Annotated in this window: 49 protein-coding genes and 1 pseudogene (1 of these 50 running past the window's edge); 28 read left to right on the top strand and 22 right to left on the bottom strand. The window is 74.9% G+C overall.

The window, feature by feature from the left end; all coding sequences use genetic code 11:
* From catA to MY526_RS16450, 3 genes are all read right to left on the bottom strand, one after another.
* Nucleotides 1-420, bottom strand: partial view of a catechol 1,2-dioxygenase gene (catA, locus tag MY526_RS16460; RefSeq protein ID WP_436694187.1) — the 5' portion only. Its footprint begins 432 nt before the window's first position; 420 of the gene's 852 nt are visible here — the first part of the coding sequence; it begins with the start codon at nucleotides 418-420; its stop codon lies beyond the left edge, outside the window.
* Between the two features lie 91 nt (nucleotides 421-511).
* Nucleotides 512-1,615, bottom strand: coding sequence for a mandelate racemase/muconate lactonizing enzyme family protein (locus MY526_RS16455; RefSeq protein ID WP_436694188.1), 1,104 nt, complete (start codon nucleotides 1,613-1,615; stop codon nucleotides 512-514).
* Nucleotides 1,612-2,556, bottom strand: a complete 945-nt coding sequence (locus MY526_RS16450; protein WP_436694189.1) for a LysR family transcriptional regulator — start codon at nucleotides 2,554-2,556, stop codon at nucleotides 1,612-1,614. Before MY526_RS16450 ends, MY526_RS16455 begins: the two co-directional genes overlap by 4 nt.
* A 220-nt stretch (nucleotides 2,557-2,776) precedes the next feature.
* Between MY526_RS16450 and benA the strand changes: the two genes are divergently transcribed.
* Genes benA through MY526_RS16425 form a run of 5 tightly spaced genes read left to right on the top strand, consistent with a single transcriptional unit; the run spans nucleotide 2,777 to nucleotide 11,424 of the window.
* Nucleotides 2,777-4,153: a benzoate 1,2-dioxygenase large subunit gene (gene benA, locus MY526_RS16445; RefSeq protein WP_436704522.1), complete on the top strand. Its 1,377-nt coding sequence runs from the start codon at nucleotides 2,777-2,779 to the stop codon at nucleotides 4,151-4,153.
* Nucleotides 4,154-4,158: 5 nt separating this feature from the next.
* Nucleotides 4,159-4,680 (top strand): benzoate 1,2-dioxygenase small subunit, encoded by a 522-nt coding sequence (gene benB / locus MY526_RS16440; protein ID WP_436694191.1) that lies wholly within the window; start codon nucleotides 4,159-4,161, stop codon nucleotides 4,678-4,680.
* 28 nt (nucleotides 4,681-4,708) lie between these two features.
* Nucleotides 4,709-7,396: a benzoate 1,2-dioxygenase electron transfer component BenC gene (benC, locus tag MY526_RS16435; protein ID WP_436704520.1), complete on the top strand. Its 2,688-nt coding sequence runs from the start codon at nucleotides 4,709-4,711 to the stop codon at nucleotides 7,394-7,396.
* Nucleotides 7,397-7,402: 6 nt separating this feature from the next.
* Nucleotides 7,403-10,186 (top strand): LuxR C-terminal-related transcriptional regulator, encoded by a 2,784-nt coding sequence (locus MY526_RS16430; RefSeq protein ID WP_436704518.1) that lies wholly within the window; start codon nucleotides 7,403-7,405, stop codon nucleotides 10,184-10,186.
* Nucleotides 10,183-11,424 (top strand): benzoate/H(+) symporter BenE family transporter, encoded by a 1,242-nt coding sequence (locus MY526_RS16425; RefSeq protein ID WP_436694194.1) that lies wholly within the window; start codon nucleotides 10,183-10,185, stop codon nucleotides 11,422-11,424. Before MY526_RS16430 ends, MY526_RS16425 begins: the two co-directional genes overlap by 4 nt.
* Here MY526_RS16425 and MY526_RS16420 read toward each other — a convergent pair.
* From MY526_RS16420 to MY526_RS16405, 4 genes are read right to left on the bottom strand one after another with little or no spacing between them, the layout of a single operon-like run.
* A complete protein-coding gene (locus MY526_RS16420) occupies nucleotides 11,414-12,037 on the bottom strand; it encodes a LutC/YkgG family protein (RefSeq protein ID WP_436704516.1) in 624 nt (207 codons plus the stop codon). The two genes, MY526_RS16425 and MY526_RS16420, sit on opposite strands and share 11 nt — an antisense overlap.
* The gene (locus MY526_RS16415; protein WP_436704514.1) at nucleotides 12,034-13,503 is read right to left on the bottom strand and encodes a LutB/LldF family L-lactate oxidation iron-sulfur protein; all 1,470 of its coding nucleotides are present in this window, start codon (nucleotides 13,501-13,503) and stop codon (nucleotides 12,034-12,036) included. The genes MY526_RS16420 and MY526_RS16415 overlap by 4 nt, the downstream gene beginning before the upstream one ends.
* Nucleotides 13,500-14,324, bottom strand: a complete 825-nt coding sequence (locus MY526_RS16410) for a (Fe-S)-binding protein (protein ID WP_436694197.1) — start codon at nucleotides 14,322-14,324, stop codon at nucleotides 13,500-13,502. The genes MY526_RS16415 and MY526_RS16410 overlap by 4 nt, the downstream gene beginning before the upstream one ends.
* Nucleotides 14,325-14,333: 9 nt before the next feature.
* The gene (locus tag MY526_RS16405; protein WP_436704512.1) at nucleotides 14,334-15,362 is read right to left on the bottom strand and encodes a LacI family DNA-binding transcriptional regulator; all 1,029 of its coding nucleotides are present in this window, start codon (nucleotides 15,360-15,362) and stop codon (nucleotides 14,334-14,336) included.
* Nucleotides 15,363-15,545: 183 nt separating this feature from the next.
* Between MY526_RS16405 and MY526_RS16400 the strand changes: the two genes are divergently transcribed.
* The 8 genes from MY526_RS16400 (at nucleotide 15,546) to MY526_RS16365 (ending at nucleotide 25,562) form a co-directional block, all read left to right on the top strand.
* Entirely contained in the window at nucleotides 15,546-17,084 is a 1,539-nt protein-coding gene (locus MY526_RS16400; RefSeq protein ID WP_436704510.1) for a sugar ABC transporter ATP-binding protein, read from the top strand.
* Nucleotides 17,081-18,145 (top strand): ABC transporter permease, encoded by a 1,065-nt coding sequence (locus tag MY526_RS16395; protein ID WP_436704509.1) that lies wholly within the window; start codon nucleotides 17,081-17,083, stop codon nucleotides 18,143-18,145. The genes MY526_RS16400 and MY526_RS16395 overlap by 4 nt, the downstream gene beginning before the upstream one ends.
* Nucleotides 18,135-19,169 carry an ABC transporter permease gene (locus MY526_RS16390; RefSeq protein ID WP_436704507.1) on the top strand — a complete coding sequence of 345 codons (1,035 nt, stop codon included), beginning with the start codon at nucleotides 18,135-18,137 and terminating at the stop codon, nucleotides 19,167-19,169. The genes MY526_RS16395 and MY526_RS16390 overlap by 11 nt, the downstream gene beginning before the upstream one ends.
* A gap of 86 nt (nucleotides 19,170-19,255) precedes the next feature.
* Complete coding sequence (rhaS, locus tag MY526_RS16385) at nucleotides 19,256-20,341, top strand: rhamnose ABC transporter substrate-binding protein (protein WP_436694202.1); 1,086 nt, start codon at nucleotides 19,256-19,258, stop codon at nucleotides 20,339-20,341.
* Between the two features lie 74 nt (nucleotides 20,342-20,415).
* The gene (locus MY526_RS16380; protein ID WP_436694203.1) at nucleotides 20,416-20,784 is read left to right on the top strand and encodes an L-rhamnose mutarotase; all 369 of its coding nucleotides are present in this window, start codon (nucleotides 20,416-20,418) and stop codon (nucleotides 20,782-20,784) included.
* Nucleotides 20,781-21,947, top strand: a complete 1,167-nt coding sequence (gene rhaI, locus MY526_RS16375) for an L-rhamnose isomerase (RefSeq protein WP_436704506.1) — start codon at nucleotides 20,781-20,783, stop codon at nucleotides 21,945-21,947. Before MY526_RS16380 ends, rhaI begins: the two co-directional genes overlap by 4 nt.
* 100 nt (nucleotides 21,948-22,047) lie before the next feature.
* Nucleotides 22,048-24,084, top strand: coding sequence for a bifunctional aldolase/short-chain dehydrogenase (locus tag MY526_RS16370; RefSeq protein WP_436704505.1), 2,037 nt, complete (start codon nucleotides 22,048-22,050; stop codon nucleotides 24,082-24,084).
* An 11-nt stretch (nucleotides 24,085-24,095) separates the two neighbouring features.
* Nucleotides 24,096-25,562, top strand: coding sequence for a rhamnulokinase (locus MY526_RS16365; RefSeq protein WP_436704504.1), 1,467 nt, complete (start codon nucleotides 24,096-24,098; stop codon nucleotides 25,560-25,562).
* A gap of 34 nt (nucleotides 25,563-25,596) precedes the next feature.
* Here MY526_RS16365 and MY526_RS16360 read toward each other — a convergent pair whose 3' ends face one another.
* Complete coding sequence (locus MY526_RS16360) at nucleotides 25,597-25,872, bottom strand: hypothetical protein (protein ID WP_436694207.1); 276 nt, start codon at nucleotides 25,870-25,872, stop codon at nucleotides 25,597-25,599.
* A gap of 54 nt (nucleotides 25,873-25,926) precedes the next feature.
* Here MY526_RS16360 and MY526_RS16355 point away from each other — a divergent pair, with 54 nt between their 5' ends.
* Nucleotides 25,927-26,715 (top strand): MerR family transcriptional regulator, encoded by a 789-nt coding sequence (locus tag MY526_RS16355; RefSeq protein ID WP_436694208.1) that lies wholly within the window; start codon nucleotides 25,927-25,929, stop codon nucleotides 26,713-26,715.
* Here MY526_RS16355 and MY526_RS16350 read toward each other — a convergent pair.
* From MY526_RS16350 to MY526_RS16310, 9 genes and pseudogenes are all read right to left on the bottom strand, one after another.
* Complete coding sequence (locus MY526_RS16350; RefSeq protein WP_436694209.1) at nucleotides 26,657-27,094, bottom strand: VanZ family protein; 438 nt, start codon at nucleotides 27,092-27,094, stop codon at nucleotides 26,657-26,659. The genes MY526_RS16355 and MY526_RS16350 overlap by 59 nt on opposite strands.
* A 75-nt stretch (nucleotides 27,095-27,169) precedes the next feature.
* A complete protein-coding gene (locus tag MY526_RS16345) occupies nucleotides 27,170-27,457 on the bottom strand; it encodes a family 1 glycosylhydrolase (protein ID WP_436704503.1) in 288 nt (95 codons plus the stop codon).
* Between the two features lie 307 nt (nucleotides 27,458-27,764).
* A pseudogene (locus tag MY526_RS16340) lies at nucleotides 27,765-28,225 on the bottom strand (family 1 glycosylhydrolase); the annotation flags it as partial.
* Entirely contained in the window at nucleotides 28,222-29,853 is a 1,632-nt protein-coding gene (locus MY526_RS16335; RefSeq protein ID WP_436704502.1) for an FAD-dependent monooxygenase, read from the bottom strand. The gene MY526_RS16335 and the pseudogene MY526_RS16340, both read right to left, overlap by 4 nt.
* Before the next feature lie 184 nt (nucleotides 29,854-30,037).
* Nucleotides 30,038-31,291: a DUF3500 domain-containing protein gene (locus MY526_RS16330; RefSeq protein ID WP_436704500.1), complete on the bottom strand. Its 1,254-nt coding sequence runs from the start codon at nucleotides 31,289-31,291 to the stop codon at nucleotides 30,038-30,040.
* Between the two features lie 2 nt (nucleotides 31,292-31,293).
* A complete protein-coding gene (locus MY526_RS16325; RefSeq protein WP_436704498.1) occupies nucleotides 31,294-32,139 on the bottom strand; it encodes a fumarylacetoacetate hydrolase family protein in 846 nt (281 codons plus the stop codon).
* Entirely contained in the window at nucleotides 32,136-33,053 is a 918-nt protein-coding gene (locus MY526_RS16320; protein ID WP_436694213.1) for an alpha/beta hydrolase fold domain-containing protein, read from the bottom strand. Before MY526_RS16320 ends, MY526_RS16325 begins: the two co-directional genes overlap by 4 nt.
* A 101-nt stretch (nucleotides 33,054-33,154) precedes the next feature.
* Nucleotides 33,155-33,712, bottom strand: coding sequence for a quercetin 2,3-dioxygenase (locus tag MY526_RS16315; RefSeq protein ID WP_436694214.1), 558 nt, complete (start codon nucleotides 33,710-33,712; stop codon nucleotides 33,155-33,157).
* A 289-nt stretch (nucleotides 33,713-34,001) separates the two neighbouring features.
* Nucleotides 34,002-34,805 (bottom strand): IclR family transcriptional regulator, encoded by an 804-nt coding sequence (locus MY526_RS16310; RefSeq protein ID WP_436694215.1) that lies wholly within the window; start codon nucleotides 34,803-34,805, stop codon nucleotides 34,002-34,004.
* 161 nt (nucleotides 34,806-34,966) lie between these two features.
* On the opposite strand from MY526_RS16310, the gene MY526_RS16305 reads away from it, so the two are divergent.
* The 4 genes from MY526_RS16305 to MY526_RS16290 are packed head-to-tail and all read left to right on the top strand — an operon-like array spanning nucleotide 34,967 to nucleotide 38,832.
* Nucleotides 34,967-35,698, top strand: a complete 732-nt coding sequence (locus tag MY526_RS16305) for a family 43 glycosylhydrolase (protein ID WP_436704538.1) — start codon at nucleotides 34,967-34,969, stop codon at nucleotides 35,696-35,698.
* The gene (locus MY526_RS16300; protein ID WP_436704497.1) at nucleotides 35,671-35,808 is read left to right on the top strand and encodes a hypothetical protein; all 138 of its coding nucleotides are present in this window, start codon (nucleotides 35,671-35,673) and stop codon (nucleotides 35,806-35,808) included. Before MY526_RS16305 ends, MY526_RS16300 begins: the two co-directional genes overlap by 28 nt.
* Nucleotides 35,805-38,045 (top strand): glycoside hydrolase family 3 C-terminal domain-containing protein, encoded by a 2,241-nt coding sequence (locus MY526_RS16295; RefSeq protein WP_436704495.1) that lies wholly within the window; start codon nucleotides 35,805-35,807, stop codon nucleotides 38,043-38,045. Before MY526_RS16300 ends, MY526_RS16295 begins: the two co-directional genes overlap by 4 nt.
* A gap of 1 nt (nucleotide 38,046) precedes the next feature.
* On the top strand, nucleotides 38,047-38,832 hold the full coding sequence (locus tag MY526_RS16290; protein ID WP_436704493.1) for an SGNH/GDSL hydrolase family protein: 786 nt from the start codon (nucleotides 38,047-38,049) through the stop codon (nucleotides 38,830-38,832).
* 49 nt (nucleotides 38,833-38,881) lie between these two features.
* Here MY526_RS16290 and MY526_RS16285 read toward each other — a convergent pair whose 3' ends face one another.
* Complete coding sequence (locus tag MY526_RS16285; protein WP_436704491.1) at nucleotides 38,882-39,295, bottom strand: VOC family protein; 414 nt, start codon at nucleotides 39,293-39,295, stop codon at nucleotides 38,882-38,884.
* 502 nt (nucleotides 39,296-39,797) lie between these two features.
* Between MY526_RS16285 and MY526_RS16280 the strand changes: the two genes are divergently transcribed.
* The gene (locus tag MY526_RS16280; RefSeq protein WP_436704490.1) at nucleotides 39,798-40,262 is read left to right on the top strand and encodes a DUF3237 domain-containing protein; all 465 of its coding nucleotides are present in this window, start codon (nucleotides 39,798-39,800) and stop codon (nucleotides 40,260-40,262) included.
* A gap of 1 nt (nucleotide 40,263) precedes the next feature.
* Here MY526_RS16280 and MY526_RS16275 read toward each other — a convergent pair whose 3' ends face one another.
* Nucleotides 40,264-40,647, bottom strand: a complete 384-nt coding sequence (locus MY526_RS16275) for a nuclear transport factor 2 family protein (RefSeq protein ID WP_436694221.1) — start codon at nucleotides 40,645-40,647, stop codon at nucleotides 40,264-40,266.
* A 74-nt stretch (nucleotides 40,648-40,721) separates the two neighbouring features.
* Between MY526_RS16275 and MY526_RS16270 the strand changes: the two genes are divergently transcribed.
* Together MY526_RS16270 and MY526_RS16265 are read left to right on the top strand one after the other, a co-directional pair.
* Nucleotides 40,722-41,915 (top strand): AI-2E family transporter, encoded by a 1,194-nt coding sequence (locus MY526_RS16270; protein WP_436694222.1) that lies wholly within the window; start codon nucleotides 40,722-40,724, stop codon nucleotides 41,913-41,915.
* Nucleotides 41,912-42,316, top strand: coding sequence for a YybH family protein (locus MY526_RS16265; protein WP_436694223.1), 405 nt, complete (start codon nucleotides 41,912-41,914; stop codon nucleotides 42,314-42,316). The genes MY526_RS16270 and MY526_RS16265 overlap by 4 nt, the downstream gene beginning before the upstream one ends.
* Before the next feature lie 38 nt (nucleotides 42,317-42,354).
* Here the strand turns inward: MY526_RS16265 and MY526_RS16260 are convergent, their stop codons facing one another.
* Nucleotides 42,355-43,533 carry an LLM class flavin-dependent oxidoreductase gene (locus MY526_RS16260; protein ID WP_436694224.1) on the bottom strand — a complete coding sequence of 393 codons (1,179 nt, stop codon included), beginning with the start codon at nucleotides 43,531-43,533 and terminating at the stop codon, nucleotides 42,355-42,357.
* Nucleotides 43,534-43,660: 127 nt separating this feature from the next.
* Between MY526_RS16260 and MY526_RS16255 the strand changes: the two genes are divergently transcribed.
* The gene (locus MY526_RS16255; RefSeq protein WP_436704488.1) at nucleotides 43,661-48,232 is read left to right on the top strand and encodes an HAD-IC family P-type ATPase; all 4,572 of its coding nucleotides are present in this window, start codon (nucleotides 43,661-43,663) and stop codon (nucleotides 48,230-48,232) included.
* 9 nt (nucleotides 48,233-48,241) lie between these two features.
* On the opposite strand, the gene MY526_RS16250 is transcribed toward MY526_RS16255, so the two are convergent.
* A complete protein-coding gene (locus MY526_RS16250; protein WP_436704486.1) occupies nucleotides 48,242-49,093 on the bottom strand; it encodes an SDR family NAD(P)-dependent oxidoreductase in 852 nt (283 codons plus the stop codon).
* 230 nt (nucleotides 49,094-49,323) lie between these two features.
* Between MY526_RS16250 and MY526_RS16245 the strand changes: the two genes are divergently transcribed.
* The 6 genes from MY526_RS16245 to MY526_RS16220 all read left to right on the top strand — a co-directional run bounded on the left by MY526_RS16245 (nucleotide 49,324) and on the right by MY526_RS16220 (nucleotide 56,304).
* A complete protein-coding gene (locus MY526_RS16245) occupies nucleotides 49,324-50,352 on the top strand; it encodes an ABC transporter substrate-binding protein (protein WP_436695823.1) in 1,029 nt (342 codons plus the stop codon).
* An 85-nt stretch (nucleotides 50,353-50,437) separates the two neighbouring features.
* Nucleotides 50,438-52,066, top strand: coding sequence for a flavin-containing monooxygenase (locus MY526_RS16240; RefSeq protein ID WP_436695824.1), 1,629 nt, complete (start codon nucleotides 50,438-50,440; stop codon nucleotides 52,064-52,066).
* Nucleotides 52,063-53,277, top strand: a complete 1,215-nt coding sequence (locus MY526_RS16235; protein WP_436695825.1) for a cytochrome P450 — start codon at nucleotides 52,063-52,065, stop codon at nucleotides 53,275-53,277. Before MY526_RS16240 ends, MY526_RS16235 begins: the two co-directional genes overlap by 4 nt.
* Nucleotides 53,278-53,354: 77 nt before the next feature.
* Complete coding sequence (locus tag MY526_RS16230) at nucleotides 53,355-53,948, top strand: MarR family winged helix-turn-helix transcriptional regulator (protein WP_436695826.1); 594 nt, start codon at nucleotides 53,355-53,357, stop codon at nucleotides 53,946-53,948.
* Nucleotides 53,945-55,063, top strand: a complete 1,119-nt coding sequence (locus MY526_RS16225) for an NDMA-dependent alcohol dehydrogenase (RefSeq protein WP_436695827.1) — start codon at nucleotides 53,945-53,947, stop codon at nucleotides 55,061-55,063. The genes MY526_RS16230 and MY526_RS16225 overlap by 4 nt, the downstream gene beginning before the upstream one ends.
* Before the next feature lie 128 nt (nucleotides 55,064-55,191).
* Nucleotides 55,192-56,304, top strand: a complete 1,113-nt coding sequence (locus tag MY526_RS16220; RefSeq protein ID WP_436695828.1) for an NDMA-dependent alcohol dehydrogenase — start codon at nucleotides 55,192-55,194, stop codon at nucleotides 56,302-56,304.
* 22 nt (nucleotides 56,305-56,326) lie between these two features.
* Here MY526_RS16220 and MY526_RS16215 read toward each other — a convergent pair.
* On the bottom strand, nucleotides 56,327-57,671 hold a 1,345-nt coding region (locus MY526_RS16215), incomplete at its 5' end, for a hypothetical protein (RefSeq protein ID WP_436704484.1).

The following is a 57,671-nucleotide window of genomic DNA, read 5'->3' as shown; positions in this document are numbered from 1 at the left end:
CACGGTGCCCTGGAACACGAACGGCGTGCCCTTCTCCCCGTCGCGCATCGGGAGGGTGGCCTGGCTGCGGAACTCCGGCGAGCCCGGGATGTAGTACGGGCCCTCGATGGTGCCGGTGGCGCCCTTGCGGTCGGCGTTGGCCACCTCCTCGACCACGTGCTCGACCCAGACGTCGAGGAACAGCGGCCACTCGCCGTCCTGCCCGACCCGGATCAGCCACGCCTTCAGCGCGTCGTACTCGGCGTAGGTGACCCCGTGCCGCCGGATGACGTCGTGCAGGGCGGTGAGGGCGTCGGTGGCGATCGCCGAGACGCGCGCCTGGTCGACGGCGGCTGCGGCGCGCTCCTTCTGGGCGAAGCGCTCGGTGGCGTTGCGGCCGGAACCGGCGGCGGTCGGGTTGATCTCGGTGGGTGCGGTCACGGTGTCCTCCTGGGGTGGTGGGTGCGGTGGTGCGGCGACCTCCCTGCAGGTCCCGCCGCGAGCGTGCGAGCGGTGGGGGCAGGGAGGTCCGTCAACGGTCCCGGCGGTAGCGGGCGAGCTTGTCGGGGTCGATCGCGATGCCGATCCCCGGTCCCGGACGGACGGCGAGCTCGCCACCGGAGATCTCCAGCGGCTCGGTGAGCAGGTCGTCGCTCATGTCCAGGAAGTTCGAGAGCTCACCGGCCCGGCGGGCCGAGCTGCGGTGAGCGGCGCCGAAGACGACGGTGCAGGCGGTGCCCACCTGGCCGTCGATCTGGTTGCCCATGACCACCTCGGCCCCGAGGCCGTCGCACTGGTGCAGGATCCGCTGCGACGTGCTGAACCCCGTGCGGGCGGTCTTGATGCTGATCATGGTCGCCGCGCCGCCCAGCAGCTCACGGGTGACCTCGCCGGGGGTCGTGGCGCTCTCGTCGGCGACAGTGGGGACCGTCGTCCGCGCGGTCAGCCACCGGCGGCCGAGCACGTCGTCGGCCGGGCACAGCTCCTCCGACAGGGTCAGGCCGAGGTCGGCCATCGCGTCCAGGGCGCGGGCCGCCTCCGACGGCGTCCAGCCGCGGTTGCCGTCGACGTAGAGCTCGACGTCCGGGCCCAGGGCGGTGCGCAGGGCCCGGCAGGCGCCGACGTCCAGCGCGACCGGACGGCGGCCGACCTTCACCTTGAAGGTCGTGATGCCGTGGACGTCGCGGACCCGCTCGGCGTCGGCGACCATCTCGGCGTCGGGGGCGAACCCGACCATGTGCGCGACCCGCAGCCGGTCGGTCCAGCCGCCGAGCAGCTGGGTCACCGGCAGGCCCAGGGTGTGGCCCAGCGCGTCCCAGATCGCCATGTCGACCGCCGCCTTCGCGGTCGGGTTGCCGACGGTGCGGTCCAGCCGCCCGTGCACCACCTCGCGCTCCAGCAGGGTGAGCCCCACCAGCTGCGGGGCGAACACCTTGTCGACCACCGCGACGATCGACTCCTGCGTCTCGCCGTAGGTGTACGGGCGCGGCGGGGCCTCGGCGACACCGACGACGCCGTCGTCGGTGTGCACGCGGACCAGCACGTGGTCGGCGACGTGCACCTCGCCGCTGGCGAAGCGCAAGGGCTTGCGGTAGGGGATCGCGTACGGGATCGCCTCGATCGCGACGATCTTCACCGGCTACCTCCGGGGTGGACGACGGGGAGTTCGGGCAGGGGGACCGGGTCGGCGTCGGGCGCGATGAAGCCGTTGGCCGCGAGGGCCTCCAGCAACCGGGTCAGTGCGGGGGAGTGGTCGTCGGTGCGCCAGGCCAGCGCGACGTCGACGTGCACGTCGTCGGCGACCGGAACCAGCGCGACGCCCTCGACCGAGACGGCGCGGACCGACTCCGGGAGGAGCGCGACGCCCATGCCGGCGGCGACCAGCGTGAGCATGATCGAGGTCTCCGCGGCCGCGTGCGTCCGCCGCGGCAGGAAGCCGGCCGCGAGGCAGGCCCGGGCGGCGGTGGCGTCGACCACCGAGTCGGGGACGCCGTAGACGACGAAGTCCTCGTCCCGGAGCTCCGCCAGCCCGACCGGCTCGTCCCCGGCGAGCCGGTGGCTCCGGGGGACGGCGCAGACGAACCGCTCCCGCGTGACCAGCCGCGCCGAGAGCCCGGGGGAGCGCAGCGGCGGCCGGAGCACCGCCAGGTCGATGCGGTCCTCCTCCAGCGCGAGCTCCTGCGCGGGGGTGAGGAGGCCGGGCTCGAAGCGGAGCACCAGGCCCGGCACCTCGCGGGCGGCGATCCGGGCCAGCTGGGGCAGCTGGCGGAACGCGGCCAGGCCGGTCGCGCCGACGCGCAGCAGGCCGGTGCTGCCCTCGCCGACCAGCCGGACGCGCGCCTGCGCGGCGTCCACCGACTCGAGGATGCGCTCGGCGTCGCGCAGGAGGGCCTCGCCGGCGGGGGTGAGCTCCACCCGCCGCGTCGTCCGGGTGAACAGCGTGGCCCCCACCTGCGACTCGAGCTGGCGGATGGCCTGCGAGAGGGGGGACTGGGCCATGTGCAGCCGCTCGGCGGCCTGACCGAAGTGCCGGGTCTGCGCGACCGTGACGAAGTAGCGGAGCTGGCGGATCTCCACGTCCCCTCCTCTTCCGGGTCCGGTGTGGCTGTGACGCAGCCAACGTAGGGCCGCTGGGCATGTACCGGCAAAGACCGATTCCGGCTCGATTGAGACGTGCAGCGTCTCGAAGAACCCCAGGTCGGGACTGGGCACTTGTCCGGCGCGCCGGGTGACGGGCGCCACGAACAGTGGGGAGGACGCACCACCCCGCACCACCGACCCGACCGGAGGCACCGCCATGACCGCCGACGTCACCCGCGTCCACGAGATCCTCGCCGACGCCGTCGTCGACGACCCGGAGGCCGGGATCTACCGCGCCAACCGCCGGATCTTCACCGACGAGGAGATCTTCGAGCTGGAGATGACCCACATCTTCGAGGGCAACTGGGTCTACCTGGCCCACGAGAGCCAGCTCCCGGAGCCGGGCGACTACTTCACGACCTCCATCGGCCGCCAGCCCGTCGTCATCACCCGGGACAAGAGCGGCGAGCTGCACTGCCTGGTGAACGCCTGCGCGCACCGGGGGGCGATGCTCTGCCGCCGCAAGACCGACAACCGGATGACGCTGACCTGCCCCTTCCACGGCTGGACGTTCCGCAACGACGGCGCGCTGCTCAAGGTCAAGGACCCCGACGGCGCCGGGTACCCGGCGACCTTCGACACCGCCGGCTCGCACGACCTGACGAGGGTGGCCCGGTTCGACAGCTACCGCGGCTTCCTGTTCGGCAGCGTCAACCCCGACGTCGTCCCGCTCGCGGAGCACCTCGGCGACGCCACCACGGTCATCGACATGCTGGTCGACCAGTCACCGGAGGGGCTGGAGGTCCTGCGCGGCTCGTCGACCTACACCTACGACGGCAACTGGAAGGTCCAGGCGGAGAACGGCGCCGACGGCTACCACGTCAGCGCGACGCACTGGAACTACGCCGCCACCACCTCCCGCCGGAGCACCGGCGAGTCGGCCAACACCACGAGGGCCCTCGACGCCGGCGGCTGGGGGAAGTCCGGCGGCGGCTACTGGTCCTACCCGAACGGCCACCTGTGCCTGTGGACGTGGGCGGCCAACCCGGAGGACCGCCCGCTGTGGGACCGGCTGGACGCGCTCAAGGAGCAGTTCGGCGAGGCCAAGGGCGAGTTCATGGTCAATGGCTCCCGCAACCTGTGCCTCTACCCGAACGTCTACCTGATGGACCAGTTCAGCACCCAGATCCGGCACTTCCGGCCGATCTCGCCGGACAGGACCGAGGTCACCATCTACTGCATCGCCCCCAAGGGCGAGAGCGCCGAGGCCCGGGCCCACCGCATCCGCCAGTACGAGGACTTCTTCAACGCCTCCGGGATGGCCACCCCCGACGACCTGGAGGAGTTCCGCTCCTGCCAGCTCACCTTCCGGGCCACCGCGGCGCCGTGGAACGACATGAGCCGGGGTGCGGAGCACTGGCTCGACGGGCCCGACCCGGTCGCCGAGTCGCTCGGCATGCACGGCGTCGTCTCCTCGGGGCTGCGCAACGAGGACGAGGGGCTCTACCCGGTGCAGCACGGCTACTGGCTGCAGACCATGCGCGCCGCGCTCGAGCAGCAGGCCGGCGCGACCGCCACGACCCCGAGGGGCTGACCCCGATGACCTCCACGCAGACCGCCACCGGCGGCGCGCTCGTCACCCAGAACGCCATCGAGCAGTTCCTCTACCGCGAGGCGCGCTACCTCGACGACCGCGAGTTCGAGAAGTGGCTGGAGTGCTACGCCGACGACGTCGTCTTCTGGATGCCGTCGTGGGCGGACGACGACCGGCTCACCGAGGACCCGCAGCGGGACATCTCGCTCATCTACTACCCGAACAAGGGCGGTCTCGAGGACCGGGTGTTCCGCATCCGCACCGAGCGCTCCAGCGCGACGTCGCTGCCCGAGCCGCGGACCAGCCACAACATCAGCAACGTCGAGGTCATCGAGCGGCGGGGCGACCTGGTCGACGTGCGGTTCAACTGGCACACCATGTACTTCCGGTACAAGACGGTCGACCCCTACTACGGGACGTCGTTCTACACGATCGACTTCTCCGGGCCCGCGCCGCTCATCCGCCGCAAGACCGTGGTGCTGAAGAACGACTACATCCACCACGTCGTCGACGTCTACCACCTCTGAGCCGGGAGTGATCTCCGTGGACCACCGCGTGGCACTCGCGTTCGAGGACGGGGTCACCCGCTTCATCACCTGCCGGGAGGACCAGACCGTCGCCGACGCGTCCTACCGGGCGCGGATCAACATCCCGCTGGACTGCCGGGACGGCGCCTGCGGCACCTGCAAGAGCCTCTGCGAGTCCGGCGACTTCGACGGGGGCACCTACCTCGACGACGCGCTCTCGCCGGACGAGGCGGCCGAGGGCTACGTGCTGCCGTGCAGCATGAAGCCGCGGTCGGACCTGGTGCTGCAGATCCCGACCACGTCGGCGGTGGCCAAGACCAGCGCGGCCACCCACCGGGGCCGGGTCACCGGCCTCGACCGGCTCTCATCCACCACGGTCGGCCTCACCGTCGAGATCGCCGACCGGGCCGCGCTGGCGTTCTTGCCGGGGCAGTACGTCAACATCGCCGTCCCCGGCACGGAGGAGTCCCGCTCCTACTCCTTCAGCAGCGCGCCCGGGGACGAGGCGCTGACGTTCCTGGTGAAGCTCACCCCCGGCGGCGTCATGTCCACCTGGCTGGAGGAGCGCGCCGCGGTCGGGGACGAGATCACCTTCACCGGGCCGCACGGCAGCTTCTTCCTCCGCGACTCCGACGCCCCGCTGCTGCTCCTGGCCGGCGGCACCGGCCTGGCGCCGGTCCTCTCCATCCTGCGGACCCTGGCGGCCGCGGGCAGCACCCGTCGCGCGCACCTGGTCTACGGCGTCACCACCGACGACGACGTGGTCGAGCTCGACACCATCGGCCGCCTCGCCGACTCCCTCGACGGGCTCACCTGGGACCACTGCGTCGCCGACCCGGCGACGACGGCCCGCAACCAGGGCTACGTCACCGGGCTGTACGGGCCCGAGCACCTGCACGGCGGCGACGGCACGGTCTACCTCTGTGGCCCGCCGGCCATGGTGGAGGCGGTCCGCACGCACGTCTCCGGGCTGGGCGTGACCCCGTCGGGCTTCTACTACGAGAAGTTCGCGCTGGCCGCCGTCCTGGCGCCGGCCGCGGAGGAGGTCGCCGAGCCGGAGCCCGCCGTCGCGGAGCCCCTGCCGGTGCCGGTGGCGCGCACCGCGCCCGGCCTGCTCACGCTGGGCGGCCGCGAGGGCCGGGCCGCCGCCGGGCAGGTCCTGCTGCCCCCGGCCGAGCTGACCCCGGTCGGCGCCGGGGCTCCGCGCCGCAGCCCCGAGTCGGCCGCCGACCTGTGGCGCTGCGCGGGACAGGCGGTCGGCCAGCCGTCCGGCCCGGGCGACGTCCGCCCCGTGGCCGACGCCGACGACCTGCTGCCCGCCGACGCCGCCCGCGCCGTCGCCGGCCAGGAGCTGCTCCCGGAGGCGGCGCTGGCGCCGCTCACCCCGCCGCCGGCCGCCCCACCGGAGCCGGCGGGGACGCCCGAGGCCGCGCGGATCACCGCGGACGGGTACGAGATCGGCGAGGACCACCCGTCCGTGCACCAGAGCGACGCGGTCTTCGACGCCCGCCAGGCCCTCGAGCTCGGGGCGCTCGAGCTCACCATCGGGCGCCTGACCCACCAGCAGCTGGTCGGGTACCGGCTGCTGGCCGAGGCCACCGTGCCCTACGTCGAGGGCGACCGGTTCGTCGACGCCCCCGCGTACACCGAGACCAACGCCGCCTTCCACGACTACCTGTTCACCCTCACCGGCAACGAGCACCTGCTGCGGGCCTACCAGGCGCTCGGGGTCAGGGGGCACATGGAGGAGTCGCTGCGCACCGCCACCTGGGTCCACCCGCGGTGCGCGCAGGACCACCTCGACATCGTGACGGCGTTCCGGGACGGCGACCGCGAGCGCGCGCGGGTGCTCATCACCGAGCACGCGGCGCGGTCGAAGGAGACCACCCGCCGGGCCATGCGCGAACTCGCCGACGGGCGCCGTCCCCGGTTCGTCACGCCGGGCCGGTTCGCCGGCCAGGTCGTCGTGGTCACCGGTGCCGGGCAGGGCATCGGCGAGCGGACCGCGCGGCGGATCAGCGCCGAGGGCGGCACGCTCGTGCTCGCCGACCGTGCCGAGCTGGTGCGCGACCTGGCCGAGGAGCTGGGCTCGCCGGGTGCGGAGGCGGTGGCGGTCGTCGCCGACCTGCAGACCTGGGAGGGCGCGTCGGCCGTCGTCGACACCGCGCTCGCGCGGTTCGGCCGCATCGACGTCGCCGTCCACACCGTGGGCGGGACGATCTGGGCCAAGCCGTTCGAGCACTACCCGCCCGACCAGATCCGGGCCGAGATCGACCGGTCGTTGTGGCCGACGCTGTGGTGTTGCCGCGCCGTCGTGCCGCACATGGTCGAGCGGGGCCGCGGGACGATCGTGAACGTCTCCTCGGTCGCCACCCGCGGGCTCAACCGGGTGCCGTACGCCGCGGCCAAGGGCGGGGTCAACGCCATCACCAACGCGCTGGCCCTCGAGATGGGCCCGCACGGGGTGCGGGTCGTCGCCACCGCCCCCGGCGGGACCGACGCGCCCCCGCGCCGGACGCCGCGCGGCGCCGCGCCGCAGACCGAGCAGGAGCAGGAGTGGTACCGGACCATCGTCGACCAGACGGTGGACTCCTCGCTGATGAAGCGGTACGGGACCCTCGACGAGCAGGCGGCGGCCATCACCTTCCTCGCGTCGGAGGAGGCCTCCTACATCACCGGGACCGTCCTGCCGGTCGCCGGCGGCGACCTGGGCTGACCGGGCGTGCCGACCGCGGCGGAGGCCCTCCCCGCCGACCCGCCCTACGGTGGGGACGTGCGCCCGGGCGAGGACGACGTCCACGTCGTCGGTCCGGCCGCCGAGGCCGGGCAGCTCGACGCGCTGCTGGCCACGGCCCGGACCGGCACACCGGTCGTGGCCGTCGTCGAGGGCCCGGCCGGCATCGGCAAGACGACCCTGCTGCGCCGGTTCCGCGGTCGCCACCCCGGCCTGCGGGAGAGCACGGTGGCCGGGCTGCCGTGGGAGAGCCGCCGGCCGGGTGCGCTGGTCCGGCGGCTGCTCGACGACCTGCCCGGCGGCGCCCCGGTGCCGCAGGACGCGGCCGACCCGGCCGACCTCGGGACCGAGCTGGCGGCCCGGTGGGCGGCGGCGGCCGCCGACGAGCCGCTGCTGGTGGCCGTGGACGACGCGCACTGCGCGGACGCGGTCTCGCTGCAGGCGGTCGGGTCCGCAGTGGCCCGCACCCGCGACGCCGCCGTCCTGCTGCTGCTCGCCCGGACCGTGGGCTGGGCGGCTCCGGGCGACCACGCCGCCCTCGATGTGCTCGACCGGCTCGAGGCCGTGCGGGTGCGGGTGCCCCCGCTGGGGCCGGAGGAGACCCGGCTGCTGGCCGCGCGTGTGGTCGCCGTCGACCTGCCGCTGCCGGTCGCCCGGCGGCTCAGCGAGCACACCGCCGGGATCCCGCGGCACCTGCTGGAGGTCCTGCGCGGCACGCCTCCGGCGCGCTGGACCGACTGGCAGACCCGGCTGCCCGCGCCGAGCACCGTCCAGCGCCGGGTGCGGCAGGCGCTGGAGGGCTGCTCGCCCGCGGCCCGGGCCCTGGTGGAGGCCGCCGCCGTGCTCGGGCCGTCGCCCGTGCTGGCCGACGCCGCGGCGCTGGCCGGCCTCACCGACCCGATCGCGGCGCTCGACGAGGCGTGCAGTGCGGGGCTGCTCGCGCCCGCCGGCGGGCACGGCCTGGACGTCGTCGCCTTCCCGGAGCGCTTCGTCCGCGGCGCGGTGCACGGCGGCCTGCCGCCGATGCGGCGGCACGACCTGCACCTGCGCGCGGCCGGCATCGTCGACGACGAGACCGAGCAGCTCCGCCACCGCGTCGAGGCGGCTCCGCTCCCCGACGCCGGCCTGGCCGCCCAGCTGGTGGAGCTGGCCCGCCGCAAGGCCGACGAGGGGGCGTGGGCCGTGGTCGCCGGCGCGCTCATCGACGCCGGCCGGATCAGCCCCAGCCGGGCCGAGCGGGAGGACCGGCTGATCCAGGCCGTCGACGCCCTGGCCGGCGCAGGCCTGCTCGGGCAGGCCGTCGAGGCGCTGCCCGACCTGGAGGCGCTGCCCGCCGGCCCGCGCCGGGACGCCGTCCTGGCCTACGTCGCGCTGCAGCGCGGCCGCCGCGGGCAGGCGCTGGCCCACCTGGACACCGCGTGGCGGCACCGGGGCACCGACCGGGACGCCGCCGCCGTCGTCTGCCAGCGCCGGGTGCTGCACGCGCTGGCCGACTGGGACGGCGACGAGCTGGTCCGGTGGGCCGGCCGGGCGGTCGAGCACGCCGCGCCGGGCTCCCCGGTCGCGGTGGAGGCCCGCGCCGTCGTGGGGCTCGGCCACGCCGCCCGGGGCGAGGTCGACCGGGCGCTGACGGCCTACCGGCAGGCGGTCGCGGAGAGCCCGCCGGGGCCGCAGCTGCAGCGCGCGCGGATGGGGCTGGGCTGGCTGCTCCTGGCCCGGGACGACCCCGAGGGCGCGCGGCGCGAGCTCGAGTTCGCCGTCCCCTCCTCGCGGCAGACCGGGTCCAACCGGGTGTCGCTGTGGGCGCTGGTGTGGCTGGCCCGGACCCGGCTCGCGCTGGGCGACTGGCCGGGGGCGCTGGACGCCGTCGCCCAGGGGGAGGTGCTGCTCAACGCCACCGGGCTGGACCTGCTGCGGCCGCTGGTGCACTGGACCGGGGCCCAGGTGCACGCCCTGCGCGGCGAGCCGGACGCCGCCGACCGGCACCTCCGCCTCGGCGCGGCGGCCGAGCACGACTACGCGGTCATGACCGTGCCCACGCTGCTGGCGCGAGCCGCCGTCGCCGAGGCGGCGTCGGACTTCCCCGCCGTCGTCCGCCACCTCGCGCCGCTGGCCGCCCGCACCCCGCGCGGCGGGCTCGACGAGCCGGGCTTCTGGCCCTGGCACGGCCTGTACGCCGAGGCGCTCGTGCTGACCGACCGGCTGGCCGAGGCGGACGCGTTCCTCGCGCCGCTGGAGGCCACGGCCGACCGGCGCGGGCACCGCTCCGTGGGCGCCCGGCTGGGCGTGGTCCGGGGCCGGCTGATGGCCGCCCGCGGCGACGTCGGCGGGGCCGAGCGGGCGTTCGAGGCCGCCCGCACCCGGCTCGCCCCGCTGCCCCTGCCGTACGACAAGGCCCGGGTCGACCTCGTCCACGGGCTGACCCTGCGCCGGGCCGGACGCCGGCGGGACGCCGCGGAGCTGCTCACCGCGGCCCGGCAGCTCTTCGCCGCGCTCGACGCCCGGGTCGCCGTCGAGCGCTGCGACCGGGAGCTCAAGACCGGCCGGCCGGCGCTCCGCACGGCCGACGCCGGCCCCGACACCCTGACCGAGCAGGAGCGCACCGTCGCCGACCTGGTGGCGACGGGGATGACCAACAAGGAGGTGGCCGCGGCGATGATGCTGTCGGTCAAGACCGTCCAGTTCCACCTGACCCGCGTCTACGCCAAGGTCGGGGTCCGGTCCCGGTCGGAGCTGGCGGCGCGCGCCTCGCGCGGCCCCCTGGCGCCGTGAGCGCGCCGACCGCCGAGCCCCTTCTCGAGCGCCCCGACCGGCCGCTGCCCGGCCCGCGCCGGGTGCTGCGCGACGCCGGCCCGCTCTACGCGGCCAACGGCCTCATCGGGCTGGTCTTCGCGGCCACCGGCCCGGTCGCGGTGATCCTGGCGGTGGGCACCGAGGGCGGCCTGTCCGAGGAGCAGCTCGCCTCGTGGATCTTCGGGGCCTTCTTCCTCAACGGCGTCCTCACCGTCCTCGCCTGCTGGCTCTACCGGCAGCCGCTGGCCTTCTTCTGGACGATCCCGGGCACCGTCCTCGTCGGGCCGGCGCTGACCCACCTGGCGTGGCCGGAGGTGGTCGGTGCCTTCGTGGCCACCGGCCTGCTGGTGCTGGCGCTCGGGCTGACCGGCTGGGTGCGCCGGGCGATGGCGGTCGTCCCGATGCCGATCGTCATGGCCATGGTCGCCGGGGTCTTCCTGCGCTTCGGGGTGGACCTGGTGCACGCGCTGCGCGACGACGTCGCGATCGCCGCCCCCATGGTGATCACGTTCGTCGTGCTGAGCGCCCTGCCCGGGCTGGGGCGGCGGGTGCCCCCGCTGATCGGGGCGCTGGTCGTCGGCGCGGGAGCGGTGGCGCTGTCCGGGCGCTTCGCGCCCACGGCGGCGGGCGGGAACTGGTTCGCCTCGCCGGTGCTCACCGCGCCGCAGTGGTCACCGCAGGCCCTGGTGGAGCTCGTCGTCCCGCTGGCCATCACCGTGCTGGTGGTGCAGAACGGCCAGGGCGTGGCGGTGCTGCGCGCGGCGGGTCACGCCCCGCCGACCAACGCCGTCACGGTGGCCTGCGGCGCGTGGTCGCTGCTGGCCGCCACGGTCGGGACGGTGTCCACCTGCCTCACCGGGCCGACCAACGCGCTGCTCTCGGCGTCCGGCGAGCGCAGCCGGCAGTACACGGCCGGCATCGTCTGCGGACTGCTCGCGGTCGTCTTCGGCCTGTGCTCCCCGCTGTTCACCGGCGCCATGCTCGCCACGCCGCCGGCCTTCGTCGCCGCCCTCGCGGGGCTGGCCATGCTGCGCGTCCTGCAGGCCTCCTTCGTCGCCGCGTTCAGCACCCGGTTCACCCTGGGCGCTCTGGTCACCTTCGTGGTGACGGTCGCCGACGTGTCGGTCCTGTCCATCGGCGCGCCCTTCTGGGGCCTGCTGGCCGGGCTCGCCGTCTCCGCGGTGCTCGAGCGGGGGGACCTCGCGGTCAGCCGGTGAGGACGACGACCAGCGTGCGGGGCCCGTGCACGCCCTCGACGCGCTGCAGCTCGATGTCGCTGGTCGCCGAGGGGCCGCTGACCATGGTGAGCGGGGCGGTGGGGTCCAGCCGGGCCAGGCCCTCCGGGACGCCGCCGACGACCTGGCCGGTCTCGACGACGCAGACCAGGCAGTCGGGCAGCAGCGACAGCGCCCGGCGGCCGGAGCGCGGTGAGCCGTCGAGGACCAGGGTGCCGGTCTCCGCGACCGCGACGGCGACGCCGGTGACCGTGGCGGCGAAGGCGGCGAGCTCGACGGCGGGCCGGCCGTCGTCGGCCACCGCGCCCTCGGGTCGCCAGTCGGCGGGCAGCCCGGGCGCGACGACGACGTCGGCCGGCTCGTGCCCGCCGAGCGCCGTCCGCAGTGCGCCGGCGACGGTGGCCGCCACCTCGGACAGCGCGCACCGCACGACCGTGGCCCGGTAGTCCTCCAGCCGGTCGGTGAGGACGTCGAGCAGCGTCGCCGCCGGCCGGTCGTCGGTGGTGCGGTAGTCGCGGGTGACCTCGACCGCCGGCCGCTGCGGGCCGAGGGCGGTGCGGATGCGGGCGAGCACCTCGTCGCGCGCGCCGGTCATCGCCGGTGCTCCCGGGCCCAGGACTGCGTGAACGTCTCGCGGGGCGGGGTGGGCAGGTCGCGGGTGCGGGTCCACCCCGAGATCGGCGGCGGGAGGGCGGCCGGGAGGGTCGGTCTCCCACGGGCGAGGAACCGGCCGAGGCCGGCGGCGCGCTGGGCCAGCCGCCAGAGCCGGGGGTTCGACATCGCCTTCGCCAGCGCTCGGAAGGCCAGCGCCTCCGGCGTGGTGCGCTCCTGCGCCTCGACGTGCTCGGCGCGCAGGTGCACGAGGATCGAGGGGATGTCGATCGCGACCGGGCAGACGTCGTAGCAGGCGCCGCACAGGGTGGAGGCGTAGGGGAGCGAGGCGTTGTCCTCCACGCCGGTGAGCTGCGGGGAGAGGACGGCGCCGATCGGGCCGGGGTAGACCGACCCGTAGGCGTGGCCGCCGGTCCGCTCGTACACCGGGCAGACGTTGAGGCAGGCCGAGCAGCGGATGCAGTGCAGCGCCTCGCGGCCCACCTCGTCGGCGAGCACCGCCGTCCGCCCGTTGTCCAGCAGCACGAGGTGGAACTCCTGCGGGCCGTCGCCGGGGGTGACCCCCGCCCACAGCGAGGTGTAGGGGTTCATCCGCTCGCCGGTGGAGGAGCGCGGCAGCAGCTGCAGGAACACCTCGAGGTCGCGCCAGGTGGGGACGACCTTCTCGATGCCCATGACCGTGATCAGCGTCTGCGGCAGGGTCAGGCACATCCGGCCGTTGCCCTCGCTCTCGACGACGGCGAGCGTGCCGGTCTCGGCGACGGCGAAGTTGGCCCCGCTGACCGCCACCCGGGCGCGCAGGAACCGCTCCCGCAGGTGCGCGCGGGCGGCCATGGCCAGCCGGCGCGGGTCGTCGGTCAGCCCCGGGTCGACCCCGGGCATGGTGCGCAGGAAGATCTCGCGGATCTCGGCCCGGTTCTTGTGGATCGCCGGAACCAGGATGTGCGACGGCGTGTCCTCGCCCAGCTGGACGATCAGCTCGGCCAGGTCGGTCTCGTGGGCGGTGACGCCGGCCGCCTCGAGCGCCTCGTTGAGCCCGATCTCCTGGGTGGCCATCGACTTGACCTTGACGACCTCGTCGGCGCCGGTGGCCCGGACCAGCCGGGTGACGATCTCGTTGGCCTCGATGGCGTCGCGGGCCCAGTGCACGGTGCCGCCGCGGGCGGTGACCTGCTCCTCGAGGGCGATCAGGTGCTCGTCGAGGCGGGCCATGGTGGCGGCCTTGAGCGCCTTCCCGGCCTGGCGCAGCTGCTCCCAGTCGGGCACCTCGCCGACGACCGCGGCGCGCTTGCCGCGGATCGTCGTCGTCGCGTGGCCGAGGTTGGCCCGCAGCTGCCCGTCCCGCAGCGCGTCCCGGGCGGCGTCGGGGAACGACCGGTCGCCGCGCAGGTGCCCCACCCCTCGGGGCGCCGTCGGCAGGCCCGGCATCCCGAGGTGGACGGCGGTCACCGTCGTCCCCCCGCGCCGGTTTCCGCGGGGACCGAGGGCTTCGTGGTCTGGTGGGGGGTCACGGCGTCCGTCGGGGTGGTGGGGTGGGTGGACTGCTCCGTCGAGGCGAGGATCTCGGCCAGGTGCACCGTCCGGGTGCCCGACCGCAGCCGGGACAGCCCGCCGCCGATGTGCATGAGGCACGAGGCGTCGCCGGCCGTGCACACCTCGGCGTGCGTGGACAGCACGTTGGCCATCTTGTCGGTGAGCATCGCCGTCGAGGTGTCGGCGTTCTTGACCGCGAAGGTGCCGCCGAAGCCGCAGCAGGACTCCGCGCCCGGCAGCTCGACCAGGTCGAGCCCGCGGACCGCGCGCAGCAGCCGCAGCGGCCGGTCGCCGACCCGCAGCAGGCGCAGCGAGTGGCAGGTCGGGTGGTAGGTGACCCGGTGCGGGTAGTAGGCGCCGACGTCGGTGACGCCCAGGACGTCGACCAGGAACTGCGACAGCTCGTACGTCCGCGCGGCGAGGGCCTCGGCCTCGTCGGCCAGGGCGGGCTCCCCGGCGCGGCGGGCGACCATCGCCTGCTGGTGGTGGATCGACGCCACGCAAGACCCGGACGGCGCCACCACCGCCTCCGCCCCGGCGAAGGCGCGCACGTGGTTGGCCACGATCGGCACCGCCTCGCGCCGGTAGCCGGTGTTGACGTGCATCTGCCCGCAGCAGGCCTGCCCGGGCGGGACGACGACCTCGTGCCCCAGCCGCTCCAGCAGCACCGCGGTCGCGCGGGCGACCTGGGGCACGACCGTGTCGACCAGGCAGGTGGCGAAGAGTGCGACTCTCACGCTGTCCTCTCAGCTCGTGGCGCCGGGGCGGCGGGCCATGCTCGACTCGCGGACGACCAGCACCGGCTCGAACACCGGCTGCTCGTGGACGTGTCCCTCGCCCCGGGCCTCGTCGAGCAGCAGCTCCGCGGCCTTGCGGCCCAGTTCGTGGCGCGGCTTGCGGACCGAGGTCAGGGGGACGGCGGCCGCCGCGGCGAAGTCGATGTCGTCGTACCCCACGATGGCGAAGTCCTCGGGGACCCGCACCCCGTGCCGCACCATCTCCTGGAGCACCCCCAGGGCCATGAGGTCGTTGGCGCACACCGCGGCCGTGGGCCGCTTCGCCGCGGGGATGCCGATGATCCGCTCGGCGGCCTCGCGGCCGCTGGCGACGGTGAGGACCTCGGGGGAGAAGACGGTCAGGGCGTCGTCGGTGCCGCAGGTCTCGTGGACCGCGGCCTCGACGCCGGCGTGCCGCTCCTGCACCTGGGGGAGCCCGGAGGCACCCCCGATGAAGGCGATCCGCCGGTGTCCCCGCTCGAGCAGGTGCTCGGCGGCGAGCCGGCCGCCGAGGACGTCGTCACTCGCGACGGCGCACTGGTCGGGACCGGGGGCGCGGCGGTCGAGCAGCACGATCGGCACGCCGCGGCGGCGCAGGGTCTCCAGGTGCGGCGACAGCTCGGCGGTCGGGGTGATCAGCACGCCCTGGACCCGCTGCTCGGCCAGGACGTCGAGGTACGCGGTCTCCTTCTCCGGCCGGTCGTCGGAGTTGCAGAGGATGAGCGCGAACCCGGCGGCGTTGACGACGTCCTCCACCCCGCGGGCGACGTCGGTGAAGAACGGGTTGGCGATGTCGAGGACGACGAGGCCCACGGTCCGGCTGGAGCCGGCGCGCAGCTGGCGGGCCGACTCGTTGCGGACGAAGCCCAGCTCGGCGATCGCCGACAGCACCCGGTCGCGGGTCGTCGTGGCGACCACCTCGGGGCGGTTGAGCACGTTGCTGACCGTGCCGACCGAGACCCCGGCGCGCAGTGCGACGTCGCGGATGCTCGCGGTCACGGTTCCTCCTCGGGTCGGTGGCCTCGATCCTCGTCCACGCACTGAAACGTGTCAAACCGATCGTAACGCGAAATCCGGCGTCGCCACGCGGCACCTGATCGGCCGTTGACACTCCCCGGAGTGGGTCCTATGGTCTACGCCACAGCAGCTCATGAATCGTTTCAGGCGAAGGAGGCGGTCATCGTGGACCATGCCCCGGCACCAGCGCCCGCAGGTCCCGTGGTCCTCGCCCTCGAGGACGTCGGCAAGTCGTTCGGCGCGGTGGCCGCGCTCCGCGGTGCGCAGCTCGAGCTCCGGGCCGGCGAGGCACACGCTCTCGTGGGGGAGAACGGCGCCGGCAAGTCCACGCTGGTCAAGATCCTCGCCGGGGTGCACGGCCCGGACGCCGGCCGCGTCATGCTCGACGGCGCGCCGGTCACCCTGGACGGCCCGGCCGCGGCCCGCGCCGCCGGCATCGCGGTCATCTACCAGGAGCCCACGCTGTTCCCCGACCTCTCGGTCGCGGAGAACATCTTCATGGGCCGCCAGCCGCTCACCGGCGGGCGGCGGATCGACCGCCGAGAGCTCACCGCCCGCTGCCGGGCCCTGTTCGAGCGGCTGGGCGTGCGCCTGGACCCCGAGCGGCCGGCCCGCGGCCTGTCGATCGCCGACCAGCAGATGGTCGAGATCGCCAAGGCGATCTCGTTCGACGCCCGGGTGCTGGTCATGGACGAGCCGACGGCGGCGCTGTCCGGCGTCGAGGTGGAGCGGCTGTTCACCGTGGCCCGCTCGCTGCGCGACTCGGGGGCCGCCGTCCTCTTCATCTCGCACCGCTTCGACGAGGTCTTCGACCTCTGCGACCGGATCACCGTCATGCGGGACGGCCAGTGGGTGTCCACCGACGCCACCGCCGACCTCACGGTCGACCAGGTCGTCCGCCGCATGGTCGGCCGCGAGGTCTCCTCGCTCTTCCCGAAGCTGGACGTCGAGGCGGGCGAGGTCGTCCTCTCGGTCCGGGGCCTCAGCCGCCGGGGCGTCTTCAGCGACGTCTCCTTCGACGTGCGCGCCGGCGAGATCGTCGCGCTGGCCGGGCTGGTCGGCGCCGGCCGCAGCGAGGTCGTGCGCGCCGTCTTCGGCATCGACCGCTACGACGCCGGGTCGGTCGAGCTCGACGGGGAGGCGCTGCGCCCCGGCAACCCCGCGGCGGCGATGGCCGCCGGCATCGCGCTGGTCCCGGAGGACCGCCGCCAGCAGGGGCTGGTCATGGAGCTGTCCGTCGAGCGCAACGCCACCCTCACCCGCCGCTGGCAGCTGTCCCGGCTGGGCTGGCTCTCCGCCCGGCGCGAGCGCGACACGGCCGCCGAGTGGTCGACGAAGCTGCAGGTCAAGGCCGGCCGGCTCACCGACCCGGTCTCCACCCTCTCCGGCGGCAACCAGCAGAAGGTCGTCCTGGCCAAGTGGCTGTCGACCCAGCCGCGGGTGCTGATCGTCGACGAGCCCACCCGCGGCATCGACGTCGGCACCAAGGCCGAGGTCCACCGGCTGCTGTCCCAGCTCGCCGCCGACGGCCTGGCCGTCGTCATGGTGTCCAGCGAACTCCCGGAGGTCCTCGGCATGGCCGACCGCGTCCTCGTCATGCACGAGGGCCGCCTCGTCGACGACATCCCCCGTGCCCGTGCCGACGAGGACAGCGTCATGCTCGCGGCCACCGGCCAGTCCGGCCGGACGGCGGTCGCCCCGTGACCGCCCAGCAGACGGCACCGCCCCCGGAGGCCCCGGCCGCCGAGCGGAGCGGGCGCCGCGGTGCCGCGCTCGTGCACCGGCTGGTCGTCGTCCGCGAGCTGGGCATCCTCGCCGCGCTGGTGCTGCTGGTCGTCGTGACGGTGATCGCGAACCCGCGGTTCCTGTCCGGTCAGAACGTCCGGGACCTGCTGATCTCGGCGTCGATCCTCACCGTCCTCGCGGCGGGGCAGACCGTCGTCATCATCACCAGGAACGTCGACCTGTCGGTCGGCTCGACCCTGGGCCTCTCCGCGTACGCCACCGGCACCCTGCTGGCCACCGCTCCCGGGACGCCGGTCGTGATCGCCGTCCTCGTGGGGATCGCCGTCGGCGCGCTGTGCGGCGTGCTGAACGGGGTCATCGTCGCCGTGGCGAAGGTGCCGTCCCTGGTCGTCACGCTCGGCACGCTGTACGCCATCCGCGGCCTGACCTCGCTGTGGGCGAGCGAGAGCGACCGGCTGCAGATCAACGCCTCCGACCTGCCCTCGGGCTTCAAGGCGATCGCGGGCGCCCGGCTGCTGGGCATCCCGGTCCTCTTCCTCGTCGCCCTGGTCGTCGTCGTCCTGGTCGGCTTCCACCTGCGCAACTACCGCAGCGGCCGGGAGCTCTACGGCATCGGGTCCGACCCCGAGGCGGCCCGGCTGTCCGGGATCCCGGTCGGCCGGAGGGTCTTCGCCGCCTTCGTGGTCAGCGGCGCGCTGGCCGGGCTGGCCGGCGTCCTCTACGCCGCCCGGTTCCAGACGCTGGACGCCACCGCCGGCACCGGCCAGGAGCTGTTCGTCGTCGCGGCCGCCGTGGTCGGCGGCGTGGCCATCTTCGGCGGCAGCGGGTCGGTCTACGGCGCGGCCCTGGGCGCCCTGCTCCTCACCACCATCGGCGCCGCGCTGCCCCAGCTGGGCCTCAACCCGTTCTGGCGCGAGGCGGCCGTCGGCGCGCTGATCCTCGCCGCGATCGTGCTGGACCGGTCGCTGTCCCTGCGCCTCGCCCGCCGCCTCCGAGGGAGGAACCTCCGTGGCAGTTGACACCGCCCCCACCGCTCCGGCCGGCACACCGGCCCGCCGCACCGGTCCGGCCTCCCGGCTGCGCCTGCTGGGGACCGGCGACGGGGTCATCACCCTGGTGCTGGTGCTGTTCCTGCTCGTCGCGGCCTTCGCGGTCGAGGGGTTCGCCTCGGCGCGCAACACCGGCTTCCTGCTGCTCGACGTGGTCGTGATCGTCCTGATCGCGCTGCCGCTGACGCTGGTGATCGTCACCGGCGAGATCGACCTCTCGGTGGCGAGCACGGTGGGCCTGTCGAGCGCCGTCATGGGCCAGCTGTGGTTCTCCGGCCTCCCGCTGGAACTGATCATCCCGCTGTGCCTGGTGCTCGGCGCGGTGCTCGGCGCCGTCAACGGGTTCCTGGTGACGCGGCTGGGGCTGCCGTCGCTCGCGGTCACCATCGGCACCCTCGCCCTCTACCGCGGGCTGGCCTTCGTCGTGCTCGGTGACCGGGCGGTCGCGGACTTCCCACGGTCGTGGACCACCTGGGCGATCAGCGGGATCGGGGACACCGGCATCCCGGTGGTCGTCGTCCCCCTGCTGGTCCTCGTGCTGGTCACCGGTGTGGTGCTGCACGCCACCCCCGTCGGCCGCTCGCTCTACGCGATGGGCAACAGCGAGGACGCCGCCCGCTTCAGCGGCATCGACGTCGCCCGCACCAAGTTCTGGCTGTTCGTCGTCACCGGCGTGGTCAGCGCGCTGGCCGGCATCTACTGGACGCTGCGCTACGGCAGCGCCCGCGGCGACAACGCCCAGGGCCTGGAGCTGCAGGTCATCGCGGCGATCCTGCTCGGCGGCGTGTCCATCTTCGGCGGCCGCGGCGGGCTGCTCGGCGTCCTCGCCGGGGCCCTGCTGCTGGCCTCGGTCCGCAACGCCCTCCAGCTGGGCAACGTGCCGGCCGACGTCCTCAACATCGTGACCGGCGGCCTGCTGATCGTCGCCGTCGTCGCCCCGCAGGTGACCGCCTGGGTCCGGCGCCGGACCCGAGCGCGCCCGCGCACCCCCTGAGCGCACCACCCGCGCGTCCAGGGACGGACGCGCACCCGACGCCCCACCCCGGCCGTCTCGGCGCCGGCAGACCAGAGAGGGAACCAATGACCAGCTTCCTGTCCCGCCGCCCACTGCGCGGCGGCCTGACCGGGCTCGCGGTGGCGGCCCTGGTGCTCACGACCGCGGCCTGCGGCGGCACCACACGCGGCGACGAGGAGGAGAGCGCCGGCGGTGCCGCCGCCGGCGCCAGCGCCGACCCGGACGCCGAGATCCCCGCCGACCTGGCGGTGGGCTTCCTCCCCAAGCAGGTGAACAACCCCTACTTCTCCGTCGCATCGGCGGGGGCCGAGGCGGCCACCGGCGAGTTCAGCGGGGAGTACACCGAGACCGGCCCGTCGGAGGCCAGCGCCTCCTCGCAGGTGAGCTACATCAACACGCTGAGCCAGCAGGGCACCGACGTCATCCTGACCTCGGCCAACGACCCCAACGCCATCTGCAGCGCGCTGGACCAGGCGCGCTCGGCCGGGGCCAGCGTCGTCACCTTCGACTCCGACACCGACCCCGCGTGCCGCGACCTGTTCGTCAACCAGGCCACCACCGAGGGCATCGCCAAGGCGCAGGTCGACCTGATCGCCGAGCAGATCGGCGGGGCCGGGCAGGTGGCGATCCTGTCCGCGACGGCGAACGCCACGAACCAGAACACCTGGATCGAGGAGATGCAGTCCTACGCCGCCGCGGAGCACCCGGACCTCGAGTTCGTGGCGACGGTGTACGGCGACGACGAGGACGAGAAGTCCTTCCAGGAGACCCAGGGTCTGCTCCAGACCTACCCGGACCTGGCGGGCATCATCTCGCCGACCACCGTCGGCATCGCCGCCGCGGCGCGCTACCTGTCCGGCTCGGAGTTCAAGGGCCAGGTCGCGCTGACCGGTCTGGGCACGCCCAACCAGATGCGCGAGTACGTCCAGAACGGGACCGTCACGGCCTTCGCGCTGTGGAACCCGGAGGAGCTCGGCTACCTCGCCGCGTACGCCGGTGCGGCGCTCGCGGCCGGCCAGATCACCGGTGAGGAGGGCGAGACCTTCGAGGCCGGCGACCTGGGCGAGTTCACGATCGAGGCCGACGGCGTCGTCGTCCTCGGCGAGCCCACCGTCTTCAACGCCGACAACATCGACGACTTCGACTTCTGACGTCGTCGTCCCGCTGCCGCCGGCCGTGGACCGGCCGGCGGCAGCGGGACACCGCACCCCCGGAGAGGACCCCCGTGCCCCGCGTCTGCTTCACCCTCCACGTCCGGCCCGACCGGCTGGCGGAGTACCGGCAGCGCCACGCCGCCGTCTGGCCGGAGATGCTCCGCGCGCTGCGCGACGCCGGCTGGCACGACTACCAGCTCTTCCTGCGCGCGGACGGCCTGCTCGTCGGCACCCTGGTGACCGACGACCTCGCCGCCGCGCAGGCCGCGATGGACGCCACCGAGGTGAGCGCCCGCTGGGAGGCCGAGATGGCCCCCTTCTTCGACGTCCCCGGCGACCTGCCCGGGCGCGGGAAGCACGAGCTCGACCTGGTCTTCGACCTCGACGCCCAGCTGACGGCGGCTGGCGAGACCACCACGCAGAACGGAGACCCCCAGTGACCGACCTCCGCGCCCGCGCGCTCGCCGCGCTGGCCGACCAGACCATCGAGCTGCCCTCCTGGGCGTTCGGCAACTCCGGCACCCGGTTCAAGGTGTTCGGCCAGCCGGGGGTGGCCCGCGACCCGTTCGAGAAGCTCGAGGACGCCGCCCAGGTGCACCGGTACACCGGCGTCGCGCCGCGCGTCTCCCTGCACATCCCGTGGGACCGGGTCGACGACTACGCCAAGCTGGCCGCGCACGCCGCCGACCTGGGGGTGCAGATCGGGGCGATCAACTCCAACCTCTTCCAGGACGACGAGTACCGGCTCGGCTCGCTGACCTCTGCCGACAAGGCCGTCCGCGACCGGGCGATCGCCCACCACGCCGAGTGCGTCGACGTCATGCGCGCCACCGGCTCGACCGACCTCAAGCTGTGGCTGCCCGACGGCACCAACTACGCCGGCCAGGACGACCTGCGGGCCCGGCAGGACCGGCTCGCCGACTCGCTGCAGCAGGTCTACGCGCTGCTCGACCCGGGCCACCGGCTGCTCATCGAGTACAAGTTCTACGAGCCGTACTTCTACGCGATGGACATCCCCGACTGGGGCACCTCGCTGGTGCACTGCCTGGCGCTCGGCGAGCAGGCGCAGGTCGTGCTCGACACCGGTCACCACGCGCCGGGGACCAACATCGAGTTCATCGTCATGCAGCTGCTGCGGGTCGGCCGGCTGGGCGCCTTCGACTTCAACTCGCGCTACTACGGCGACGACGACCTCATCGTGGGCTCGGCCGACCCGTTCCAGCTGTTCCGGATCATGAACGAGATCGTCGAGGCCGGCGCCCTCACCGGTGCCGGGGTCAACTTCATGCTCGACCAGTGCCACAACATCGAGCCGAAGATCCCCGGCCAGATCCGCTCGGTGATGAACGTCCAGGAGGCGACGGCGAAGGCGCTGCTGGTCGACCGCGACGCCCTGCACGCGGCCCAGACCTCCGGTGACGTGCTCGCCGCGCACGGCGCGCTGACCGACGCCTTCAGCACCGACGTCCGGCCGCTGCTGGCCGAGCTGCGCGAGAGCCGGGGTCTGGACGCCGACCCGTACGGCGCCTACGCCCGCTCCGGCAACCAGGAGCGCATCGCCGGCGAGCGCGTCGGCGGCCGCCAGGCCGGCTGGGGCGCGTGACCCCCTCCTGCTCCAGGGGCAGAAGTGGCCATTCCTGCCCTTCCCTCCCGGACTTTCCGCGCCGAAAGTCCGTCCGAGAACTCCGGAAGGAACCACCCCCGTGACGAACACCGTGGTCAGCGAGCTGATCGGGCGCAGCAACCGGCTCGGCGCCGACCCGCGCAACACCAACTACGCCGGCGGCAACACCTCCGCCCAGGGCACCGAGACCGACCCGGTGACCGGGCGGCCCGTGGAGCTGCTGTGGGTCAAGGGGTCGGGCGGCGACCTCGGCACCCTCACCGAGCCCGGGCTGGCCGTGCTGCGGCTGGACCGGCTCCGCTCCCTGGTCGACGTCTACCCCGGCGTCGAGCGCGAGGACGAGATGGTCGCCGCCTTCGACTACTGCCTGCACGGCCGCGGCGGCGCGGCGCCGTCGATCGACACCGCGATGCACGGCCTGGTCCGCGCCGCGCACGTCGACCACCTGCACCCCGACTCCGGCATCGCGCTGGCCACCGCGGCCGACGGCGAGGAGCTGACCCGCGAGTGCTTCGGCGACCGCGTGGTCTGGGTGCCGTGGCGGCGGCCCGGCTTCCAGCTCGGCCTGGACATCGCGGCGATCGCCGAGAAGAACCCGCAGGCCATCGGCTGCATCCTCGGCGGGCACGGGATCACCGCCTGGGCCGAGACCAGCGAGCAGTGCGAGGCCAACTCGCTGGAGATCATCCGGACGGCGGAGCGGTTCCTCGCCGAGCGCGGGGTGGCCGAGCCGTTCGGCGCCGTCGTCCCCGGCTTCGAGCCGCTGCCCGACGCCGAGCGGCGGGTCCGCGCGGCCGCGCTCGCCCCCGTCGTCCGCGGCCTGGCGTCGACCGACAAGCCGCAGGTCGGGCACTTCACCGACGCCGACGTCGTCCTGGAGTTCCTGTCCCGGGAGAAGCTGGCCCCGCTCGCCGCCCTGGGCACCTCCTGCCCGGACCACTTCCTGCGCACCAAGGTCCGGCCCCTGGTGGTCGACCTGCCGGCCACCGCCCCGGTGGAGGACGTCGTCGCGCGGTTGACGGAGCTGCACGCCGAGTACCGCGAGGAGTACGCCGCCTACTACGCCCGGCACGCCACCCCGGACTCCCCGGCGATGCGCGGCGCCGACCCGGCGATCGTGCTGGTGCCCGGCGTCGGCATGTTCAGCTTCGGCTCCAACAAGCAGACCGCCCGCGTGGCCGGCGAGTTCTACGTCAACGCCATCAACGTGATGCGCGGCGCCGAGGCCGTCTCCAGCTACGCCCCGGTCGACGAGAGCGAGAAGTTCCGCATCGAGTACTGGGCGCTGGAGGAGGCCAAGCTGGCCCGGATGCCGAAGCCCAAGCCGCTGGCCACCCGGGTCGCGCTGGTCACCGGCGCGGCGTCGGGCATCGGCAAGGCGATCGCGCACCGGCTGGCCGCCGAGGGTGCCTGCGTCGTCGTCGCCGACCTGGACCTGGCCAAGGCCGAGGCCGCCGCGGCCGAGATCGGCAACGCCGACGTCGCGGTGGGCGTGGCCGCCGACGTGTCCGACGCCGAGGCCGTCGCCGCCGCCTTCCGCGCGGCCGTGCTGGCCTTCGGCGGGGTGGACCTGGTCGTGAACAACGCCGGCCTGTCGATCTCCAAGCCGCTGCTGGAGACCACCGAGGCCGACTGGGACCTGCAGCACGACGTCATGGCCAAGGGCAGCTTCCTCGTCTCCCGCGAGGCCGCCCGGATCATGATCGAGCAGGGGCTGGGCGGCGACGTCGTCTACATCAGCAGCAAGAACTCGCTGTTCGCCGGCCCGAACAACATCGCCTACGGCGCGACCAAGGCCGACCAGGCGCACCAGGTGCGGCTGCTGGCCGCCGAGCTCGGCCCGCACCAGATCCGGGTCAACGGGATCAACCCGGACGGCGTGGTCCGCGGGTCGGGGATCTTCGCCGGCGGCTGGGGCGCGTCGCGGGCCGCCGTCTACGGGGTCGAGGAGGACAAGCTGGGCGAGTTCTACGCGCAGCGGACCCTGCTCAAGCGCGAGGTGCTGCCCGACCACGTCGCGGACGCCGTCTTCGCGCTCACCGGCGGCGACCTGACCCGGACGACGGGGCTGCACGTGCCCGTCGACTCCGGCGTCGCCGCCGCCTTCCTGCGCTGAGCAGGGCGGAAATGGCCATCTCTGCCCTCGCGGCGGTGGACCTGGGGGCCTCGAGCGGCCGGGTGATGGTCGCGCGGGTCGGCGCCGACCGGCTCGACCTCACCGAGGTGCACCGCTTTCCGAACCGGCCGGTGCGCACCGGCGGCACGCTGCACTGGGACGTGCTCGGCCTCTACGGCGGCGTGCTCGACGGGCTGCGGGCCGCCGGCCGTGAGGCGGGGCGGGTCGACGGGGTGGGCATCGACAGCTGGGCGGTCGACCACGGCCTGCTGGACGCCGACGGCGCGCTGCTGGGCAACCCGGTCCACTACCGGGACGCCCGGCACGCGACCGCGGTACCCGCCGTGCACGCCGTCGTCCCGCCCGAGGAGCTGTACCGGGTCAGCGGGCTGCAGCACCTGCCGTTCAACACCGTCTTCCAGCTGGCGGCCCGCCGCGGCACCGCCCAGCTGGCGGCGGCGCGGACGGCGCTGCTGGTGCCCGACCTGCTCGCGCACTGGCTCACCGGCGCCGTCGGCGCGGAGCTCACCAACGCCTCCACCACCGGCCTGCTCGACGCCACCACGCGGGAGTGGGCCGACGAGTTCATCGACCGGCTGGGGCTCGACCGCGGGCTGTTCCCGCCGCTGCGCCGGCCGGGCGACCGGCTGGGCGAGCTGACCGACGAGGTCCTCGCCGAGACCGGGCTGACCGGGCCGGTGCCGGTCACCGCGGTCGGGTCGCACGACACCGCGTCGGCCGTCGTCGGCGTCCCGGCGTCGTCGGACCGGTTCGCCTACGTGTCGTGCGGCACCTGGTCGCTGGTCGGCGTGGAGCTGGACGAGCCGGTGCTCACCGAGGCCAGCCGCGCCGCGGGCTTCACCAACGAGCTCGGCGTCGACGGCACGGTGCGGTACCTGCGCAACGTCATGGGCCTGTGGCTGCTGCAGGAGTCGCAGCGGACCTGGACCGCGCACGGGCTGCCCGCCGACCTGCCCGAGCTGCTCGCCGCCGCAGCCCGCGTCCCCGCCTTCACCGCCGTCGTCGACCCCGACGACCCGCGCTTCCTCCCGCCCGGCGACATGCCGGCCCGCATCGCCGCCGTCTGCGCCGAGACCGGGCAGACGCCGCCGCAGAGCCAGGCCGAGACGGTGCGCTGCATCCTCGACAGCCTGGCCCTGGCCTACCGGCGCGCCGTCCGGCGGGCCGCGGAGCTCTCCGGCCGCGACGTCGAGGTCGTGCACCTGGTCGGCGGGGGAGCGCGGAACGCCCTGCTGTGCCAGCTCACCGCTGACGCCTGCCGCGTGCCGGTGCTGGCCGGCCCGGTGGAGGCCGCGGCGCTGGGCAACGCGCTGGTGCAGGCCCGCGCCGCCGGGACGCTGGACGGCGGGCTGCCCGAGCTGCGGGCGCTGCTGCGGGCCACCCAGGAGGTCGCGACGTTCACGCCGTCCGGCTCCCCGGCCGCCTGGGACGCCGCGGAGGCGCGCCTGCCCACGTGACACCGGTACGGCGCCCAGCGGGCCCCGGACCGGCTCACCGGCCGGGCCCGTCCAGCAGCCGGTCGAGCTCGGTCCCGGCCTCGTCGCACCCGGCGTCGGACAGGCGCTGCAGCTCCAGCAGGTCGCCGGCGGCGACCGCGCGCCGGGTCAGCAGGTGTCCCGCGCGCAGGCAGCCCTCGTCCAGCAGCTCGCTCAACTCGGCGAGGTCCCCGCGCTCGTCGGCGAGGTCGGCCAGCCGGTCCAGGGCCTTCTCGTTGCCCTCGTCGGCCAGTGCCCGGAGGGTCTCCCGATCGGGGCGGGGGGTCGTCATGGGCTCATGCTGGGACCCTGCCCCAGGGGCAGGGTCAAGCACGACGATGACCCCGTGATCACCATCGGCCGGCTGGCCCGGTACGTCGGCGTGTCGATCAAGACGGTCCGCGTCTACCACGAGAAGGGTCTCCTGCCCGAGCCGCAGCGGGACGTCTCCGGCTACCGGCGCTACACGGCCCAGGACGTCGTCGAGCTGATCAAGACCCGGACCCTCGCCGAGGCCGGTGTCCCGCTGGCCCGGATCCGCGCGCTCAGGGAGGGGCCGGACGAGGCCTTCCGGCGCGCCCTCGCCCAGATCGACGCCGACCTCGGCGCCCGCATCCGGAGCCTGCGCCGCACGCGGCGGCGGCTCCGCGAGCTGGCCGCCGGCCACACCGGCCTGCTCCCCGCTGAGGTGGACTCGCACCTGCGGCAGCTGGGCGGACTCGGGTTCAGCGAGCGGTGGGTCGCGATGGAGCGCGACCTGTGGATCCTCGTGTTCGCCACCCACCCGGACCTCGCACCCCAGCTCTTCCGCGACCAGGCCCAGGCCCTGTCCGACCCCGACCTCCGCCGGCTCTACCTGGACTACGACCGCGCCCACGACCTCGACCCGGGGGACCCGTTCCTCGCCGACCTCGCCCGGCGCATCGTCGCGGCCACCAGGCACCGGTACGGGAGCGGCGACCTCCCCGGACAGGCGACGGGTTCGGAGATACCCCAGCTGATCCAGGGCTCGGTCAACGCCTCGTCCGCCGCCTGGAGCCGGCTCGACTCCCTGATCCGGCACGAGCTGCGCGGTGCTACGCCCGGGCCCTCGACGGGGTCCCCCGGACGCCGAGCCGGGCGGCCGCCGCGGTGAGCACCCCGGCGACGACCGCGCCCGAGACGTTGAGCGCGGCGTCGACGGGGGACACCACCCGGCCCAGCGGCAGCGCCCACTGCAGCAGTTCGATGCTCCCGGCCACCGTGACCGCGAGAGTGCCCAGCCGCCGTGGCGCTCCCAGGGCCGGCCACCGGAGCACGGCCGGCACCGCGAGCGGGGCCAGCAGCACGAGGTTGCCGATGAGCTGGAACAGCGTCGACCGGGACTCCAGGCCGGTGGCGTACCAGCGCAGCTCGGTCAGCGGCGCGCCCCACGCCCACCCGGTGCCGCCGGTCGGGGTGAGGGTCAGCACCACCACCGCGAGGGCCGCGCACAGCAGGGCGACGTCGAGCACGGTGCGGCGTTCGGCGTCCATCCGCCGACCCTCCCGCGACCGGCGGGGAGCCGGCTGGGTGGAACCTGGACGGGTCCTGGCAGCCGGCGCCGCGGATCAGAGGGCGTTGCGGCGGGCGACGTCGCCGAGCCAGGCGAGGCTGGGCTTCGGCGTCCGGGCGAAGGTCTGCCGGTCGACGGCGACCAGGCCGAACGTGGGCCGGTAGCCCAGCATCCACTCGAAGTTGTCGAGCAGGCTGCAGTGCACGTAGCCGCGGACGTCGGCGCCGGCCGCGACGGCGTCGCCGAGGCTGCGCAGCGCGTCGGTGGTGAACCGGATCCGGTCCTCGTCGTCGGCGGTGGCGATGCCGTTCTCGGTGACCAGCAGCGGCATGCCCGGCAGCACCTCGGCCGCGCGCGCGAGGCGGCTCCCAGGGCCTGGGGACCGCCTCGAGGAACTGGTCCTCGAAGGCGGCGCGCTCCTCGCGCATCCGGTCGAGCCCGCCGTCCTCGGCGATGTGCTCCCGCCCGACCAGCGTCATCCCGGCCGGCGGGGACCCGGCGCCGCGCAGCACGTCCATGCCCCGGCGGTGCAGCTCGAGGAGGGCGTCGGCGACGCCCTGGTCGGGGCGGGGGAGGCCCGTGATGGCCTCGCCGCGCGCGGCCATCGCACCCATCACCGGCTGGGCGGCCATGAGGTTGGGCTCGTTGATCGTGGCGACGTACCCGGCGTCGCGGACGGCGGGCAGCGCGAACTCGGTGAACCGGGCGAAGCGGTCGCCGGCCCTCGGCCCGGTCCAGCGGCCGTCGTGCAGCAGCCAGCGCGGCATCGTGAAGTGGACGAGGGTGACGATCGGCGTCAGTCCCCGCTCGCGGCAGCCGTCGACGATCCGCCGGTAGTGGTCGAGGCCGCGCGGGAGAACTCGCCCTCCTCCGGCTCGATCCGGCTCCACTCCAGGCTGAACCGGAAGGTGTTCAGGCCGGCGCCGGCGACCAGGTCGAGGTCCTCGCGCCAGCGGTGGTAGGAGTCGCAGGCGTCGCCGCTCTTCTCCACGAACGGGAAGCGCTCGGCGTGCTCGAGCTCCCAGTGGTCGTTGCCGACGTTGCCGCCCTCGACCTGGTGCGCCGCGGTGGCCGCGCCCCAGAGGAAGCCGTCGGGGAAGGTCGTGCTCATCGAGGGGACTCCGTCGTCGAGGGGACCCGGCCGGTGACCCGGCCGAGGAGGGCGGGCGGGTCCTCGACCGACGCGCCGCGCCAGGCGACGTGCTGGTCGGGCCGGACGAGGACCAGTCCGGCGCCGTAGAGGCCGCGCAGCCGGGGCAGCGAGCCCAGGTGCGCCACGGTCAGCGGGACGCCGGCCCGCGCCGCCTCCTCGGCCAGCCCGGCGGTGTCGGCCTGCGGGTCGAGCTGCAGCAGGGTGAAGCCGTCGCCGAGCAGGTCGTAGACCGAGCGCCCGTCGGGCAGCCAGGTGTGCGGCAGCCGCGCGCCCGGGTGCGCCGAGGGCGTGTAGGCGACGACGTCGGCGTCCGGGGCGGGCGAGCCGTCGGGGACGACGACCGGCGAGTCCGGGTAGTCGTAGCCGAGGACCAGACCGAGGCTGTGGAACTCGGGGTCCTTCACCTGCAGCGCGTCGGCGAGCCGTGCCCGCAGCGCGACCCCGGCCGGGCCGTCGTCGTCGAGGTCGCCGGTGGCGAAGGACGGCGCGAGGAACGCCTCCTGGTCGCCGGCGGCGGCGATGGTCCGCAGGGCGACCGGACGGCGCTCGGCCTCGTAGCTGTCGAGCAGGGACGGCGGCGCCCAGCCCTGCAGCACGGCGGCGAGCTTCCAGGCGATGTTGACCGCGTCGCCGACGCACGTGTTGAACCCGTGCCCGCCCCACGGCGGGTTGAGGTGTGCGGCGTCGCCGACGAGGAGGACCCGCTGCCCGCGGTAGCGGTCGACCAGGAGCATCCGCGCCGACCACGGGTCGGTGGCCAGGACGTCGACGTCGACGTCGGCACCGACGAAGTCGTGCACCAGCGCGACCGGGTCGACGCCGGCGTCCTGCGGCCCGACGCCCTGCACGATCAGCCACCACGTGCCGTCGAGGTCCAGGCGGCCCATGAGGCCACCGCGCTCGGCGCCGATGACCCAGTAGTGGACGCCGAGGGCACACAGCGGCCGCTCGTCGAGGGCCCGCGACCGGAAGGTGATCGAGAGGTTGGGCAGCGCGCCGGAGGATCCCTCGTAGCGCGCGCCGATCGCCGGCCGGGTGATGCTCGTGGCACCGTCGGCACCGAGCAGGAAGTCGGCGGTGACCTCGGACCGCTCGCCGTCCGGGCCCTCCACCACGGCACGGACCTCGTCCGGCCCGTCGGTGACCGACACGACCCGCGAGCCGATCAGCAGCGTGACCGTCGGCTGCTCGGCGGCCGCCTCGCGCAGGACCTCCTCGACCAGCGACTGCGGCGCCTGCTGCCCGGACTCGGCCGCGATCTCCCGGGGCGTCGTCCAGAGCCCGAAGGCGTTCGGGAAGCGGGTGATCTCGTGCCCGAGCAGGCCGGTGCAGAAGACGACGTCCTGGGCGTGCGAGACCGGCAGCGGCGCGGCGGCGCGCAGCCGGTCGGCCAGCCCCCAGCGGCGCAGGTGCTCCATCGTGCGGACGCTGGTGGTCTTGGCGCGCGGGCGCAGCGGGTCGAGCGCGGTGCGCGGCTCGACGACGAGCACCTCGACGCCGCGGCGGCCGAGCTCGATCGCGGCGGCCAGGCCGCTGGGGCCGCCGCCGGCGACGAGCACCGGGACGCGGGCGGGCACAGTGGTCATCGCGGATCTCCTGTCGTGGGCAGCGCTCGACGCGCGAGCGGGTGGTGCGGGGGAGCGGCGCTCCCGGCCGACGGCACCCGCTCGACCCGGGTGGGGCTCCGGGGAGCGCACGTCCAGCATCGGTGGCGGCGGTCACCCGGTCGTAGCCCACTGCCATTGACCGGAACACCGGAACGGAGCCGTCTCAGGCGGTCCCCGCCCGCTCCTGCCACTGCCGGACCCAGGCCCGCCCGTAGTCGTTGCCGTGCGGGGTGCGCAGGACGGTGTGGATGTGGAAGGGCTTGGGGGTGTCGTAGTCGAGGAAGACCCCGCAGTGGTGGTCGAGCTCGGCGATGAGCACCGGGGACTGCAGCCGGTAGTAGAAGACGTCGCCGGGCTGCGAGCCGCCGATCCAGGAGAACCAGGTCTCGTCGAGGTGCGCCTCGATCTCCCGCATGCGTGCCGCCCGCGGGCCGGCGGGCAGCAGCCGGACGGCGGTCTCGGCGATCTGCAGGGCCAGCCGTCGGGCCGGCTCGGGCAGGTCGACGACGCGGACACCCTCGGCCGCGATGACCCGGTTGTCCTGGAAGGCGCCGGCCAGGTGTCGCTCGTCGCCGGGGTGCACCCGGCCCTCGGGCATGGCCGGGTCGACCATCTGCGCGTAGACGGTGGCCTGCCGGCGCTGCTCGTCGGTCAGGGCGGCCATCAGCGCGGTGCCGAGCTCGATGCGGTCGGCGAACGGCCCGGTCAGGCCGGCGTGCGGGCCGGCGTCGATCTCGTCGGGCTCGGCGCCGAGGAACACCGGGGAGAGGGCCATGCGGCCCTCGACGACCAGGCAGTTGACCGCGCAGTGGTGGCCGTAGAGCTGCCAGCCCCACGGCGCCCGCGGGTCGGGCGTGCCGTAGAGGGCGATGTTGTAGCTCCACTCGCCGAGCACGGTGGGCAGGTCGACGACGTCGCCGAGGAAGCCGTTGATGAGCATCATCGCGTGCGCGAGCTCGAACCCCTCCGGACTCAGCGACGCCCGGACCAGGGCCAGCGCCTTCTCCCGGACCTCCGGCGGCTGGAACTCCAGCCGCAGGCCGGTGTCGAACTGCATGAACTCCGGATTGGCCCAGGTCTGCCACTCGACGGCGTCCACGGCGAAGCAGACCCGGGCCCGGTCGGCCTCGGAGAGGGCGGCCAGCAGGTCCTCGGCGGCGGCGACCATGGCCGCGACCGGGGCCTCCTCGCCGGGCTCGGCCGGGGTCAGCGGGTACAGCCCGTCGCGCAGGGTGCCGTTCTCGGTGACGCCGCGGAACTCGTTGCGGTACAGGGGGGTCCAGCCCTCCACCAGGCCACCGGTGAAGGTGCCCGGCGTCCGGGCGTGCTCGCGGTAGGCGTAGGGATCCAGGCCGCGGACGTCGGCCAGCCGCGGGTGGTCGTGCGGGAACAGGTACTCGCGGAACTCGCCGGACACGCTCAGGCCTTCCGGTACTCGTTGCCGACCACGGTGGTGCGCAGCACGCCGAGGCGCTCGACCTCGACCTCGACGGTGTCGCCGGGCTGCAGCAGCCACGGGGGCGTGCGGGCGTAGCCGACCCCGGAGGGGGTGCCGGTGGCCAGCAGGTCACCCGGGCGCAGGGTGAAGGTGCGCGAGATCAGCGAGAGGGTGTCGCCGACGGTGTAGACCATCTCGTCGGTGCGGCCGTCCTGCACGGTCTCGCCGTTGACCCGGGTCTGCACCCGCAGGCCGTCGCGCAGGTCGCCGACCTCGGCCGCGGGCACGATCGGGCCGAGCGGGCCGGACCGGTCGCCGTTCTTGCCGAGGATCCACTGCGACGTGAGCTTCTGCGCCCGGCGGGCGGTGAGGTCGTTGAAGGTCGAGTAGCCGACGACGGCGGCCAGCGCCTCCTCCGGCGTGGCGTCGACGAGGGGCGACCCGACGTAGGCCATCACCTCGCCCTCCCAGTCCAGCCCGTCCTCGTCCGGCGGCACCGGCACCTCGGCGCCGTCCACGGTCAGGGAGGCGGTCCAGCGGGCGAACAGCGTCGGGTACGGCGGCAGGTCCTCCTCGCGGAACGAGCCCTCGGCCACGTGCTTGAGGTAGTTCAGCCCGATGCAGACCACCCGGGCGCCGGGCAGCACCGGCGGCACGACCTCGACGTCCGCCACCGGCAGGGGCTCGCCCGACGGCTGGGCGGCGAGGTGCCCGGCGGCGTCGGCCCAGAACTCCTCCAGCGGCGCCAGGACGGTCACCGCGGTGCCGTCCTCGGACAGGGCGGCGACCTCGACGCCGCCGTCCCGGCGGATGCCGACGATCCTCATGGCTGTTCTCCCTCGGAGGTCAGGTGGTGCTGCAGGAAGGCGATCGTCCGGTCCGCCGCGTCGCGGGCGGCGTCCGGGGCACCGAGCCACATGTGGTCGGCGCCGGGGTAGGTGTGCAGCTCGACGTCGGCGCCGGCCGCGCGCAGTGCACCGGCCAGCCGCTCGCTCTGCACGCAGGGGATGAGCCGGTCGGCCTCCCCGTGCAGCAGCAGGGACGGCGGCGCCGCGGCCGAGACGTGCGTGACGGGGCTGGCCTGGGCGGCGATGTCCGGAACGGTGACCGCGGGCGCGCCCAGCAGCTGGGCCTCGCGGGTCGCGGGGTCCGTCGGATCGGCGCCGGCGTCGGAGGGGAGCCCGGCCAGGTCGGTCGGCGGGTACCAGGCGGCGACGGCGGCCACCGCCGAGGACGGGCCGGTGAGGCCGAGCTCGCCCTCCAGGAGTGCATCGCCCGCGGTGAGCCCGAGCAGGACGGCGAGGTGGCCGCCCGCGGACTCGCCCCAGGCCGCGACGCGGTCGCCGTCGACGCCGAGCTCGCCGGCGCGGGCGCGCAGCCAGCGGACGGCGGCCTTGGCGTCGTGCAGCTGCGCCGGCCAGACCGCCTCACCGGAGAGCCGGTAGTCGACGCTGGCCACCGCGATCCCGGCCGCGGCCACCTGCTCGAAGAGCGTGCTCCCGGGGAAGGCGGGGCCGGCCGCGCGGCGGCTGCCCAGGCGCCAGCCGCCGCCGTGCAGGAACACCACGACGGGGGCCGGTCCGCCGGCCGGCAGGTGGAGGTCCAGCTCCAGCGGGCGGATCCCGGGGATCGCGGCGTACGGGAGCCCGAGGAGGACGGGGGTGCCGCCCGGGCCGGGGACGGGCCGGGGGAGCGGCGCGGCGTGCGCGGGCGGCGGGAGGGGGAAGGCAGGGGCGGGCACGGAACTCCTCGCGGGGGGACCGAGGCATAGGAAGCAATGCCCACGTCAGAGGCTGCGGAGACGTGGGTATTGCTTCCTATGCCGGGGGAGGGCTCAGGCGGCTACTGGGCGTCGTCCCACCGGTGGTCCGGCATGAACTGCATGTTGTGCTGCTGGGCGGCGGCCTGCATCCGGGGGAAGTCCGGGATGAACGGCGGCTGGTCCTTGGTGGCGGAGTCGGTCGTGGTGCCCATGTGCTGGAAGAACCGCTCGAAGCCGCCGGAGAGGGTGCCCATCATCCGGGCGTCCTCGACGATCTGGTAGGCGTGCGCGAAGCCGGCCGGCACGTAGCCGAAGTCACCCGGGGCGAGCAGCTCGGACTGCTTCTTCCCCTCGGCGTCCTCGAAGAACAGCCGGACCTTGCCCGCGATGACGTAGAAGGTCTCGTGGGTGGCGTTGTGCGAGTGGGTCGGGATCACGTCGCCGGCGGGGGAGTCGGCAGTGATGATGCCGAACTGGCCCTCGGTCTCGTCGCCGGAGAGCAGCACGGTGAACAGGTCCCGGAACAGCATCGAGGTCTCGCCCTCGCCGCGGCGCAGCACGTAGGGCTTCGGCTCGCCGGGGAGCACACCCGCCCACTGCGGGCCGTTCGCGGGGTCGATCAGGTACTCGAAGCTCATGCGTGCTCCCGGGTCGGGTCGGCGATGACCGCCCGAGCATCGGTGACGGCGGTCACCGCACCCCACCTCCGTGCCATTGAGCGGCAGGCCTTCAGGCCGGGACGCGGTCGCGCGCCGGCGAGGACGCCGGTCCTCCGCGATCGGCGGGGTGGATCGGCGCCGGCACTCCCCGCCCGGGGAGGGGCAGCCGTGGCGGGGTCTCGACGTGGCGCCCGCCACGGCCGCGTCCGCGAGGATCGCCGGTGCGGCCCAGCTCTCCCCAGCGTGCTGCCATTGAACGGCAGGAGAGCTATCCCGGCAGCCCGATGGCGCGCCGCGCGCCCAGCCCCCGGGAGATGGAGCGGGCGGCGGTCCGGACGGCGGGGCCCAGCAGGCGCGGCTCGGCGTTCTCCTGCGGGACCACGACCGACAGGGCCGCGGCGATCCGGTCGTCGGCACCGAACACCGGCGCGGCCACGCTGACCAGCGGCTGCGGGGCGCGGCGCCGGAAGGTGGCCAGGCCCTCCCGGCGCACCTCGGCGAGCGTCCGGCGCAGCGCGGCAGGGGAGACTGCCACCCTTTCCGGCTCGTGGACCAGGGGCCGACCCAGCACGTCCTCCTGGAAGGACTGCTCGGCGAAGGCGAGCAGGACCAGCCCCACCCCGGTCGAGTGCAGGGGGAGCCGTCCGCCGACGCGGTAGAGCACGGGCATCGCCTGGTGCGCGGACAGCCGCTCGACGAGCAGCCCGTCGTAGCCGTCCCGGACGGCCAGCAGCACGTGCTGCCGGGTGACCTCCTCGAGATCGCCCATGAACGGCAGTGCCACCTGCTTGAGCCCCTGCCCCCGCGGCGCCAGCGCGGCGACCTCCCACAGCCGCAGGCCGATGGTGAACCGGCCGTCCGTCCCGCGCTCCAGGGCACCCCAGGCCTGCAGCCGGGTGGCCAGCCGCAGCGCCGAGCTGGTCGGGATGCCGCTGCGCCGGCTCAGCTCCCCGAGGGTCAGCGACCGGTGCCCGGCGTCGAACGCGGCCAGCAGCGAGAACGCCCGGTCGACGACCGGGTCGCCCTGCGGCGGCCGGTGGCCACGGACGCGAGCGGGAGCGGGATCGGTCACCGGGAGGACGTCCGCTCGGAACGGTTGAGGTGAACACCACACTCGTTTGCCATTGAGCGGCATTGTGCCCGACGTCGCTGTGACGCCCACCGCATCGCTGCCGTCCAGCGGGCGCAGGGGCCCGCACGGCCGCCGGTCGGCCGCCCACGACCCCTCGTGCGATCGAGGCCGAGGAGCCGGGATGGACGAATCGATTCGCTCTCCCGCGTCCCGGACGCACCGGAGGAAAGGTCCCGGAGAGGCCGCACCTGTACCCCGTCGGCGACCTCTGGTACCTGCTGATCGCCGAGGGCGGCACCGAGCGGGGCACGCCGTCACCATTGCCCGCGGCCCCTCGCCCTCCGGGCCGTTCGAGCCCTGCCCGGAGAACCCGCTGCTCACCGGGCGGCACCGACTCGCCGGTGCAGAACACCGGCCACGCCGACCTCGTGCAGCGACCCGACGGCAGCTGGGTGGTCGACGGCTGGCCGAGGCTGCTCGCTGACCGCCCGCGACCCCGACCCGGCGTCGGACGACCTCGCGTTCGTGGGTCGCCGGCAGGAGCACCTGTCCGCCGAGGCCCGCGCGGTCGTCGTGGCCCGGGAGGGGGCGGCCGGCGGGCTGTCGCTGCGCATCGACGCCTGCCACCACCTCGACCTGGCGGTCGAGGGCGACCGGGTGCGCGCGGTGGCCCAGGTCGGAGCCCTGCGCTCGGTGCTCGGCGAGGCGCCGGTGGCCGCGGGTCAGGACGTCGTCCTGGACGATTCGCACCGCCCCGGGGGAGGGACACTTCTCCTCCACCGCGCTCGCGCCCGACCTGCTCCTCGCCGGGGTCGTCGGCCCGGACGGCGGGTTCACCGAGCTCGGCCGGCTGGACGGCAGGTACGTGTCCACCGAGGTCGCGGGCGGCATGACCGGCCGGCTGGCCGGCGTCTGGTGCTCGGCCGGAGCGCTGCTCGTCCGGTCGTTCACCTACACCGGCGCGGACGACTCCGCAGCCATCGACGAGGATCGGTCCGCGTGAGCACCGACCCCGCCGCCCTGCCCCTCGAGCGCAAGGCCGCCCTGCTCTCCGGCCACGACTTCTGGTCGACCGAGCCGGTGGCGGAGATCCCGTCGGTGGTGCTGACCGACGGGCCGCACGGCGTGCGCCGGCAGGCCGGCGACTTCGACACCATCGGCCTGCACCGCAACCTCCCCTCCACCTGCTTCCCGCCGGCCGTGGCGGTCGCCTCGAGCTGGGACGCCTCGGTCGCCGAGCGGGTCGGGACGGCGATCGGGGTGGAGGCGCGGGCGCTGGGCGTGCACGTGGTGCTCGGGCCGGGTGTGAACATCAAGCGGTCCCCGCTGTGCGGCCGGAACTTCGAGTACTACTCGGAGGACCCGCTGCTGGCCGGCGTGCTGGGGGCGGCGCACGTCCGCGGCCAGCAGGCACAGGGCGTCGGCGCCTCGGTGAAGCACTTCGCGGCCAACAACCAGGAGACCGACCGGATGCGGGTCAGCGCCGACGTCGACGAGCGCACCCTCCGCGAGATCTACCTGCCCGCTTTCGAGCGGGTGGTCACCGAGGCGCGGCCGGCGACGGTGATGTGCGCCTACAACAAGGTCAACGGCGTCTACGCCTCGCAGAACCGGTGGCTGCTCACCGAACTGCTCCGCGAGGAGTGGGGCTTCGAGGGCGTCGTCGTCTCCGACTGGGGCGCGGTCGACGACCGGGTCGCCGCCCTCGCGGCCGGCCTGGACCTGCAGATGCCCGGCGACCGGGGTGCCGGCGACCGCCGGGTGGTCGAGGCGGTGCGGGCGGGGGAGCTCGACGAGGCGTACGTCGACGCGAGCGCCCGGCGGGTGGCCGCACTGGCCGGCCTGGGAACCGGTCCCGGCGACGGGTTCGACGTCGAGGCGCACCACGCGCTGGCCCGCGAGCTGGCCCTCGGGTGCGCCGTCCTTCTCCGCAACGAGCGCGGCACGCTGCCGCTGGCACGGGACACCCGGGTCGCCGTCGTCGGGGAGTTCGCCCGGACGCCGCGCTTCCAGGGCGGCGGCAGCTCGAACGTGCACGCCACCCGGGTCGACGCCGCGCTGGACGCCGTCCGAGCGCTGGCCGGTGCCCCGGTGCCGTTCGCCCCCGGCTTCCCCCTCGACGGCCCGGGGGACGCGGCGGCGCTCCGCGAGGAGGCGGTCGCGCTGGCCCGGGACGCCGAGGTCGCGGTGGTGTTCGCCGCGCTGGGCGAGGCCGAGGAGTCCGAGGGCTTCGACCGGGAGTCCCTCGACCTGCCGGCGGTCCAGGTCGAGCTGATCCGGGCGGTGGCCGCGGTCGCGCCGCGGACGGTCGTCGTCCTGTCCCACGGCGGGGTCGTCTCGCTCGAGGGGTGGCACGACGAGGTGGACGCCGTCCTCGACGGGTTCCTGCTCGGGCAGGGCGGCGGCGCCGCGCTCGCCGACCTGCTCTACGGCGTCGTCTCGCCGTCCGGGCACCTCGCCGAGACGATCCCGCTGCGGCTGGGCGACGTCCCCAGCTCGGTGGACTTCCCGGGGGAGCAGGGGCACGTCCGCTACGGCGAGGGCGTGCTGGTCGGCTACCGCGGGTTCACGACGCTCGACCGGCCGGTCCGCTACGCCTTCGGCCACGGGCTGACCTACACGACCGTCGAGACGACCGACCTGCAGGCGGTGGGAACCGGCGACGACACCGCGACGGTCTCGGTGACCGTGGCCAACACCGGCAACCGCGCCGTCCGGCACGTCGTGCAGCTGTACGTCGGCACCACCGCCGGGCCGGTCCGCCGTCCGGCCCGCGAGCTGCGGGCGTTCACCAAGGTGGCCCTCGAGCCGGGGGAGCGGCGGACGGTCACCCTCGACCTGGACCGCCGGGCGTTCGCCTACTGGGACACGCGCGAGGGCGCATGGGTGGTCGCGCCCGGCGAGTACACGGTGCAGGTCGGGGCCAGCGCGGTCGACGTCCTCGCCGAGGCCCCGCTGACGCTGGCCGGCGACGACCTGGTGCCCGCGCTGACCCTCGAGTCGGCGGTCGGGGAGTGGCTCACCCACCCGGTGGTCGGACCCGTCGTCGCAGAGCGGTTCCCGGTGTGGCTGCCGCACCTGCCGCCGCCGGCGACGTCCGAGGGGCACCTCGTGCTGCAGACGCTGGGCTCCATGCCCATGCGCCGGTTCGTCTCCGACCTGGGTGCCACCGTCCCGGCCGGGGAGCTGGAGGGGCTCGTGGCGCGGGCGGCCGCGGCCCGGGCCGAGCGGGTGGGCTGAGGTGCCGCGCTACGTCGCGCTCGGCAGCTCGTTCGCCTCAGGTCCGGGCGTCGACCCGGTCCTCGACGCCGGATGCGGCCGGTCGGCGCGCAACTACGCCCAGCTGACGGCGCAGCGCCTGGGCCTCGACCTCCTGGACGCCTCGTGCGGCGGAGCCACGGTCGCCAACGTGGTGAGCGCCGCGCAGCTGCTGCTCGACGGCAGCAGCGTGCCGCCGCAGCTGGACGCCGTGGACGCCGCCGCCGACCTCGTCACCGTGACCGCCGGCGGCAACGACGTCGAGTACCTGCTGACCCTGCTGCGCTGCTCGTACCGGGTCGCCCCCGAGGCCGCGCCGCGGGCGTCGCGGGCGTTCTTCGGCCTGCCGGTCGACCGCGCCGCCGTGTCCCGCGCGCTCGACGGCCTGCCGGCCTCCCTCGCCGGGATGGTCGACGCCGTCCGCGACCGGGCGCCGCGGGCGCGCGTCGTCCTCGTGGACTACCTGACCGTCCTGCCCGGCACCGGCGGCGGCTGCGCGGCGCTCGCCATGGCGGACGACGACCTCGCGTTCTGCCGCGACCTCGCCCGCCGGCTCGAGGCGGCCACGGCCCGGGCCGCGGAGGAGAGCGGCGCGGAGCTGCTCGCGGCGTCCGCCCTGAGCCGCGACCACTCCGTCTGCGCCGCCGAGCCGTGGGTCACCGGCTGGGAGTTCGGCGACGTGCTCGCCGGCGGGGCGGCCCCGTACCACCCCAACGCCGCCGGGATGCGTGCGGTGGCCGACGCACTCGTCGACCACCTGCGCCGGTGAGGCGGGCACGGCGCGGGGTCAGCCGGCGCACGGTCCAGCCGGTACGTCGTCAGCCGGCCGGCTGCGAGATGTTGACTATCCAGACGATCCCGAACCGGTCCACGCACATGCCGAACTCGTCGCCCCACATCTGCTTCTCCAGCGGCATGGTGATCTGTCCGCCGTCGGCGAGCCCGGCGAAGTAGCCGCGCAGCTCGGCGGCGTCGTCGCCGCTGAGGCTGATCGAGATGTTCGTGCCGACGGTGTGGTCCATGCCGGGGGGCGCGTCGGACACCATCAGGGTGTACCCGGCCGGCGTCTCGAGCTGCCCGTGCATGATCTTGTCGGCGTCGGCACCCTCGGCCATGCCCGACTCGCCGTAGGTGTTCACGGCGAGCTCGCCGCCGAAGACCTCCCGGTAGAACTCGACGGCCTGGCGGGCCGAGCCCGTGAAGCTGATGTACGGGTTGAGACGAGAAGTCACGACACTGTCCTCCCTGTGGCTGGGGTGCGGGCGCGCTCACCGTAGTGGGGGTGGTGGTCGAGAGGGGCTCCGTCCATCACCGCGCGGCCGGCCGTGGCTCGGGTTCTCCACGGGCAGAGCGTGCTGGTCAGCGGGCAGTGGGGTCCGGCCGTGGCGACGCTCCTGCTCCACTGTCCGTACGACGGCGGTGGCATGCCGCGTCGACTGCGCGTGGACCTGGACGGCCGCGAGGTGGCAGCTCTGAAGCAGGGCGAGTCCGTCGCGGTCCCGGTTCCGGTCGGGACGCACTCCGTCGTGGGCCGGATGGACTGGACGAGCAGCCCCGCTCTTCTCGGCTGTCTGGAACATGATCCGGCGGCCGCGCAGTGCGCTCCGCATCCAGCGGCGGTAGCGACGACGGCCGCGCAGCGCCGGTGGTACAGCGCCAGTAACCACCGCCCTGCGGGGGCCGAAGCCTCGGCGGGCAGGATCGCGACCGCCCGCCCCGACCCCCGGAGGAACCGTGACCGTCGTCCCGCCGCCGCTGGAGCACCTGCTGCACCTCGAGGTCAGCGTCGACCCGCCGATCGAGATCGGCCCGACCCCCGCCGGTCTGCGGCGGGTCATCCCGATCACCGGGGGCACGGTCTCAGGGCCGCTGCTGACCGGGCGGGTGCTGCCCGGCGGCGCCGACTTCCAGGTCATACGCACCGAGACCGAGACCGTCGCCGAGGCCCGGTACGTCATCGAGACCGACCAGGGCGAGCGGGTGTACGTCGAGAACACCGGGCTGCGCACCGGGTCGGCCGAGGACATCGCCCGGCTGCGCCAGGACCTGCCGGTCGACCCCGCGCGCATCTACTTCCGCTCCACCCCGCGGTTCGAGACGACGGCGCCGCGGCTGGCCGTGCTGACCTCGCACGTCTTCGTCGGTTCCGGGGCGCGGCACCCCGCCGGCGTGGTGTTCGACTTCTTCCGCGTCGGGTGAGTCAGGCCGGCAGCGGGGTCGGCGCGTAGGCCAGCAGCCGCCACGGGCCGCCGGCGCGGGTCCACACCGCGAGCGCCAGGTTGTCGATCGTCTTCGGGACGCCGTCGACGTCGACGTCCGCGGTCATCCGGCCGACCACGACCGCGCAGTCGCCGGCGACCTCGACCCGCACGACCGGGTGCTCGGCCCGCCGGTAGACGTAGTACCGCGACCGCAGCTTGCCCAGGTACTCCTCCCGCGTGTCGCGAACGCCGCTGGAGTGCGTGTAGCTGAGCTCGGGTGCGAGCAGCGCCTCCAGCGTGTCGAGGTCGCCCTCGACCATCGCCTCGTAGCGGCGCTCCTCCGCCGCGAGGACCGCCGCCACGTCGTCGTCCCTGCCGGTCATGGCCCCATCGTGGCCGCAGCCGGCCGCGCCGGCAGCGTCGCCGTCCGTGGACCGGAGGGGCTAGCTTCCGCCGGGTGGACGGCGAGGTGCGGGCCGGCCCGCGGGAGCGGGCGCCCGACGAGAGCGGCTGGTTCCGCCAGCCGCCGCCCTGGCTGCGGCGTGGGGTGGTGTTCGCGCTCGTCGCGCTGGCCGGCTACCAGGTCGCGGTGTGGGCCTTCAGCAACCTGCGCGGCTTCCTCGGCCTGCTGTTCCTCGCCTGGCTGTTCTCGATCAGCGTCGAGCCCCTGGTGGAGCGGCTCGAGTGGATCGGACTGCGGCGCGGCGCGGCCACCGGCCTGGTGCTGTTCGCCCTCGTCGCCGGGCTGGCCGGCTTCATCGCCGCCTTCGGCACCCTGCTGGTCGAGCAGCTCACCTCGCTGTTCACGGCGCTGCCCGACGTCGTCCGCGAGGTCGTCCTCTGGGTCAACAAGACCTTCGACGCCACCCTCGACCCCAGCGACATCGTGGCGTCCCTGCAGCTCACCCCGGCCCGGATCCAGCAGATCGTCTCCGACCTCACCCCGAGCGTGGTCGGCATCGTCACCACCCTCGTCGGGCTGGTCTTCCAGGTGCTGACCTTCCTGCTGTTCGCCTACTACATGTCGGCGGAGGGCCCGAAGCTGCGCACCACGGTCGCCCGGCGCTTCCCGCCCCGGCAGCAGCGGTTCATCACCACGGTGTGGGCGATCACGGTGGAGAAGACCGGTGGCTACGTCGTCTCCCGGCTGGTGCTGGCCGCGATCAGCTCGGTGGCCACCGGCCTGTTCCTGCTGCTGCTCGGCGTCCCCTACTGGCTGCCCCTGGCGCTGTGGACCGGCGTCATCTCGCAGTTCATCCCGACCATCGGCACGTACCTGGCGATCGCCGTCCCGGCGCTGATCGCGCTGTCGGGGCAGCCGATCGACGCCCTCTGGGTCGTGGTGTTCGGCGTGGTCTACCAGCAGGTCGAGAACTACCTGCTCGCCCCGCGGATCACCGCCCGCACGGTCTCGATCCACCCGGCGGTCGCCTTCGGCGCGGTGATCGCCGGTGCCGGGCTGTTCGGCCCCATGGGCGCCCTGGTCTCCATCCCGGTGGTCGCCGCCATCGAGGCGGTGATCGACACCTACGGCCACCGCTACGAGCTGGTGGCCCACGGGGAGGACGAGGACGAGGACGACGAGGACGTGGCGACGCCGGACGGGCCCGCCGATGAGTCCGCACCCGGCCCCCGGTCGGAGACGGCATGACCGACTCCACGCCCGACGAGACGCAGATCCGGGACCTGGTCACCCGCTGGGCGGCCGCGGTGCACGCCGGCGACCTGGCCGGCGTGCTCGCCGACCACGCCGACGACATCGTCATGTTCGACGTCCCGCCGCCCGACGACGGCGTCCGCGGGCTCGACGCCTACCGCGACACCTGGCCGCCGTTCTTCGAGTGGCAGCGGCAGGGCGCCACGTTCGAGGTGGTCGAGCTCGACGTCACCGCGGGGGACGACGTCGCCTGGGCGCACGCCCTGCTGCGCTGCGGCACTCCGGAGGAGCACGCCCAGGACCCCGCGCGGCGGCTGCGGCTGACGCTGGGCCTGCGCCGGGAGGGCGGCCGGTGGGTGGTCGCGCACGAGCACCACTCGTTCCCGCTGCCGTGAGGCCCCGGCCGCCGGGCGGCGGCCGGGGCGGCGGGGGGTCAGTGGCCCTCGGCCTTCTCCTTCTCGTAGCGCTCGGTCATCGTCGCGACCGCCTGCATCTGCTGGGCGGCGTAGTCCTCGCGCTTGCCTCCGGCGTACTCCTTCCAGTCCAGCGTCTGGCGCGCGTGGCTCACCTCGCCGCCCTGGAAGTGCGGCATGACGTGCTGGGCGATGAGTTCCCACGAGCGCTTCGTCGCCTGCGGGTTGGCCCACTCGTGGCCGAGCAGGAGCATGCAGCCGAACCCGCCCGACTGGTCCCACAGCCGCTGCACCTGGGCGCGGGCGTCCTCGACGGTCCCGATCGCGCCGATGCCGGCCTCGTTGATGAAGTCGATCATCTCCTTGGCGTCGCCGCCCTCGACGGCCATCTGCGGGAACGCCGCGGTCTTCTGGAAGTACCGGAACCAGGTCTCGATCCCGTACTGGACCTCGGCGTAGGCCTGCTCACGGGTCTCGGCGATGTGCATGAGCCCGACCAGCCGCCAGTCCCGGCGGGACACCTCCTGGCCGTAGTGCGCCGCCCGCTCCTGGACGACGTTCCAGTGGTGGGCGAGCGCGTCGAAGCCCTCCTTGGTCAGGGTGGCCCCGATCGACAACAGCCCGGCGCCGTGCCGGCCGGCCAGGCGCGGCCCGGTGGGGGAGGCCACCGCGGCGACCGCCACCTCGAAACGGGGCTGGGTGTAGGGCCGCAGGTGCAGCCGGGCGTTCACGAGGTTGTGCGTGCGGGTCTGCTCGGTCACCGTCTCCCCGCGCAGCAGCCGCATGATGATGTCGAGGTCGACCTCCATCAGCTCGCGGGTGTCGGTCGGGTTGAGCCCCAGCATCATCGAGTCGGTCGGCAGCGAGCCCGGGCCGCAGCCCAGCATCGCCCGGCCGCGGGTCAGGTGGTCCAGCAGCACCATCCGCTCGGCCACCCACAGCGGGTTGTGGTACGCGATCGAGGTGACGCCGGTGCCCAGCTTGATGTGCCGCGTCCGCTCCGCCGCCGCGGCGATGAAGATCTCCGGGGAGGCGATGATCTCGGTGCCGGCGGAGTGGTGCTCGCCGATCCAGGCCTCGTCGTAGCCAAGCCGGTCCAGGTGCTCGACCAGCTCCAGGTCCCGTTGCAGGGCCAGTGTCGGGTTCTCCCCGGCGGGGTGGAACGGGGCGAGGAACGTGCCGAAGCGCAGCCGGTCCATGGGGTCCTCCTCGGTGTCGGGCGGGGCCCGAAAGTAACCTGCGTCACACACCCTGCGGCACCCTCGCGAGCAAGCCGATGCGGTTCCGCGGGCGTACCGTGCGGGCACGACCGACCGAGGGACGCCGATGGCGCTGCTGCGCAGGATCGACGCCGCGCGCGGCGCGGTGGGGACGGCCGTCCGTCTCGCCGCCGCCGGCGCGGGGCTGGCCGCCGTCCCGGCCGTGCTCACCGCCGGGCTGCTCGCCGAGCCGGCCCGCGTCACCGCCCGGCTGGCCCGCGGCGCCGCGGGTGCCGCGGTCGGTGCCGGTGCCGCGGTCGCCGACTCCTCGCGCCACCTGGTCAAGACCGCGGCGGTGTCCGGTACGCGCGCGGTCGGCACCCTGCTCACCGGCGGCGACCCGATCCCCGACGGCCACATGCACTCCCTCGTCGACGCCGCCAAGGGCATGGTCGAGCCGCCCCAGCACCGGCACACCCGCCGCGTGTGGGCCGACCACGGGCACGTGCAGATCGAGGTCTGCGCCCCCTCCACCGAGGACCAGCCGGAGGTCCGGCACGCCCTGCGCCGCCAGCTCGAGCGGCTCGAGGGCGTCCAGTGGGCGACGGTCAACGAGGTCGTCGGCCGGGTCCTGGTCTCCGTCGACGAGCGCCGGGTCCGGGTCGAGGACGTCGTCGGTGCGGTGACCGCGATCGAACAGGCCCGCGGCGGGCGGCAGGTGTTCCCGCAGTCGATCGAGCACCCCGCGGACCTGGAGCCGCTGCTGGCCGCCGTCGCCGAGGCCGCGGTGGACACCGCCGCGATGGGCCTGGCCTTCCTCGGCAGGGCGCTGCCGGTGCCGGCGGTGTCGCGGCACGTCACCCTGGCCATCGCGCTGCTGGACAGCCAGCGCTGGGTCCGCTCGGGGCTGGAGTCCCGCGTCGGGGCCATCGGCACCGACCTGATCTTCAGCGGCACCAGCGCGCTGCTGCACGCGCTGACCCAGAGCCCCACCATCCCCGCGCTCAACGCCGTCGCCGCGATCCAGCAGGCCCTGGAGATGCGGGCCCGGCGCCAGGTGTGGTGCCGCCGCGAACCGGAGCTGTGCGGCCCCGAGCCGGACGACGAAGCCGAGGCCCTCCTCCCGCCCGGCCCGCGCCCCGTGCCCCTGCGGGCCGGCCCGGTCGAGACCTACCGCGCCCGCCTCGAGCAGGTCGCGCTCGGCGCGTCCCTGGGCCTGATCCCGCTGACCGGCAGCCCGGGGCGCGCGGCCGACATGCTCAAGTCGCAGAACCCCAAGGCCGCCGGCCTGGGCCGGGAGTCCTTCGCCGCCACCCTCGACCTGCTCATGTGCCGGCGCGGCGTCCTCCCCATGGACGGCTCCGCCTATCGCCGGCTGGACCGGGTCGACACCGTCGTCGTCGACGGCGCCACCCTGTGCACCGGCCGGCCGGTGGTGATCGAGGCCTGCGCGTCCGCCGACGACTGGGACGACGCCGCGGTGTGGACCGCCGCCGTCCGCCTCCTGGGCGCCCGCGGCGGGACCGGTGACACCGGCGACGGTGCCGCGCCGGCGGCTGTGCGCCTGGGGCCGCCGCGCAGCGCACCGGGGGCCGAGGGCGGGGAGGTGCGCACGCTCCTGGCGGGCCGGCGGCGGGTCGGCGTGGTCACCGTGGCCCCGGAGCTCGACGCGCACGCGGAGGCGCTGCTGGCCACCGCGGCCGCCGCGGGCCACCGGCTGGTCCTCACCCCGCACGTCGGCACCCGCGAGATCGCCGGTGCCGCCGACGAGGTGGCGCCCGCCGACGAGCCGCTGGTGGAGACCGTCCGGCGGCTGCAGGCCGACGGGCGCGCCGTGCTGCTGGTGTCGGCCGTGGACGGGCCGGCGCTCATGGCCGCCGATGTCGCCGTCGCCCCGGTCGTCCCCGGCTGCGCCCCCGCCTGGGGCGCCGACCTGGTCACCCGCCCCGGCCTGGTGGACGCCTGCGCGCTGGTCGACGCGACCGTGCCGGCCCACGCGGTCAGCCGCCGCGCGGTGACCACCGCCGTCACCGGCAACGTGCTCGGCGGTCTGCTCGCCGCCGTCGGCAGCACCCGCTACGGCCAGGCCAAGGCGACCGCGCCGGGCAAGACCGCCAGCATCGCGGCCCTGCTCGACGGCGCCTGGACGGCGGTCCGTGTCGCCGGGCGGCCCGCGCCGCCGCCCGCGGTGCACACGCCGTGGCACGCGCTCGAGCCCGACGACGTCCTCGGCCGGGTGGCCGACCTGCCGGGGCAGGACGACGTCGGCCCGGGCCGCCTCGCCGGCGCCGCCCGCGTGGTGGGGGAGCTGGCGGTGGTCCGGCTGCCCGCCCGCTTCGTCCGCACCGTCGCCGCCGAGCTCGCCGACCCGCTCACCCCGGTCCTCGCGACCGGCGCCGCCGCCACCGCCGCCCTGGGGGAGAACACCGACGCGATCCTGGTCGCCGGCGTCACGGTGATGAACGCCCTGGTCAGCGGGCTCCAGCGGCTGCGCGCGGAGACGGCGCTGGAGGCGCTGCTGCTCGAGCAGGACGTCACCGTCCACCGCGAGGCCGACGGCGGGCAGGAGGACGTGCCGGGCGGCGCGCTGCGGGTCGGCGACGTCGTCCTGGTCGGCGCCGGGGACGTCGTCGCCGCCGACGCCCGCCTGCTGGAGGCCACCGACCTCGAGGTCGACGAGTCCAACCTCACCGGCGAGTCGCTCCCGGTGGCCAAGTCGGTGCCGGCCACACCCGGGGTCGACGTCGCCGACCGCACCTGCATGCTCTTCGACGGCACGACCGTGGTGGCCGGCAGCGGCCGCGCCGTCGTCGTCGCCGTCGGACCGGCCACCCAGGCGGGCCGGGCCACGCGCGCGGCCGGCGGCGCCGCGCCGCCGGCGGGCGTCCAGGCGCGGCTCGGCGAGCTCACCCGGGCGGTGCTGCCGCTGGCCCTCGCGGGCGGGGCCGCGGTCACCGCGCTCGGCGTGCTGTGGCGCCGGCCGCTCCGGGAGGCCGTCGCCGCGGGCGTGGCGATAGCCGTGGCCGCCGTTCCCGAGGGGCTGCCGCTGGTCGCCACCGTGGCGCAGCAGGCCGCCGCCCGGCGGCTGTCCGGCCGCGGCGCGGTGGTCCGCAGCGCCCGGGTGCTCGAGGCGCTCGGCCGGGTGGACACCGTCTGCTTCGACAAGACCGGGACCCTGACCGAGAACCGGCTGCGGCTGGCCCGGCTGCACCCCGTGGACGACGACTCCGGCGAGGACGACGTGCTCCGGGTCGCCGCGGCGACCGTGGCCAACGGCGACGACCAGGCGCACGAGACCGACCGCGCGGTGGTCGAGGCGGCTGCGGAGCGCGGGCTGACCGCCGAGGGCGAGCCCGACGCCTGCGTCCCGTTCAGCGCCGAGCGCGGCTTCTCCGCCGCGGTCCGGGACGGCCGGCTGGTGGTCAAGGGCGCGCCCGAGGTGGTCGCCGCCCGCTGCACCGGGACGCCGGACCTGCGGCAGGCGGTGCAGGAGCTGGCCGCCGACGGGCTGCGGGTGCTGGCCGTCGCCGACCGCGACCTGGACTCGACGCCCGAGGACCTCGACGCGGCCGCCCAGGACCTGCGGCTGCGGGGACTGCTCGGGTTGGCCGACACGCTGCGGGAGTCCTCGGTGGCCGCGGTGGAGCAGTTGCGCGCGGCCGGGGTCCGGGTGGTGCTCGCGACCGGCGACCACCCCGAGACCGCGGGGGCGATCGCCGCGCAGGCCGGCGTGCCCGCCGCCGACAAGGTGGTCACCGGCGCCCAGTTCGCCCGAGCCTCCGACGCGGACCGGGCCCGCATGGTGCGGGAGGGCACCGTCTTCGCCCGCCTCTCACCGGAGCAGAAGGTGTCGCTCGTGGCCGCGCTCCGGCGGGCCGGCGCGACGCTGGCGATGACCGGCGACGGCGTGAACGACGCCGCCGCCATCCGGCTGGCCGACGTCGGGATCGGCGTCTCCGGGGCCGAGTCCCCGGCCGCCCGGGCCGCGGCCGACCTCGTCCTCACCGACCTGGACCTCACCCGGCTGGTCGACGCGATCGGCGAGGGCCGGGCCATGTGGCTGCGGGTGCGCGACGCGGTCTCGATCCTGGTCGGCGGCAACGCCGGTGAGGTCGCCTTCACCGTGCTCGGCACCGCGTTCGGCGGCCGGGCGCCGCTGGGCACCCGCCAGCTGCTGCTGGTCAACCTGCTCACCGACATGTTCCCGGCGCTCGCCGTCGCGGTCGCCACCCCGCGGGCCGCCGTCCTCGAGCCGACCGAGGGGCCGCTGGCCGGCCACCCGCTGGAGGCGGTGCTGCTGGCCGGCCCGCAGCGGGGTTTCGCCGCCGAGGTCCGGCGCATGGTCGTCGTCCGCGGGGCCGCCACCGCCGCCGGTGCCACCGGCGCCTGGGCGTTCGGCCGGCTGACCGGCCCGGCCGGGCGCGCCGGGACGATGGGCCTGGCCGCCCTCATCACCACCCAGCTGGGTCAGACCGCGTGGGCCGGCCGGCGCAGCCCGCTCGTGCTGGCCACCGCCGCCGGGTCGCTGGCCGTGCTGGTCGCGCTGGTCTCGACGCCGGGGGTCAGCCGCTTCTTCGGCTGCACCCCGCTGGACCCGCTGTCCTGGGGGGTCGTCCTGGGCTGGGCCGCCGCCGGCACCGCCGGCGCCGAGCTCGTCCCGGTCCTGGTGCGCCGGTACCGCGCCCGGGCGGCCGGCTGACCGGGCGGGTCACCAGGCGAGCGGGGGAGTGGGGGGACCGCCGGCCAGGATCTCCTCGGCCCGGCCGCGGATGGCGGCGTCCCGCACGGCGTTGGTGAGCACGTAGAAGCGGCCGGTCCGGACCGCGTCGACGACGAGCCCGGCGACCTCGTCCGGCTCCCGGAGCGGCGCCGACCGCGCGTGCAGCTCGGCGCGGGCGGCCTGGGTGACCGCACCGGTGTCCTCCCGGGGGCCCGCCGACCGCGGCCGGTTGCGGGCCGAGTCGTCGAAGTTGGTGCGGACGGCGCTCGGGCACAGCAGCGTGACCCCGATGTGCGAGCCGGCCTCCCGCAGCTGGAAGTAGAGCGACTCGGTGAGCGCGGCGACGGCGTGCTTGGAGGAGCCGTAGGCGCCCAGGGCGCCGGCGAACACGCCGAACACCGAGCTGGTGTTCACGATGTGCCCGGCGTCCTGCTGCTGCAGCACCGGCACGAAGGTCCGGATGCCGTGCACGACGCCCCAGAGGTTGACCCCGAACACCCACTCCAGGTCGCCCAGGGGCACCTCCCACAGCGGGTCCTGGGAGCCGCCGACGCCGGCGTTGTTGCAGACGAGGTGCACCGCTCCGAACGCCTCGAGGGCGGCGTCGCGCAGCGCCTCCACCGCGGCCGCGTCGGCGACGTCGGTGACCACCGGCAGCACCTCCGCGCCGGTGCCGGCCAGCTCGCCGGCCGCGGCCTCGAGCACGGGCGCCTCGACGTCGGCCATCGCCACCCGCATGCCCTCGGCGGCGAACCGCCGGGCCAGCCCGAGCCCGATGCCGCTGCCCGCGCCGGTCACCACCGCCACCCGGCCGCGGGCCACGACGTCCGCTGCACCCATCGTCTGTCTCCGCTCCCGAGCGCCGTCGACACCCGCGGATCGGCGCCCGCGCGGATCGGTTGCGCTCGCAACCATGGTGGCGCGCTCCGGCCGCGTCAAGGCGCGGTACCACGGCGTGGGAAGACCGGGCCGGCTCGGTTGCAATTGCAACTCCCGGCTTGACAGCGACAGTGACTCACGCCACGTTGAGCCCACCGCGACGCAACGCGGCCCATCGAGAGCGAGGCAGAATGCGCCACCCCAGGCACCGCACAGCCAGGCCGGCCGCCGCCCTGGTGCTCACCGCGACCGTCTCCCTGGTGCTCGCCGCGTGCGGCGGAGGCGGCGAGGAGGAGCCCGCGGCCTCCGGCTCGTCGGAGCCGTCGGGCTCCGCGGCGGCGGAGCCGGTGACCGTCCAGGTCGGCGTCATCCCCGTGACCGACGTGGCGGTCCTCTACCTCGGGCAGGAGCAGGGCTTCTTCGAGGACCAGGGCATCACGCTGAACTTCAACACCGGGCAGGGCGGGGCCGCGCTGGTGCCCTCGGTGGTCAGCGGCGAGTACGACTTCGCCTTCAGCAACGTCATCTCGGTCATGCAGGCCCGCGAGCAGGGGCTGCCGCTCACGATCATCGCGCCGTCGGCCGCCAGCACCGGCGAGGCCGACTTCGGCATCAACATGCTCATGGCCATCGACCCCGCGATCGAGGACGCCGGCGACCTCGTCGGCCGCACCATCGGCGTCAACACCCTCAACAACCTCTCCGAGACGCTGGCCAAGGTCTCGGTCGAGGCGGCGGGGGGCGACCCGAACGGCGTCCAGCTGGCCGAGATGCCCTTCCCGGACCAGGTCACCGCGCTGGTCTCCGGTGACATCGACGCGTTCGTCTGTGCCGAGCCGTTCTGCACCACGGCCGCCGACGCCGGGGCGCGGGTCATCGCCAACCCCTACGACGACCTCGCTCCGGGTGAGCAGATCGCCGCGTCGGCGTACTTCGCCACCGAGGACGCGATCGCGGAGGACCCCGAGCTCTACGAGCGCATCCGCGCGGCGATCGAGGTCTCGCAGGAGTACGCCGCCGCGAACCCCGACGAGGTCCGCGCGCAGCTGCCGAACTACACCCAGATCGACCCGGCGCTGATCGAGCGCATGGGCCTGCCGGAGTTCAAGCCGACCCTGGAGCCCGAGGAGCTGCAGCCCCTCGCCGACGCCGCCTTGAAGTACGGCATCGTCGACGAGGCGCCGGTGCTCGACGAGGTCGTCTGGACGCCGGAGGGCTGAGAGCCGGGACGGCGGTGCGGCTCCCCCTCCGCGCCGCCGTCCCCTCCGTCTCCGCACCCCACTCCCCAGGACCGAGGAGAACCCCGTGCTGCCCTCTGCCGACCGCTCCCGGGTCGATGTCGTCATCGTCGGCGCCGGCCTGGCCGGGCTGTACATGCTGCACCGCGTCCGGGGCCTGGGCCTCTCCGTGCGCGTGTTCGAGGCCGGCGGCGACGTGGGCGGCACCTGGTACTGGAACCGCTACCCCGGCGCCCGCTGCGACGTGCCGAGCCTCGAGTACTCCTACTCCTTCGACCCGGAGCTCGAGCAGGAGTGGGAGTGGTCGGAGCGCTACGCCACCCAGCCCGAGATCCTCCGCTACATCGAGCACGTCGCCGACCGCTTCGACCTGCGCCGCGACGTCACCTTCGGCACCCGCGTCGTCTCCGCCGTCCGCGACGACCCGGACAACCGCTGGCTGGTCGGCACCGACGGCGGCGAGCAGGTGGCCTGCACCTGGCTGATCACCGCGGCGGGGTGCCTCTCGGCGCCCAAGCCGCCGGAGATCCCCGGCTTCGACACGTTCGCCGGCCCGGTCTGGTCGACCAGCAGCTGGCCGCACGAGGGGGTCGACCTCACCGGGCTGCGGGTCGGCGTCATCGGCACCGGCTCGTCGGGCATCCAGTCGATCCCCGTCCTGGCCGAGCAGGCGGCGTCGCTGACGGTCTTCCAGCGGACGCCGAACTACAGCCTGCCGGCGCACAACGCGCCGCTGGACCCGGAGTACCAGCGGGAGTGGAAGGCCCGGTACCGCGAGCACCGGGCGGCCGTGCTGCAGGCCCGGACCGGGATCCTCGTCGAGCGCGGCACGCGGTCGGCCCTGGAGGTCGACCCCGGCGAGCGGACCCAGCGGTACGAGCAGTGCTGGGACTCCGGGCTGTTCGCCTGCATCCCGGCGTCCTTCACCGACATCATCACCGACCTCGACGCCAACGAGACGGCGGCGGAGTTCGTGCGCGGCAAGATCCGCGACACCGTCCGGGACCCCCAGGTGGCCGAGGCGCTGACCCCGCGCGGCTACCCGTTCGGCACCAAGCGCATCTGCCTGGACACCGGCTACTACGACACCTTCAACCGGGACGACGTCGCCCTGGTCGACCTGCGCCGGACGCCGATCGTCGAGATCACCCCCCGCGGCGTCCGCACCACCGACGCCGAGCACGAGCTCGACGCGCTGGTCCTCGCCACCGGCTTCGACGCGGTGACCGGCCCCCTCCTGCGGATGGAGATCCGCGGCCGCGACGGCGTGACCCTGCGCGAGCGCTGGGCCGAGGGGCCGCGCAGCTACCTGGGCCTGCAGGTCTCCGGCTTCCCCAACCTGTTCACCATCACCGGCCCCGGCAGCCCGTCGGTGATCAGCAACGTCGTCGTCTCCATCGAGCAGCACGTCGACTGGATCACCGAGTGCCTGCGGCACCTGCGCGAGCACGCGATCGACACGATCGAGCCCGATCGGGACGCCGAGGACGCCTGGGTGCAGCACGTGCACGACGTGGCCGCGGTGACCCTCTACCCGCGGGCCCCGTCGTGGTTCGTCGGCGCCAACGTGCCCGGCAAGCCGCGGGTGTTCATGCCCTACCTCGGCGGGGTGCCGGCCTACCGGCAGAAGTGCGACGAGGTCGTGGCCGCCGGCTACGACGGCTTCCGGCTCGACCGGCGGACGGTGCCGGCGTGAACACCGGGGAGCTGCAGGACGAGGCCGTCGAGACCCCGGAGACCGATCTCGACCCGTTCGCCGAGGAGAACCTGGCCGACCCCGTCCCGTGGCAGACCCGGCTGCGCGAGCAGGCGCCGGTGCTGCGGCTGACCCGCTACGGCGCCTACGTGGTCACCCGGCACTCCGACGTCAAGGCGGTGCTGCGCAACTGGGCGGAGTACGAGTCCTCGTCGGGCACCGGGCTGCAGAACTACCGCACGGAGCCGTCCTGGCGGCCGCGCAGCCTGCTGCTGGAGACCGACCCACCCGAGCACACCCACTACCGCGGGGCGGTCAACCCGCTGCTGCTGCCCAGGGCGCTGCAGGACCTGCGGCCCGGCTTCGACACCGCCGCGCACGCGCTGCTGGACCGGCTGCTGCCGGCCGGGCGGGTCGACGTGGTGACCGAGCTGGCCGAGCCCTACGTCGTGCAGGTCTTCGGCGACGCCGTCGGCATCGGCCCGGACGGGCGGGAGAACCTGCTGCCCTACGGCCACTCGATCTTCAACAGCTTCGGCCCGCTCAACGACCTGTTCCGGACGACGCAGGCCGCCGCGGCCGGGTCGACGGAGTGGGTGCTCGGCCGGTGCCAGCGGGAGGCGCTGCAGCCGGGCGGGATCGGAGCGGGCATCTGGGCGCTCACCGACGACGGCACGGTCACCGAGCAGGAGGCGCCGCTGCTGGTCCGGTCGCTGTTCGGCGCCGGGCTGGACTCCACCGTCGCCGGCATCGCCGCGACCGTGCAGTGCCTGGCCGCCCACCCCGACCAGTGGGCGCTGCTGCGCGCCGATCCCGGGCTGGCCCGGTACGCGTTCGAGGAGACGCTGCGCTACGAGTCGCCGGTGCAGAACATCTTCCGGACCACCACCCGGGACCTCGTGCTGGCCGGCACCCGCATCCCCGCGGGGCAGAAGGTCATGCTCCTCCTGGCCTCGGCCAACGCCGACCCGCGGCAGTACGACGCGCCGCTGGAGTACCGCATCGAGCGGCGCGGGCACGGCCAGCTCGACCTGGGGCTGGGCATCCACCAGTGCATCGGCCAGCACATCGCCCGCATGGAGGGCGAGGCGGTGCTCCGGGCGCTGGCGGAGCGCGTCTCGGCGATCACCCTGGCCGGTCCCGGGCAGCGCAAGCTCAACAACTCGCTGCGCGGCTGGGCGTCGCTGCCGGTGGACCTGACGCCGGCGTGAGCGGGGCCGCCCACCTCCCGGCTAGCCTGCCGGGTGGACCGACGCCGGTTCGGCGTCCCGAGGAGAACCGGGGGAGCATGATCGGCGACGGAGAGACCCGGCGGCTGCGGCGCCGGCCGATGACCCGGCACATCGAGCGCGAGCACTACACGCCCTACTACCTCACCGTCATCGCCAACGCGATCTCCTCGTCGGCCTCGCAGGTGTACCTGCGGGAGTTCGGCATCGGCGTGAACGACTGGCGGGTCCTCTCGCACCTGGGCCTGGAACCCGGCTGCACGGCGCAGGTCATCAGCAACGTCCTCCAGGTGGACAAGTCGGTGGTCAGCCGCAGCGTCCGGACGCTGGTCGACCGCGGCCTGGTCGGCGTGGAGGCCACCCCGGGCTTCCGCCGGCTCTACCTCACCGCCGCGGGTGCCGAGCTGCACAAGCGGATGGTCCCGGTGGCGCTGCAGCGCGAGCGGCTGCTGCTCACCGGCCTGGACGACGCCGAGGTGGAGCTGCTCCTGGGCCTGCTGCGCCGGGTGCACGCCAACCTGCCCGCCCTCACCGCCTACGACCCCGGCCGGACGCCCTCCCCCCGCGACCCGGCCGACCCGCCGCTCGCCGACACACCGCTCGCCGGTTCGGCCGCCGAGCACCCGCGACCAGACCAGGAGTGGACAGCATGAGGACTCGCGCCGCGATCATCCGCGAGGCCGGACGGCCCTGGGAGGTCACCGAGCTCGAGCTGGACGAGCCGCAGGCCGACGAGGTGCGGATCCGGTTCGTCGTCTCGGGCATGTGCCACTCCGACGAGCACCTGCGCACCGGCGACAGCGTGGCCCGGCTGCCGATGGTCGGCGGCCACGAGGGCGCCGGCGTCGTGGAGGCGGTCGGCTCCGCGGTGACCCGGGTGGCGGTGGGCGACCACGTCGTCTGCTCCTTCATCCCGGCCTGCGGCGTCTGCCGGTACTGCTCCACCGGGCACCAGAACCTGTGCGACCGGGGCGCGGAGATGGCCACCGGCCGGCTCGGCGACGGCGGCTTCCGGTTCCACGACGACGACGGCAACGACCTCGGCGGGTTCTGCATGCTCGGCACGTTCAGCGAGCGCGCCGTGGTCAACCAGGCCTCCACCGTGCGCATCGAGGAGGACATCCCCTTCGAGGTTGCCGCGCTCGTCGGCTGCGGCGTCCCCACCGGCTGGGGCTCCTCGGTGAACGTGGCCAAGGTCAAGCCGGGGGACACCGTCGTGGTCTTCGGTGCGGGCGGGGTCGGGATGAACGCCGTCCAGGGCGCCGCGTACGCCGGCGCCAAGAACCTCGTGGTCGTCGACCCCGTCGCGTTCAAGCGGGAGAAGGCGCTGGAGTTCGGCGCCACCCACGTCTTCGCCGACGCCGGCGAGGCGCACGAGGCCGTCGTCGACATGACCCGCGGCCAGCTCGCCGACCACGCGATCTGCACCGTCGGCGTGCTCACCGCCGACGTGGTCTCGGCCGCCGCGGCGATCGTCGGCAAGGGCGGCCAGGTCACGGTCACCTCGGTCGGGCGGACCGGGGAGAACCAGATCCAGCTCGCTGCCGGCGGCGGGGTCGTGGGCTACCAGCGCAACATCCAGGGCCACATCTTCGGCATGAGCAACCCGCTGTACGACATCCCGCGGCTGCTCGACCTCTACCGGAAGGGCAGGCTGAAGCTGGAGGAGCTGATCACCCGCCGGTACACCCTCGACGAGATCAACCAGGGCTACCAGGACCTCGACGACGGGAAGATCGTCCGCGGGGTCATCCTGCACGACGGCTGACCCGCCGTTCGGCCCGCGAGCCGGTCGTCCTCGGCACCGCCGGCCAGGAGGGCGGGCTGCGGCCCGGTCCGGCAGGCTCGCAGACTCGGGGGCGGTGACCCGCACCACATCTGGCGAGGAGGCCCGGGGTGAAGACGCAGGCGGCGGTGCTGTGGGAGTACGGCCAGGACTGGCAGGTCGAGGAGCTGGAGCTCGACGACCCGCGCCAGGGGGAGGTGCTGGTCAAGCTGACCGCGTCGGGGCTGTGCCACTCCGACGAGCACGTGCGGGTGGGCGACCTCCCCATGGAGGCGGTGCCGGTCATCGGCGGCCACGAGGGCGCCGGCATCGTCGAGAAGGCCGGCCCCGGCGTGACCAAGGTGAAGGAGGGCGACCACGTCGTCCTCAGCTTCATCCCCGCCTGCGGGGACTGCACCTGGTGCGCGTCGGGCCACCAGAACCTCTGCGACAAGGGCGCCGGCATCAACATCGGCCTGCAGCAGGACGGCACCGCCCGGCACCACGTCCGCGGCCAGGACGCCCGGCTGATGTGCATGCTCGGCACCTTCTCGCCCTACACCGTGGTCAACCAGGACTCGGTCGTGCGGATCGAGGACGACATCCCGCTGGACAAGGCCGCGCTGGTCGGCTGCGGCGTCACCACCGGCTGGGGGACCGCCGTCTACGGCGCCCAGGTGAAGGCCGGCGACACCGTCGTCGTCTTCGGCATCGGCGGCGTCGGGGCCAACGCGCTGCAGGGCGCCAAGGCCGCCGGCGCGACCCGCATCATCGCCGTCGACCCGGCGCCCTACAACCGCGAGAAGGCCACGGTCTACGGGGCCACGCACGCCTTCGCGTCCGCCGCCGAGGCCGCCGAGGCGGTCGCCGACCTCACCTGGGGCCGGATGGCGGAGTCGGCCATCATCACCATCGACGTCGTGACGCCGACGATCATCGCCGACGCGATGTCGGTGGTCGGCAAGCTCGGCCGGGTCGCCCTCACCTCGCTCGGATCGGTGTTCCTCAGCGACATCCAGCTGCCGGTGTTCGAGCTGACCGCCTGGCAGAAGCAGATCGTCGGGTGCCTGTTCGGCAACGCCAACCCGCGGGCCGACATCCCCAAGCTGCTGAGCCTCTACCGGCAGGGGCAGCTGGTCCTCGACGAGCTGGTCACCCAGACCTACACCCTCGACCAGGTCAACGAGGGCTACCAGGCCATGCGGGACCACCGGGCCATCCGCGGGATGATCCTGTTCGACTGACCCGCCGGCGGCGGCCCGCCGCTCAGCGCACCGGGCCGCCGCCGTAGTCGCCGAACGGCGCCACGGGGGCGGCGGCGACCGGCACCTCCGCCACCGCCCGCCCGCCGGCGTCGAGCGTGCGCACCGCGCGGGCGCCGTCAGGGAGCGCGGCCACCACGCCGCCGCCGTCCAACGCGAGCGTGGTCAGCAGCCCCCCGCGGTCGTCGAGGACGGCGGCGGCGGTGGCGTCCGGGGGCGCGGTGAGCACCAGCCAGCGGCCCTCGTCCGACGGCTCGCTCTCCGGCGAGGAGAGGTCGCAGACGCGGGCAGCGACCAGCTCGGTCACGTCGAAGGCCCCCGGGGCGGTGTACACGCCGCAGGGCACCGCGCGGCCGTTCCCGCCGGGCCCGACCTGGGCGGCCCACGTCGTGACCACGAGGCCACCGCCGGGGCTGCGGGCCACCACGACGGCGGCCGTCCCCGGGACGCCGTCCAGGGGCAGCAGGCCCGACCACAGCAGCTCCGGCAGCAGCTCCGCGGGCTCCACACCCAGCGGGACGGCGACCTCCGCGAGCGCCTCCGCCACCGCCCGGGGCGCCGGCCGCACCGCCGTCGGCCGCAGCGGCGCCAGCGACGGCGGTTCCGGGGCGGGCCCGCGCGCGGTCAGGTCCAGCCCCACCGGCGCGCGGTACACGACGGCGCCGTCGCGGAGCACCCGGACGCTGGCCCCGCTGCCGCCGGTCGTCGTCCGCACCTGCCCGACCGCCACCCCGTCGACAGTGCGCGCCGGCTCGTAGCCGCGCTGGACCGTTCCGCGCGGGCCGACCTGCAACCGTGGCGAGACCTCCACCTCGTCCTCGCGGCCGGCGACGACCACGACCGTGGCCGCACCCGGGCCGCCGACCAGCAGGGACGCCGGCCGGCCCGGCCCGAGGTGCCGGGGCACCGCCGGGGTGAGCGCCTCGGGCGGTGCCCCGGCGGGCCCGGTGAACCAGACACCGCGGACGTCCTCGTCGACCGTCCCGGTCACGAGCACCACCCGCCCGGCGGGGGTGTCGGTGGCCAGCACGACGTCGCGGGCGGCGACCGGCGGCGGGACGAGCGGCCCCCAGTCCAGCTGCCGCACCGCCTCGACGAAGACGCGGTCCCCGGCCAGCGAGCCGCGGGTCGGCTCGGTGAGCACCGGCACGGTCGCGGGCGCCGCCGACGCGGGCGGGGGAGCGACCGGGCTCCCGGCGGGCCACGCGAGCGGAACGGCGAGGGCGGCCGCCGCGAGGATGGCGATCCCGGCCGCGACCCGGCCGCGCCGGGTGCGGCGGGCCCGCCGCAGCGCGTCGGCCACCGCCTCGTCGGCGTCCCGGCGCCAGCGGGGCTCGCGAAGTCGGAGG

Origin of the sequence: Geodermatophilus sp. CPCC 205761, from assembly GCF_051383655.1 — a bacterium.
Lineage (GTDB): Bacteria > Actinomycetota > Actinomycetes > Mycobacteriales > Geodermatophilaceae > Geodermatophilus.
Note: the sequence above shows the minus strand (reverse complement) of the source record. Positions and strands in the feature narration are given on the sequence as shown.

Coding starts and splice junctions, on each gene's coding strand:
- MY526_RS16260 (WP_436694224.1), bottom strand. CDS start 43,533: ATGGACCGGCTGCGCTTCGGCACGTTCCTCGCCCCGTTCCACCCCGCC.
- benB (WP_436694191.1), top strand. CDS start 4,159: ATGACCTCCACGCAGACCGCCACCGGCGGCGCGCTCGTCACCCAGAAC.
- MY526_RS16275 (WP_436694221.1), bottom strand. CDS start 40,647: ATGACCGGCAGGGACGACGACGTGGCGGCGGTCCTCGCGGCGGAGGAG.
- MY526_RS16315 (WP_436694214.1), bottom strand. CDS start 33,712: ATGAGCTTCGAGTACCTGATCGACCCCGCGAACGGCCCGCAGTGGGCG.
- MY526_RS16350 (WP_436694209.1), bottom strand. CDS start 27,094: ATGGACGCCGAACGCCGCACCGTGCTCGACGTCGCCCTGCTGTGCGCG.
- MY526_RS16250 (WP_436704486.1), bottom strand. CDS start 49,093: ATGGGTGCAGCGGACGTCGTGGCCCGCGGCCGGGTGGCGGTGGTGACC.
- MY526_RS16265 (WP_436694223.1), top strand. CDS start 41,912: ATGACCGACTCCACGCCCGACGAGACGCAGATCCGGGACCTGGTCACC.
- MY526_RS16255 (WP_436704488.1), top strand. CDS start 43,661: ATGGCGCTGCTGCGCAGGATCGACGCCGCGCGCGGCGCGGTGGGGACG.
- MY526_RS16360 (WP_436694207.1), bottom strand. CDS start 25,872: ATGACGACCCCCCGCCCCGATCGGGAGACCCTCCGGGCACTGGCCGAC.
- MY526_RS16245 (WP_436695823.1), top strand. CDS start 49,324: ATGCGCCACCCCAGGCACCGCACAGCCAGGCCGGCCGCCGCCCTGGTG.
- MY526_RS16420 (WP_436704516.1), bottom strand. CDS start 12,037: ATGACCGGCGCGCGCGACGAGGTGCTCGCCCGCATCCGCACCGCCCTC.
- MY526_RS16225 (WP_436695827.1), top strand. CDS start 53,945: ATGAGGACTCGCGCCGCGATCATCCGCGAGGCCGGACGGCCCTGGGAG.
- MY526_RS16335 (WP_436704502.1), bottom strand. CDS start 29,853: ATGACCACTGTGCCCGCCCGCGTCCCGGTGCTCGTCGCCGGCGGCGGC.
- benA (WP_436704522.1), top strand. CDS start 2,777: ATGACCGCCGACGTCACCCGCGTCCACGAGATCCTCGCCGACGCCGTC.
- MY526_RS16325 (WP_436704498.1), bottom strand. CDS start 32,139: ATGAGGATCGTCGGCATCCGCCGGGACGGCGGCGTCGAGGTCGCCGCC.
- MY526_RS16230 (WP_436695826.1), top strand. CDS start 53,355: ATGATCGGCGACGGAGAGACCCGGCGGCTGCGGCGCCGGCCGATGACC.
- MY526_RS16365 (WP_436704504.1), top strand. CDS start 24,096: ATGGCCATCTCTGCCCTCGCGGCGGTGGACCTGGGGGCCTCGAGCGGC.
- rhaS (WP_436694202.1), top strand. CDS start 19,256: ATGACCAGCTTCCTGTCCCGCCGCCCACTGCGCGGCGGCCTGACCGGG.